This is a genomic window from Desulfotomaculum sp., assembly GCF_982386235.1.
Genome location: NZ_CEVWQM010000007.1, coordinates 1 through 57,671, shown reverse-complemented (window position 1 = coordinate 57,671; position 57,671 = coordinate 1). Strand labels below are relative to the sequence as shown.

At 43.0% G+C, this 57,671-nt stretch carries 55 protein-coding genes, 1 rRNA gene, 2 pseudogenes and 1 CRISPR repeat array (1 of these 59 running past the window's edge); of the genes and pseudogenes, 39 read left to right on the top strand and 19 right to left on the bottom strand.

Annotation, left to right across the window (positions count from 1 at the left end; translation table 11 throughout):
* Positions 1–1,357: direct repeats of the CRISPR family, unit length 32 nt; unit sequence GTCACTCCCTACACGGGAGTGTGGATTGAAAT (it extends 343 nt beyond the left edge of the window).
* 17 nt (positions 1,358–1,374) lie between these two features.
* Positions 1,375–1,486: pseudogene (locus AC1U9Z_RS05960) on the bottom strand (NADH peroxidase); the annotation flags it as partial.
* Positions 1,487–2,037: 551 nt separating this feature from the next.
* On the opposite strand from AC1U9Z_RS05960, the gene AC1U9Z_RS05955 reads away from it, so the two are divergent.
* The gene (locus tag AC1U9Z_RS05955; RefSeq protein ID WP_479956310.1) at positions 2,038–2,790 is read left to right on the top strand and encodes a DUF2325 domain-containing protein; all 753 of its coding nucleotides are present in this window, start codon (positions 2,038–2,040) and stop codon (positions 2,788–2,790) included.
* Positions 2,791–3,046: 256 nt separating this feature from the next.
* Here AC1U9Z_RS05955 and AC1U9Z_RS05950 read toward each other — a convergent pair whose 3' ends face one another.
* The 5 genes from AC1U9Z_RS05950 to AC1U9Z_RS05930 form a co-directional block, all read right to left on the bottom strand.
* On the bottom strand, positions 3,047–3,373 hold the full coding sequence (locus tag AC1U9Z_RS05950; protein ID WP_333531695.1) for a thioredoxin family protein: 327 nt from the start codon (positions 3,371–3,373) through the stop codon (positions 3,047–3,049).
* A 48-nt stretch (positions 3,374–3,421) separates the two neighbouring features.
* The gene (locus tag AC1U9Z_RS05945; protein WP_479956308.1) at positions 3,422–3,763 is read right to left on the bottom strand and encodes a thioredoxin family protein; all 342 of its coding nucleotides are present in this window, start codon (positions 3,761–3,763) and stop codon (positions 3,422–3,424) included.
* 28 nt (positions 3,764–3,791) lie between these two features.
* A complete protein-coding gene (trxB, locus tag AC1U9Z_RS05940) occupies positions 3,792–5,006 on the bottom strand; it encodes a thioredoxin-disulfide reductase (protein WP_479956306.1) in 1,215 nt (404 codons plus the stop codon).
* Positions 5,007–5,305: 299 nt separating this feature from the next.
* Positions 5,306–6,202, bottom strand: a complete 897-nt coding sequence (locus AC1U9Z_RS05935) for a DMT family transporter (protein ID WP_479956304.1) — start codon at positions 6,200–6,202, stop codon at positions 5,306–5,308.
* Between the two features lie 25 nt (positions 6,203–6,227).
* The gene (locus AC1U9Z_RS05930) at positions 6,228–6,401 is read right to left on the bottom strand and encodes a hypothetical protein (RefSeq protein WP_333531691.1); all 174 of its coding nucleotides are present in this window, start codon (positions 6,399–6,401) and stop codon (positions 6,228–6,230) included.
* A 458-nt stretch (positions 6,402–6,859) separates the two neighbouring features.
* On the opposite strand from AC1U9Z_RS05930, the gene AC1U9Z_RS05925 reads away from it, so the two are divergent.
* The 4 genes and pseudogenes from AC1U9Z_RS05925 to AC1U9Z_RS05910 form a co-directional block, all read left to right on the top strand.
* Entirely contained in the window at positions 6,860–8,260 is a 1,401-nt protein-coding gene (locus AC1U9Z_RS05925) for an SLC13 family permease (RefSeq protein ID WP_479956302.1), read from the top strand.
* 41 nt (positions 8,261–8,301) lie between these two features.
* Complete coding sequence (locus AC1U9Z_RS05920; RefSeq protein WP_479956300.1) at positions 8,302–10,350, top strand: alkaline phosphatase family protein; 2,049 nt, start codon at positions 8,302–8,304, stop codon at positions 10,348–10,350.
* A gap of 346 nt (positions 10,351–10,696) precedes the next feature.
* Positions 10,697–11,596 carry a LysR family transcriptional regulator gene (locus AC1U9Z_RS05915; RefSeq protein ID WP_479956298.1) on the top strand — a complete coding sequence of 300 codons (900 nt, stop codon included), beginning with the start codon at positions 10,697–10,699 and terminating at the stop codon, positions 11,594–11,596.
* A gap of 29 nt (positions 11,597–11,625) precedes the next feature.
* A pseudogene (locus tag AC1U9Z_RS05910) lies at positions 11,626–11,940 on the top strand (DMT family transporter); the annotation flags it as partial.
* A 146-nt stretch (positions 11,941–12,086) separates the two neighbouring features.
* On the opposite strand, the gene AC1U9Z_RS05905 reads toward AC1U9Z_RS05910, so the two are convergent.
* Positions 12,087–13,001 (bottom strand): phosphotransferase, encoded by a 915-nt coding sequence (locus tag AC1U9Z_RS05905; protein WP_479956296.1) that lies wholly within the window; start codon positions 12,999–13,001, stop codon positions 12,087–12,089.
* A gap of 374 nt (positions 13,002–13,375) precedes the next feature.
* Between AC1U9Z_RS05905 and AC1U9Z_RS05900 the strand changes: the two genes are divergently transcribed.
* The 24 genes from AC1U9Z_RS05900 to AC1U9Z_RS05785 all read left to right on the top strand — a co-directional run bounded on the left by AC1U9Z_RS05900 (position 13,376) and on the right by AC1U9Z_RS05785 (position 33,753).
* Entirely contained in the window at positions 13,376–14,464 is a 1,089-nt protein-coding gene (locus AC1U9Z_RS05900) for a hypothetical protein (protein WP_479956294.1), read from the top strand.
* Positions 14,465–14,468: 4 nt separating this feature from the next.
* Entirely contained in the window at positions 14,469–14,735 is a 267-nt protein-coding gene (locus AC1U9Z_RS05895; protein WP_333531684.1) for a hypothetical protein, read from the top strand.
* 138 nt (positions 14,736–14,873) lie between these two features.
* A complete protein-coding gene (locus AC1U9Z_RS05890) occupies positions 14,874–15,173 on the top strand; it encodes a BMC domain-containing protein (RefSeq protein ID WP_333531683.1) in 300 nt (99 codons plus the stop codon).
* A 29-nt stretch (positions 15,174–15,202) separates the two neighbouring features.
* A complete protein-coding gene (locus AC1U9Z_RS05885) occupies positions 15,203–15,493 on the top strand; it encodes a BMC domain-containing protein (RefSeq protein ID WP_333531682.1) in 291 nt (96 codons plus the stop codon).
* Positions 15,494–15,543: 50 nt separating this feature from the next.
* The gene (locus AC1U9Z_RS05880; RefSeq protein ID WP_479956292.1) at positions 15,544–17,046 is read left to right on the top strand and encodes an acetaldehyde dehydrogenase (acetylating); all 1,503 of its coding nucleotides are present in this window, start codon (positions 15,544–15,546) and stop codon (positions 17,044–17,046) included.
* A 20-nt stretch (positions 17,047–17,066) separates the two neighbouring features.
* A complete protein-coding gene (locus AC1U9Z_RS05875; protein WP_479956290.1) occupies positions 17,067–18,203 on the top strand; it encodes a 1-propanol dehydrogenase PduQ in 1,137 nt (378 codons plus the stop codon).
* 41 nt (positions 18,204–18,244) lie between these two features.
* Positions 18,245–20,791, top strand: coding sequence for a choline trimethylamine-lyase (gene cutC / locus AC1U9Z_RS05870; protein ID WP_479956289.1), 2,547 nt, complete (start codon positions 18,245–18,247; stop codon positions 20,789–20,791).
* A 28-nt stretch (positions 20,792–20,819) separates the two neighbouring features.
* Positions 20,820–21,779 carry a choline TMA-lyase-activating enzyme gene (gene cutD, locus AC1U9Z_RS05865; RefSeq protein WP_479956288.1) on the top strand — a complete coding sequence of 320 codons (960 nt, stop codon included), beginning with the start codon at positions 20,820–20,822 and terminating at the stop codon, positions 21,777–21,779.
* A 24-nt stretch (positions 21,780–21,803) separates the two neighbouring features.
* Positions 21,804–22,157, top strand: coding sequence for an ethanolamine utilization microcompartment protein EutS (eutS, locus tag AC1U9Z_RS05860; protein WP_479956286.1), 354 nt, complete (start codon positions 21,804–21,806; stop codon positions 22,155–22,157).
* Positions 22,154–22,588: a EutP/PduV family microcompartment system protein gene (locus tag AC1U9Z_RS05855; protein WP_479956284.1), complete on the top strand. Its 435-nt coding sequence runs from the start codon at positions 22,154–22,156 to the stop codon at positions 22,586–22,588. Before eutS ends, AC1U9Z_RS05855 begins: the two co-directional genes overlap by 4 nt.
* Positions 22,589–22,688: 100 nt before the next feature.
* Positions 22,689–23,348 (top strand): cobalamin adenosyltransferase, encoded by a 660-nt coding sequence (locus AC1U9Z_RS05850; RefSeq protein WP_479956282.1) that lies wholly within the window; start codon positions 22,689–22,691, stop codon positions 23,346–23,348.
* Positions 23,336–24,178, top strand: coding sequence for an ethanolamine utilization protein EutJ (gene eutJ / locus AC1U9Z_RS05845; RefSeq protein WP_479956280.1), 843 nt, complete (start codon positions 23,336–23,338; stop codon positions 24,176–24,178). The genes AC1U9Z_RS05850 and eutJ overlap by 13 nt, the downstream gene beginning before the upstream one ends.
* A gap of 17 nt (positions 24,179–24,195) precedes the next feature.
* On the top strand, positions 24,196–24,507 hold the full coding sequence (locus AC1U9Z_RS05840) for a BMC domain-containing protein (RefSeq protein ID WP_479956278.1): 312 nt from the start codon (positions 24,196–24,198) through the stop codon (positions 24,505–24,507).
* Entirely contained in the window at positions 24,504–24,764 is a 261-nt protein-coding gene (locus AC1U9Z_RS05835) for a EutN/CcmL family microcompartment protein (RefSeq protein WP_333531672.1), read from the top strand. Before AC1U9Z_RS05840 ends, AC1U9Z_RS05835 begins: the two co-directional genes overlap by 4 nt.
* A 21-nt stretch (positions 24,765–24,785) precedes the next feature.
* Positions 24,786–26,120, top strand: coding sequence for a 4Fe-4S dicluster domain-containing protein (locus tag AC1U9Z_RS05830; protein WP_479956275.1), 1,335 nt, complete (start codon positions 24,786–24,788; stop codon positions 26,118–26,120).
* The gene (locus AC1U9Z_RS05825) at positions 26,113–26,661 is read left to right on the top strand and encodes a BMC domain-containing protein (RefSeq protein WP_333531670.1); all 549 of its coding nucleotides are present in this window, start codon (positions 26,113–26,115) and stop codon (positions 26,659–26,661) included. The genes AC1U9Z_RS05830 and AC1U9Z_RS05825 overlap by 8 nt, the downstream gene beginning before the upstream one ends.
* Before the next feature lie 40 nt (positions 26,662–26,701).
* Positions 26,702–27,376 (top strand): cupin domain-containing protein, encoded by a 675-nt coding sequence (locus AC1U9Z_RS05820; protein WP_479956273.1) that lies wholly within the window; start codon positions 26,702–26,704, stop codon positions 27,374–27,376.
* Between the two features lie 11 nt (positions 27,377–27,387).
* Positions 27,388–27,978: a BMC domain-containing protein gene (locus AC1U9Z_RS05815; protein ID WP_479956271.1), complete on the top strand. Its 591-nt coding sequence runs from the start codon at positions 27,388–27,390 to the stop codon at positions 27,976–27,978.
* 39 nt (positions 27,979–28,017) lie between these two features.
* Positions 28,018–29,502: an acetaldehyde dehydrogenase (acetylating) gene (locus AC1U9Z_RS05810; protein ID WP_479956269.1), complete on the top strand. Its 1,485-nt coding sequence runs from the start codon at positions 28,018–28,020 to the stop codon at positions 29,500–29,502.
* Between the two features lies 1 nt (position 29,503).
* Positions 29,504–30,145: a phosphate propanoyltransferase gene (locus AC1U9Z_RS05805; protein ID WP_479956267.1), complete on the top strand. Its 642-nt coding sequence runs from the start codon at positions 29,504–29,506 to the stop codon at positions 30,143–30,145.
* 20 nt (positions 30,146–30,165) lie between these two features.
* Positions 30,166–30,456: an ethanolamine utilization microcompartment protein EutM gene (gene eutM, locus AC1U9Z_RS05800; RefSeq protein ID WP_333531665.1), complete on the top strand. Its 291-nt coding sequence runs from the start codon at positions 30,166–30,168 to the stop codon at positions 30,454–30,456.
* 298 nt (positions 30,457–30,754) lie between these two features.
* Positions 30,755–31,951, top strand: coding sequence for a histidine kinase (locus tag AC1U9Z_RS05795; RefSeq protein WP_479956264.1), 1,197 nt, complete (start codon positions 30,755–30,757; stop codon positions 31,949–31,951).
* Positions 31,951–32,727 (top strand): response regulator transcription factor, encoded by a 777-nt coding sequence (locus AC1U9Z_RS05790; protein ID WP_479956262.1) that lies wholly within the window; start codon positions 31,951–31,953, stop codon positions 32,725–32,727. The genes AC1U9Z_RS05795 and AC1U9Z_RS05790 overlap by 1 nt, the downstream gene beginning before the upstream one ends.
* 126 nt (positions 32,728–32,853) lie before the next feature.
* Positions 32,854–33,753 carry a hypothetical protein gene (locus AC1U9Z_RS05785; RefSeq protein WP_479956260.1) on the top strand — a complete coding sequence of 300 codons (900 nt, stop codon included), beginning with the start codon at positions 32,854–32,856 and terminating at the stop codon, positions 33,751–33,753.
* Positions 33,754–33,808: 55 nt separating this feature from the next.
* On the opposite strand, the gene nagB is transcribed toward AC1U9Z_RS05785, so the two are convergent.
* Positions 33,809–34,627: a glucosamine-6-phosphate deaminase gene (nagB, locus tag AC1U9Z_RS05780; RefSeq protein ID WP_479956259.1), complete on the bottom strand. Its 819-nt coding sequence runs from the start codon at positions 34,625–34,627 to the stop codon at positions 33,809–33,811.
* A gap of 238 nt (positions 34,628–34,865) precedes the next feature.
* Between nagB and AC1U9Z_RS05775 the strand changes: the two genes are divergently transcribed.
* From AC1U9Z_RS05775 to AC1U9Z_RS05750, 6 genes are all read left to right on the top strand, one after another.
* Entirely contained in the window at positions 34,866–37,001 is a 2,136-nt protein-coding gene (locus AC1U9Z_RS05775) for a catalase (protein ID WP_479956257.1), read from the top strand.
* A gap of 238 nt (positions 37,002–37,239) precedes the next feature.
* A complete protein-coding gene (locus AC1U9Z_RS05770) occupies positions 37,240–37,989 on the top strand; it encodes an AAA family ATPase (protein WP_479956255.1) in 750 nt (249 codons plus the stop codon).
* 219 nt (positions 37,990–38,208) lie between these two features.
* Complete coding sequence (locus tag AC1U9Z_RS05765) at positions 38,209–38,562, top strand: PadR family transcriptional regulator (RefSeq protein ID WP_333531658.1); 354 nt, start codon at positions 38,209–38,211, stop codon at positions 38,560–38,562.
* Complete coding sequence (locus tag AC1U9Z_RS05760) at positions 38,549–39,214, top strand: permease prefix domain 1-containing protein (protein WP_333531657.1); 666 nt, start codon at positions 38,549–38,551, stop codon at positions 39,212–39,214. Before AC1U9Z_RS05765 ends, AC1U9Z_RS05760 begins: the two co-directional genes overlap by 14 nt.
* 63 nt (positions 39,215–39,277) lie before the next feature.
* Entirely contained in the window at positions 39,278–39,880 is a 603-nt protein-coding gene (locus AC1U9Z_RS05755; protein WP_479956253.1) for a DUF2269 domain-containing protein, read from the top strand.
* Positions 39,881–40,028: 148 nt separating this feature from the next.
* On the top strand, positions 40,029–40,880 hold the full coding sequence (locus AC1U9Z_RS05750) for a DegV family protein (protein WP_479956251.1): 852 nt from the start codon (positions 40,029–40,031) through the stop codon (positions 40,878–40,880).
* Positions 40,881–40,883: 3 nt separating this feature from the next.
* Here the strand turns inward: AC1U9Z_RS05750 and AC1U9Z_RS05745 are convergent, their stop codons facing one another.
* From AC1U9Z_RS05745 to AC1U9Z_RS05700, 10 genes are all read right to left on the bottom strand, one after another.
* Entirely contained in the window at positions 40,884–41,762 is an 879-nt protein-coding gene (locus AC1U9Z_RS05745) for an AraC family transcriptional regulator (protein ID WP_479956249.1), read from the bottom strand.
* A 255-nt stretch (positions 41,763–42,017) separates the two neighbouring features.
* Positions 42,018–42,419 (bottom strand): hypothetical protein, encoded by a 402-nt coding sequence (locus AC1U9Z_RS05740; RefSeq protein WP_479956247.1) that lies wholly within the window; start codon positions 42,417–42,419, stop codon positions 42,018–42,020.
* A gap of 171 nt (positions 42,420–42,590) precedes the next feature.
* A complete protein-coding gene (gene ddpX, locus AC1U9Z_RS05735; RefSeq protein WP_479956244.1) occupies positions 42,591–43,298 on the bottom strand; it encodes a D-alanyl-D-alanine dipeptidase in 708 nt (235 codons plus the stop codon).
* A 65-nt stretch (positions 43,299–43,363) separates the two neighbouring features.
* Entirely contained in the window at positions 43,364–45,292 is a 1,929-nt protein-coding gene (locus AC1U9Z_RS05730; RefSeq protein ID WP_479956242.1) for a response regulator, read from the bottom strand.
* A gap of 61 nt (positions 45,293–45,353) precedes the next feature.
* Positions 45,354–46,202, bottom strand: a complete 849-nt coding sequence (locus AC1U9Z_RS05725) for a sensor histidine kinase (protein ID WP_479956240.1) — start codon at positions 46,200–46,202, stop codon at positions 45,354–45,356.
* Positions 46,199–47,227 (bottom strand): anti-sigma regulatory factor, encoded by a 1,029-nt coding sequence (locus AC1U9Z_RS05720; RefSeq protein ID WP_479956238.1) that lies wholly within the window; start codon positions 47,225–47,227, stop codon positions 46,199–46,201. The genes AC1U9Z_RS05725 and AC1U9Z_RS05720 overlap by 4 nt, the downstream gene beginning before the upstream one ends.
* Positions 47,228–47,229: 2 nt before the next feature.
* Positions 47,230–47,643, bottom strand: coding sequence for an anti-sigma regulatory factor (locus tag AC1U9Z_RS05715; protein ID WP_333529045.1), 414 nt, complete (start codon positions 47,641–47,643; stop codon positions 47,230–47,232).
* A gap of 2 nt (positions 47,644–47,645) precedes the next feature.
* Positions 47,646–48,017 (bottom strand): STAS domain-containing protein, encoded by a 372-nt coding sequence (locus AC1U9Z_RS05710; protein ID WP_333529044.1) that lies wholly within the window; start codon positions 48,015–48,017, stop codon positions 47,646–47,648.
* 11 nt (positions 48,018–48,028) lie between these two features.
* Entirely contained in the window at positions 48,029–48,976 is a 948-nt protein-coding gene (locus AC1U9Z_RS05705) for a response regulator (protein WP_333529043.1), read from the bottom strand.
* A 13-nt stretch (positions 48,977–48,989) separates the two neighbouring features.
* The gene (locus tag AC1U9Z_RS05700) at positions 48,990–54,560 is read right to left on the bottom strand and encodes an AAA family ATPase (protein ID WP_479956234.1); all 5,571 of its coding nucleotides are present in this window, start codon (positions 54,558–54,560) and stop codon (positions 48,990–48,992) included.
* Between the two features lie 285 nt (positions 54,561–54,845).
* On the opposite strand from AC1U9Z_RS05700, the gene AC1U9Z_RS05695 reads away from it, so the two are divergent.
* Positions 54,846–55,106 (top strand): hypothetical protein, encoded by a 261-nt coding sequence (locus AC1U9Z_RS05695; protein WP_333529041.1) that lies wholly within the window; start codon positions 54,846–54,848, stop codon positions 55,104–55,106.
* Positions 55,107–55,171: 65 nt separating this feature from the next.
* A complete protein-coding gene (locus AC1U9Z_RS05690) occupies positions 55,172–55,801 on the top strand; it encodes a nuclease-related domain-containing protein (protein ID WP_479956233.1) in 630 nt (209 codons plus the stop codon).
* A 12-nt stretch (positions 55,802–55,813) separates the two neighbouring features.
* Here AC1U9Z_RS05690 and AC1U9Z_RS05685 read toward each other — a convergent pair whose 3' ends face one another.
* Positions 55,814–56,518: an MBL fold metallo-hydrolase gene (locus tag AC1U9Z_RS05685; RefSeq protein WP_479956230.1), complete on the bottom strand. Its 705-nt coding sequence runs from the start codon at positions 56,516–56,518 to the stop codon at positions 55,814–55,816.
* 71 nt (positions 56,519–56,589) lie between these two features.
* Between AC1U9Z_RS05685 and AC1U9Z_RS05680 the strand changes: the two genes are divergently transcribed.
* Together AC1U9Z_RS05680 and AC1U9Z_RS05675 are read left to right on the top strand one after the other, a co-directional pair.
* Entirely contained in the window at positions 56,590–56,964 is a 375-nt protein-coding gene (locus AC1U9Z_RS05680) for a VOC family protein (RefSeq protein WP_333529038.1), read from the top strand.
* A gap of 585 nt (positions 56,965–57,549) precedes the next feature.
* Positions 57,550–57,671, top strand: a 16S ribosomal RNA gene (locus AC1U9Z_RS05675); the annotation flags it as partial.

Genomic DNA, 57,671 nt, shown 5'->3' with positions numbered 1-57,671 from the left:
ACACGGGAGTGTGGATTGAAATCGCTTGTGTGTCAGTATAAGGGTCAGGAACGTCACGTCACTCCCTACACGGGAGTGTGGATTGAAATATGTTATTAATAACACGTTCAAATCTCATAAGAAGGTCACTCCCTACACGGGAGTGTGGATTGAAATATGAGACACGAAGCCTTTAGGATTATATTTTTTGTCACTCCCTACACGGGAGTGTGGATTGAAATTGTATAATTACATTAATAAAATAATTAATGAGAGTCACTCCCTACACGGGAGTGTGGATTGAAATCTTCGTGGCGTGGGCGAGGCTCCGCAGTTATTCCTGTCACTCCCTACACGGGAGTGTGGATTGAAATTTACCGACTGACAGTTTCCTGTGGGTATAGTCTGGAGTCACTCCCTACACGGGAGTGTGGATTGAAATGTTCTTCTGTTGATGATCTTCGTATGGAGTCTCTTGTCACTCCCTACACGGGAGTGTGGATTGAACTATTACATAGTCAATTGCCAACGACAACTCTTTTTCGGTCACTCCCTACACGGGAGTGTGGATTGAAATGGACCAGTTCAATATCAGTCAAGGGTAACACCCCGTCACTCCCTACACGGGAGTGTGGATTGAAATCTCCCTTGATTGAAAAGGAAATCAAGGACATGACGTCACTCCCTACACGGGAGTGTGGATTGAAATACGGCGAACTGCGACATAGCTATATAACTTGGGAGTGTCACTCCCTACACGGGAGTGTGGATTGAAATGCTCCAACAGTTATTATAAGCGCAAAAAAGACGGGTCACTCCCTACACGGGAGTGTGGATTGAAATATTGCTGATATGGCACCACCGCCAAATAAAGTCAAAGAGTCACTCCCTACACGGGAGTGTGGATTGAAATCTTGTGTGCCATCCTCAATAGCACACCACTTAACAGTCACTCCCTACACGGGAGTGTGGATTGAAATCCCCCAGAAACCTTCCTGATTCAATTTTTTAACTAAGTCACTCCCTACACGGGAGTGTGGATTGAAATCTGCTCGGATACCGCCTCTGCGTCCCCTGTTAGGTCACTCCCTACACGGGAGTGTGGATTGAAATTTTGTATGGCAAATATTCTGTAGATTCTTGCGAAAGTCACTCCCTACACGGGAGTGTGGATTGAAATCGGTGTCTGTTCCGCACCAATTTGGCCGTTAACAGTCACTCCCTACACGGGAGTGTGGATTGAAATAGCTGCTATTGCCGCGGTAGGGGCGGCGGCTTATGTCACTCCCTACACGGGAGTGTGGATTGAAATATGTGGATAGGTTTTCCTTCGGAATGCCCGGTGTGTCACTCCCTACATGGGAGTGTGGATTGAAATTGTTGTTGCTCTTGAAAACCTACTTCTGTACAATTCCCCCATAAAGTTATCTTTAAGAGCTTGACTTACTTCTGGGTCTAAGCCTTTAGCAACGCCAACTTTGTGTTCATCTGCCCAAACTAATTCCTCATTTTCTTTTAGGTATTCTTCGATAGATTTCTTCCATATTACTCATCCCTTTTATAAATAATTTGCATTCGCTTCATTTTCGCAACCTGTCTATTTACTTATTGGTTAAGTATTGGCATTAACCAATGTTTTGACCCACGGCCGATCAGCTTCATTCAATGCATTTAGAGCAGCCCATATTCATCTGTTTTTTTTGCAAGTTATAGGATAATTTTGTAATAAAGTAAAGGTTGACCATTGGGACAAAATCCATTAAAATATAATTAATCAATGAAAATGATAATCATTATCGGTTATTGATTGCCGGATAAAATAAGTCGTTGGTATGTTTGTATGGAAAATGCCGTCGAAACGGTTTTGTTGTTAAAAGGTAATTACCTATATTATTTTAAGAGGAGATGAAATGATGATAGCGCAGCCAATCATATGCAAACCCCTTCCAAATCAAAGAGAAACCGGCAACCTAAAACAAAAATGGGGCAATGAGGCTAGTTTTCGTTGTCCTCTGATCGGACAAGTTATAAAAGGTTACCGCAGGGAGGTGTGCTAGGTTGAAAGAATTAACACCAAAACAAATCACAGCCTGGCAACTCTGTTTTACCCATAAAACGAACAACCTGAGTATGGTGGACATAGCGAAGCAGGTAGATGTTCACGTTAGTACCCTGAGACGGTGGAAACAAACGTACGCCTGGAAGTCCTATCAATCACAAGTAGAGCAAATAGAAGGGACTCATTTAGACACTACTTCCTGTAACGCCCCCAGTGAACAGGCAAAGCAGAAATTACAACAGGAAAATGAAGAATTAAAAGCGATTTTGGACACCTTTGATGAAGATTTGCAAGCCTATGAAGCCAAGATTAATGCTCTGGAGGAAGAGAACCTCAATTTACTAATTAAAATTGATGAGTTACAGAACCGATTAAGAGAACAAAATCATCAATATTACAACCACTGTAAGTGCGAGAAAAAAGAAACGGAAACCTGTGATCAGAACTGCTGCAACTTTGATTTTTGTGCTAAAAGGGTTTTAATTGTTGGTGGGATAACCAAATTTAAAACCTTTTATAAAAATCTAATTGAACAAAAGGGTGGGGAGTTTGATTATTCCGATGGTTACATGAAGGGTGGGGAAAGGGCACTGGATTGTAAAATAAAGAGGTGTGACATCGTGCTATGCCCAGTGGACTGTAACAGCCATAACGCCTGTTTAAGTGTAAAGAAACTGTGTAAGAAGCATGGCAAACCCTTTAAAATGTTAATGTCCTCCAGTGTATCTGGCATATCGGAAGCCATTCGTTAGCACCAACAACCACCGTGCCAAATAGATTAGAACCGGCATGGAACGAAATCTCTTCTTTTTAAATTGTAGTGGAATGGCAGTCACCTTTTCAAAGGTGTTTTTTCTTTGGCTTGGACCCAGCGTTTATGGTATTGGTTCTCCAGGAGTAGGGGCAATGTTAAAGGGGTAACCCTAACGGTCACCCCCATTCTCGGCAGAATAATTCTAAGTAAATAGTTAAATAAGATCCATTTAATTTACACTTTTAAGATAGGAATTATGCTCCAAGAACTTCTGTGATCTTTTCTTCGACTTGTTCTTCTTCAACGTTTCCTGCCATTTTCCCTTGAAGTTCACCCTCATTAAAAAAAACGATGGATGGAACTCCCCTTAGGGAGAATCTCTGAGAAAGGTTTTTTTGTTCTTCTACGTCAACTGAATAGAAACCAAACTTTCCTTCATATTTAGGTTGTAAATCTTCTAACATCGGAACAACTTCTTTACATACGTGGCAGTTTTTTCTTGAAAATACGACCAAGCAGGGCTCTGCGTTATCATAGATGATTTCTTCAAAACTGTTTGAGTTTAATTGCTGTAAAGACATATTCTTCACTCCTCTTAATGTAAAGTATTTCAAACCGAATCATAAGCTTTATTCGGTCTCATTAATAATGCTGTCTATCATCTCGATCATATCTTCTCTTTCATGCAAACCGCCAATACGACGCTTATATTCATGATCTTTGAAGATGAGCAATTGGGGGATACCCCTTAGCCTAAAACGTTTGTGCAACTCAGCATATTTATCCACATCTACAAAATAAACCTCTAGTTTGCCGGCATAATAACTCACAAACTCTTCAACAATGGGAAGCAATTCCTTACAGATATCGCATCTTTCTGCAGCAAAAAATACCAGGGAGGGGGTGTCGCTATCAAAGATAAGATCGTCAAAGTTTTGTGTGTTTAGACGTTTGAATGTTTCGTAGCCCATGGTCTTCAACCGCCTCCCCAGATAATATTTACTGTAGTTTTAATTGTGATTTAAGGGTTTTATCATCCACATTACCAGTAAGTTGCAATAATAGCTCGCCTTTTTCCAGCAATAGAATGGAAGGTGTAGTCGTAACATGATACTTTTGGGCAATGCGTTTCTTACGGGAGACATCCACCTTTACTACCTTATATTTGCCACCCGTTGCAGCGATTAATGCCTCCAATCTACTTGCTAAATCAATGCTTTCATTGCTGGCAGGGCTCCAAAATACCAGTGCGACAGGCTTGTCAGCATTAACTACCTCTTCTTTAAAACTTTGCTCCTCATCCAAATATCTTTCAGCAGATACCGCAGCGATGGCACCATCGTTAGCCGCTGTAACTACCTGACGCAAGTATTTAACTCGAGCATCACCGGCTGCAAATACGCCATCCACCGAAGTCTCCATTTGCTCGTTTGCGATAATGTAGCCTCTTTCATCCAATTCAATTTTACCTTTGAGGAATTCTGTACCTGGTATCATTCCTACATATATAAAAACGCCGTGAGCTGGTAACTCCGTCAGTTCCCCGGTCTTAAGATTTTTGATTACTACGGACTCCACTTCGCCCTTGCCTTTAATTTCTGCCATAACGGAATTCCAAACAAACTCAATCTTGGGGTTATTAAAGGCCTTTTCCGCACTGGCTCTGTTGCAGTCAACGATGCCCACATCATGTAAAACAATGACGGTTACCTTACGGGCATACTTGGTGATGTACATAGCCTCTTCAATGGCAGCATCACCATTTCCTACCACTACTACATCTAAATCCGTGTAGAATTCTGCATCACAGGTGGCACAATAAGATACACCGGCTCCGCGCAATGACTTCTCCCCAGGAATGTTTAACAAGCGTGGCTGGGAGCCAAGTGCTAGGATGATTGCTTTAGCTTGGTATTGTTGACCTTTTTTTGTATGGATCAGCTTAATGTCACCACTTAGATCCACTTGGGTGACATCTGCCTTGATAATTTCTGCACCAAATTCTTTGGCATGGCCTGCAATCGTTTTCATTAGCTCTGGACCAGATGAACTTTTGAAACCAGGAAAATTCACAATTTCACGGGTGGTAAAGGCTTGACCGCCCACAGCACCTTTTTCTAAAATAGCTGTTTTCATGCGAGCTCTTGCTCCGTAGATGCCAGAGGAAAGACCGGCTGGTCCTCCGCCGATAATAATTAAATCATAAACTGACATTATCTTCACCTCTTAGATTAATTTTAATAAGGGTTCTTTGTTTATTTCTCTAGGTATTGATAAATTACGGTACACGCAACATGGCTATGTTACTATATTCACGTGCAATTAAATTATAAAAATCACACACCTGCTTGTAAAATACTTAGTGCTTATACCCGGTATAAGCACTCGTGTTTCATATCCGTCCCATAAGGTCTTGCCAAGCATAGGTTCCAAGCCGGTATCCTCAAAGGAACCCAATGAAGGGTTACCTGCGAATTACATGCAACGATTGGAGTGCGCCCTCGATCGGACAATTAAGGGGTATCGATTGAGTAGGAATAATTAACGGACTGTTTATTAATTTGTAGTATTACAATCCCTGCGATAATGAGAAATCCCCCAAGTAATTGCGTGATTGTAAGCATTTCACCTAATATTACGCCAGCTAATAGGATGGTAAGAGCTGGTTCAATGGTACTAACGATGGCAGATTTACTAGCACCAAGAACAGAGATACCCTTTAAGTAAAAAATAGTCGGTACAACGGAACATACTACGGCTGTTCCTAGCCCTACTAACCAACTTGATACTCCTAAGCCGGCAGTTACTAGGCTCGTAGGGGGATAGACGATGGCCGTTGCTATACTGCATACCAACATGACATAAGCAGAAATAGCGATTGGCTCTAACTTAGCGGTTAAATACTGACCATTAATATTATAAAAAGCATATAATAATGCGGACCCTAGCGCAAAGGCAATGCCTTTCCAATTTAATTGCAAGTGATCATTGAAAATGTTTATGACCATTAGGCAGCCTAGAAACGATAGAAGTAATGATGCGATTTTTTTGGTGTCAATTTTCTCACTGAAAAAGAGTGCCATAATAATTACAACCATAGCAGGATAAGCATGCAGCAAAATACTAGTTATGGATGCAGACAAATATTTTACCGCGGCAGTATAACAATAAGAACAGCCAAAAAATAATAGACCTTGCACAATCAATCCTGGCAATTGCTTTTTTATCTGGCTAGGGTTATGCTTTTTTGCCACAGTCAGAATGACAAAAAGGATAACACTGGCAATAAAAAAACGTAATGTAAGAAGAATATCCATGGTCATATTTAGTTGATAGCCAACTTTATTTAAAATTGGCAGTGTGGCATAGCCCAGAGCAGCAAATAATATGAAGTGATAACCATTTAACACTCCCATACCTCCAGTATTCTTGTAACTAGGTGGCATGAGAGTGTTTTTCTTTATTTAGTTGATCAATTAGCAGGTCTAACCTTTTACGGTAACTATTAATTCGGCTATCGTTTTTACCATTGCTGCTTGACATGTCTACAAGGCGTTCCAGTCCTAATTCAATACGCAGCACCAGTAGCTGTAGATCCTTTGACGTCATTTCGTAAATAGCCCCTTTCCTCTAGAAGTGGATTAGCTCGTACACTCGTTCACATGACAATTATAAAAAGAATGTTGAGTGCTTGTAAAATATATAACAATTATAGGGGCATAACGAATAGCTATAATGGAGGCGGTTAGATGATCGAAGCACCCGTCACCGCTTTTACCTACCAAGGGCCTTGGCCGATTTTATGTTTCAGTCTCATCCTTTTGACACCGACTTTGTTTGGCAGGTGCTTGTCTACTGAGCCTTTGGCCCGCATATCAAGTAAACATTGGCATTAGACTGTTAAAGTCCCATATATGTTTTGCTTATACCGGGTATAACTAGTCGGTATTGTACAGAATTCGACATAATTTTTATAATGAAATCGGTTAGTGAAGTTAAGTACTAACACAAAAGACCGCAAAGTGATGGCCATCACAAACAAAGGGTACACTATGAGGAGGAGATTTATGAAAAATGTTCCGGTTATGGGGGACAAGCCTATAAATGTAGCCGCCTACTTGAAATGGTTTGTGACAATCATTATCCCAATTGTAATTTTAGTGCTTCCCGAAACTGCCCTTTATACCTATCAAGTTAAAATGTTCTTATTTGTTACAACCTTAGGTATATTATTAGTGGCATTCGAACTAATGAGTTTGATGGCAGTTTCGATGATGTTCCCAGTCGGTTATTTAGTCTCAGGTTTAGTTCCGATGGAAGTAGCCTATTCAGCCTGGACAATGACAATGCCGACAGTAGTGATTGGCGGTTATTTGCTAGCAAATGTGTTAGATCGGATAGGTTTATTAAAAAGAATTGCATATTGGACAATCCTCCGAGTTGGTGGTAGTTATTACGGCCTCTTATATGGCGTATTGATTGCTGGTTTCGTTTTAAATACCGCAACAGGTGGAAATGCTTGGGTTATTATGGCCGCATTTACCTTTGGCTTATGTAAGAGTTTCGATCTGGGTAAATCCATTGATTCTGCGATTATTATGTTAGTAGGTGCTTTTTCTGCCGGTGCATCATGCGTCTTCCTTTATACACCTTATTTCATGAGTTTGATGCTTAATGCTGCTCATACGGTGGATCCTAGCATTACCTTGACTTGGCTTGGTTTCCTTGTTCAAATGCTTCCATATGCTTTGTTTATCTTTGGTTTTGTTTACATGTTGCCTAAAATTTTCAAGCCAACCAAAAAATTACCGGGTAAAGAGTTCTTTGCTACAGAGTATCAAAAGCTAGGGCCAATGAGCACGGATGAAAAGAAGGGTGCCGTCGTAACCGTTTTCCTAATTGCCTTTATGCTTACTGGCAGTCTCCATCATATTGAGCTTGACTGGGCCTTCATTGTGATTCCTTGGATGTTGTATCTGCCAGGTTTCAATGTAGGAATTGATGATGACGTTAAGAAGATTGATTTCAGCATGGTATTCTTCTGTGTTGCTTGCCTAAGTATTGGCATTACCTCTGGTCATCTTGGCATCGGTAAAATATTAGCAGCAGCAATCGTACCAATTTTAGAGCCACTATCTTCTAGCATGGTGCTTGGTGCTATCTATCTGGTAGGGGTTATACTAAACTTCCTGCTCACACCCTTTGCTATCTTAGCAGGTTTTTCAGAACCAATCGCGCAAATTGCGGCAGGCCTCAATATGAATCCGATGGGTGCACTGTATGCACTTTATGTAGGTCTTGACCAGATTGCATTCCCATATGAATATCTTACGTACCTCATTTTCTATGCCTTTGGTTTAATCAAAATGGTTGATTTTATCAAGATTATGACAACTAAGATGGTATTGGCTTCATTATTAGTGTTCTTTATACTGATTCCCTGGTGGAAAGTATTGGGCATTGTGTAAAGAATTTTATACTATAGACAAAAGAAAGGGGCAACGAAGTAATGAAAAGAACAGCACTTACCAATAAGTTATTGGTATTAGGCGTCGATGGCATGGACCCAAGAATTACCAAAAAATATTTAGCAGAGGGTAAATTGCCGAACTTACAGAAATTCATTGACCGTGGAGCTGCTAGAGAAGATTTGCAGTTACTCGGAGCAATTCCTACCATTACTCCTCCTTGTTGGACAACCCTTGCTACCGGTGCATACCCTGGAACCCATGGTATCACTTGTTATTGGAGACAATCCCCCGAAAGTCTCGATGCAGTAGTTTACAATATGGACTCTCGTAATTGTACCGCAGAACAAATTTGGAATATCACCACGGAAGCAGGTATGAAGACCCTCGTCTGGCACTGGCCCGGGAGTTCTTGGCCCCCAACCTCTCAAAGCCCCAATCTGAGTGTTGTGGATGGTACACAGCCCGGTTCTGTTAATATGGGTGTTGCACAGCTTGACTGGGAAAAAGTAATTGTTGCGAATGCTGATATTAAAGAAGTTCGTTATGCACCAAGGGTGGACAAACCAGCCGGTGTTGGTTGCATCATTTCCGACCTGGAAGACACTTTGGACAACGATGTTGATGATGAAATGATGGAACTGTGGTGGGGCGATACAGCTCGTCAAGGCGGCGAAATTCGTACCTACGTTATGGATGACGAAGATACTGAAGTTGTTATTGGCAGCAAGGTAGCCTATGACATTGTTAACTCTCCGCTTAAAGATGCTGCTGGTTGGGCCAATGCTCCCGAAGGTGCAAAGGAATTTACGATCCTAACTTCTGGTGGTGTAATGAGACGTCCGGCCTTAATTCTTAAGAATGATGCCGGCGAATATGACCGTGTGGCTATTTATAAGAATAAGAAGGCAGAAGCCCCCATTGCGATCATCAAAAAAGGTGAAATGGTAGCTGGAATAATCGATGATGTTACCAAGAAGGAAGTAACCAAGCCTGCCTGCCGTTCTATGAAGATTTTGGAATTGGATCCCGCAGGTACTCAAGTTAGACTTTGGATTAGTAACGCCTTGGACATTGCCAATGACATGTTATGGCACCCCAAAACTCTCTTTCAAGAAATCGTTGATCATGTTGGCGTAGTTCCACCTGTTAGCTTAATCGGTGGTGAAGATGCCGAGTTAGTTCACGAAATCTTTGAGCCCTCTTGGGTGCAGTACAACAAATGGCAAGCTGATTGCATGAACTACCTTATCAAGGAAAAAGGCTATGAAGTAGTGTTCTCCCACCTGCACAATATTGATTGTGCTGGACACCAGTTATGGCACCTGGCTAAGACACTGCCAGAATGGGCTCATACAGATGAAGTAACCTATCAAGGATTTATTGAAAAGTTCTACCTGCAGACAGATGATTACCTCGGTGAATTCATGCACTTACTGGATGAAGAATGGACTATATTATTAGTTAGTGACCATGGCCTCATCGTTGGGGAGAATGTACCTCCTATCTTAGGTGAGTACGGTGGCCTCAATACGAAGGTTATGGAAAAGCTGGGCTATACCGTTATGAAAAAAGATGAAAATGGTAATACCCTAAGAGAAGTGGATTGGGAAAAGACCAGAGCAATTCAGATTCGCAGCAACTATATTTATATCAACCTCAAAGGCCGTGACAAGTACGGCATTGTGGATCCCAAGGATAAGTATGAGTTAGAAGAGCAAATCATCAATGACCTGTATAATTACAGAGATGAAAGAACTGGCAGACGTGTCGTAGGCATCTGCCTAAGAAACAAAGACGCGGTGTTAATTGGGACCCATGGACCAGAATGTGGTGATATTTTCTTCTCCATTGAAGAAGGACACACCAGATTGCATGGCGATAGTATTTCAACTTCGGAAGGTTATCATGATTCATCCGTTTCTCCGATCTTCGTAGCGGCAGGACCTGGTATTAAGCCTGGCTTTACAACAGATCGTATCATCCGGCAAGTTGACGTTGCACCTTCCGTCTCAGCGTTGCTAGGTTTACGTTATCCTGCCCAATGCGAAGGTGCCCCAATTTATCAGATTTTTACAGAAGAAGTTTAATAAATAATAAGAAGCAGCTATCAGCAGGATAGCTGCTTCTTAATAGCGTACAGCAACGCCATGAATCGAATTTGGTATAGGCCTCCTGGATATGTCCAGGAGGTTTTGCAACACAATCAAAAAGTATAAAATTTTAAGGGTGATAACATTAAGAAAGTTCATAAAAATTACGATGCAATAGGTTTTGCTCATAGCGGGCATAATTTTTAAGGATTCTACTTGAGGTAAGGGTTAAAAAGGAAAAGGGATCTCAGGAGTCAGTGGAAAATATCAAAATGCTATAATAATGTTTTAGGGATGGAGTATAATATTAAATCATTAGCAAAGAAAAAACAGAGGTGATGGAATGCGTCTAGAACAACTCTATTATCTTGTTGAGATATACCGATCTAAAACAATATCTTTGGCCGCAGAGCGTTCACATATTTCTCAACCGGCTCTCAGTGCATCCATTAGTAAATTGGAAGATGAATTAGGCGTTCTTCTGTTAAAAAGAACAAACCAAGGGGCATATCCAACTGAGATTGGGGAAGCCATTATCGATAAAGCAAAATATATTTTAAATACAGTGGAAGAGATTAAGGAAATCGCCAAGATTAACAACCTGGAACTAAAGGGAAATATTTCGATGGCTGTAGAACCAGGTTTTAATATAACGATTATGCCGGAAGTGCTTACCAATTTTAAATATAACCACCCTAAGGTAGACATATTTATTAAGGTAGGAGAATCCAATAATATATTCCGAGACATTCAGGCAGGTAAAGCCGATTTTGGTATTACTTTGAAGACAGATGAAATTTTACAGGCAAAGGATATTAATATTAGGGATCTGCTTAATGATAAACTAACGCTAATCACAGGTAAAGATAATACCATTGCCAAAAATAAAACAATAAGCTTAGAAGAGGCCCTAGCCCAGCCTGTTGTGCTATATAATACTGAGTATGTAACGAACTGTGGTATATCGAGTATCCTAAGAAAATATGGCGATATCAATGTTTTGTTCAGAGTAGACAATTTAGAAATGCTGGAAAAAATCTTATTACACGGGGATTGTGTTGCCTTTATACCGCATTTAATGGCGGAAGAATATGCTAAGTTCAGTGAGATTGTAACGATTCCTATCCGTGACGTTGCTTTAGAAATTACGATAGTAATCATATGGTCAAATCGGCATCACCTTTCCATGGTAGAAAAAGAATTAATTAAGGGCATAAAATCTACCTGCTGTGAGGTTAAGTAGAAATCAGAAAAAATTAAGGAGAAATCATCATGAGTTATTTAATGCTTGCAATTGTATGTGAACTGGTTGGAACATCTCTACTCAAGGCTTCCGATGGGTTTTCTAAATTATTTCCTACGGTGGGGCTGCTAATAGGTTTTACCCTAGCATTTTTCTTTTTGTCCTTATCGCTTAAAACAATACCACTAAATATTGCCTATGCCATTTGGTCTGGGTTAGGGACAGTGGCAACTGTCATCATATCCATATTAATTTGGAAGGAAAAAGTCAATTTTGCCAGTGTTACAGGCATTGCCTTAATTATCATTGGGGTTATTGTATTGAATATGTATGGACCCGGCCATAGTGAGGCAAAGAATACCGAACGTACAGTTCAGGACAATAGCAATCGCTTTTTCCAAGCGAATAAATAAGGAAACAATCGCATAAGCAAAAAAACATGTCTTAACCCTTGGCGGGGTTGAGGCATGTTTTTTTATTACGGTCAGGGTTAACTGATAACCATACTGGCAATGGAACAGTGGGGTGATGTGGTGATCGCTTTGATATTTTTACGGAAGCGCTCATATCTCATCGTACAGTATTCCAAGAAGTCGTCACCATTGTAATGCCGAATTAAAGCCCAGACTGTCCAGAGTAGATCTTGAGCCATCATAAAGCCCTTTATTTTGAACTCTTCTTCCAGGGTTAGTGGTTGTCCAAAGTAGTTTTGAATTAAAGCATGAATGGCGTCAGCAGAAAGTTTAGATTCCAGGATGTAGGCTGCCACATCCCAACAGGGATCATTCATGCCGGAATATTCCCAGTCTATCAGATAGGTTCTGCTGGAATTGTCGATGATAAAGTTTTCAGGCACGGTGTCATTGTGGCAGGGGACCAAGCTTGTACTCTTAATATTTTTTTGCATAAAAGTGACCAATTGTTCTTTAAACGTTTTGTAATCGAAGAACAAGTCGCCGCGTTGTTGATGGATGATCCGTTCGTATTTGGCCAGCTCCGTTTGCCAATCAAAGCGGTTGGGAAAGGGCTTTGAAAAGGAGTGAATTCTTTTCATTAAGCTGGCAACAGCTTCCAAGTTTTTAGGGGAACCCGGATCGGCCTGAGCTATGTTTTGGCTATTTTTAATGTAGATGCTGATTTTAACTCCGCTATCTTCATCAAAGTAAAAGCAATCCGAGTTTACGCCAAACTCTGAAGCAATGCGATTATTGATCATTTCCATTTTGCGATCAATAATTTGTTCGGTCATGCCGCCGGGTTGTCGGATAACATATTCGCTGCCCTTAATGTTCATTATGTAGTTGTAATTGGTAAGCCCACCGGCAAAGCGGGATTTATCGAATACAATACTTTCATCTTGAAAAACATAACGCAGCTTTTGTTGGACCAATTCTTCCATATTCATATATGTTACTCCACCAAGTTAGTTAAAATTGGATTTTAGGATATTGTAAGCTTACTTTAGCAAAAAAAACGAACAAAATCAATGCATTTGGATCGGCATATTGGTCTGGCAATAAATTTCAATAGTTTTTTGTCAAATCAGCCCTTTTATCTCAATTATTCAACAAAGTCACTTTAATACAATAACCAAATTTTATTGGACATAAAAGTACTAATTATAGTTATTGATTATTCAAAATAATAATTTCTGCATGCGTTATTATAAAAACAACAAGTTACAGTGCGAATTATCAGTCAATTTTAAAAAGGCCTTCCGGTATTTTGGTGAGTAGACTGATAACGGCCAAATTATAAGCAAAGGAAAGGAATTATTCTATGAACAACACCTTAGTTCCTGCCAATGCAGCCGCGGTTGCTGCGAAAAAAAAGCTGTCCGCTAATTTTTTCAAAAAAGGAGTTATCGTTGGAATTCTTTCCGGCATGTGCTACGGGCTTTATTCCGCATTTTTGACCTTGGGTATGGCGAATGGGGTTTGGGCGGACTGGTATGGCGCAAATACTGTCGCTCTTTCGGCCTTTGTGATTACGTACATGCTAGGATCCCTGGGTAGCGCCCTGAACGACACCATAAGTGCCCTCTGGTGCATGGGTATTGCCGCTTTTAAAGGAAAGCTGGGCGACTATTTCAGGACATTGAAAACAAAGCCAGGCAAAATGATGATCATTGCAGCCCTCATAGGAGGACCCATTTCAAGCACGGCATATGTTGTTGCTCTTCAAATGGCTGGGTCTATCATCATTCCAATTACTGCTCTTTGTCCTGCCATCGGAGCAATCCTGGCAAGAATCCTATTCAAGCAAAAGCTTACTCCTCGTATGATGCTTGGTATTGCAATCTGTTTCATCGCTTCTTTAATGATCGGCAGCACAAGCATGAGTGCTGATGCGCCGGAAAATCTGCTCCTTGGAATCTGTATCGCTTTTATCTGTGCCTTTGGTTGGGGCCTGGAAGGCTGTGTGGCAGGTTATGGAACCTCCATGATCGACTATGAGATTGGGATTACCATTCGTCAGAGCACCTCTGGTCTTTCCAATCTGATCATCCTGGTTCCGCTTTTTGCGATAATGGCGGGAAATATCGGTCTTGCCCCTTCGCTTGCAGTACAAGCCGTTACAAGCGGCCCTGCAATCGGTTGGTTTGTAGTCAGTGGTTTCTTCGCTGTATTCGCATACAGCCTATGGTATAAGGGCAATAGCATGTGCGGTGCGGCCCTGGGCATGGCCTGTAACGGCGCGTTTTCTTTCTGGGGACCGTTTTTCTGCTGGATGGTGCTCGGTGTATTTGCTGGTATAGAGGGCTGGTCTCTGCCACCCATCGCATGGGCGGCGGCGGTTGTGATGGCATTCGGTATCTTGGTCATTGCGATGAATCCGTTAGACTTATTCAGAAGGAAGGAGGCCTAGGCCAATGAAACCACTGAACTACGCTATATTAAAGCATTTTACAAAGGTGAAGGAAGCCTGTGCCGACGATGTGATCGAAGCGTTAAAGGGAGAGTACGGCCATTACAAAGCGTTGAAAAAACCAGCTGTCATTGAAGCCATCATGACAGGTGAGGCTAATGGACTCCTGGAAGAAACAAGATTTGATCTTGACGAAAAGGGAGAACTAAGAGTGTATTACCGCGCACACGAAGAAGGAGCGGCAACGATAAACAGCTACATCCCTGATTAGCCATCGTTCTTTTTTCAGGCAGGACGGTAATTTTGGCTGATCCTGCCTGAAGTTGAAAAAACGTGAACTTATTTTTCTGAGATAGATATGCCTTGGCGGGTTGGATAGTGGAGTAATGTGGAAAAAGGAGTTGCTTCGATGAAATACTCTGGCGAAGAAGCTTTGGGTCTCGTTGAAACAAGAGGCATGGTGCCTGCCATTCAAGCGGCGGATGTCATGCTTAAAACAGCTGACGTTGTTCTTGTTTCCTATGAAAATGTGGGTTCCGGGCTTGTCACGGTCATGGTTAAAGGCGATGTGGCAGCCGTGAGGTCAGCTGTGGAAAGTGGTGCAGCAGCGGCGGCAGCCATTGGTGAGCTAACGGCCTCTCACGTCATGCCACGCCCCATCAGCCGGGTAGGCAAGATTGTTTCGAAGCATGACATTGATGCGGAATAAACATGGATTATTTTGGAAGGAGAAGCCGCATGGAGAAAAATGACGCTTTAGGGTTCATAGAAACCTTTGGCCTGGTTTCAGTACTGGAAGCTGCGGATGCCATGTGCAAGGCTGCGGATGTGGAATTAATTGGGTATGAAAATGTGGCTTCCGGTTTAATTTCTGTTGTTGTGCGTGGTGACGTGGGAGCAGTGAAAGCGGCTGTGGAGGCGGGCATCAAAGAAGCCAGCAAGGTGGGTAAGATCTATAGTTCCCTGGTCATTGCCAGGCCGCATGCGGACATACAAAAGATTATAGCCAGGTACAGTCTCGACTATTAAATGGTAAATGTCTATATTTTTACGGATGGCAAGGGGGGAGTAATTGAGAGATGAATAGGATTGACAATGATTTGCTCTCCGTCCAAGAGGCTCGGATTCTTGTGGAAAATGCCCGCGAGGCACAAAAGATACTGGCTACCTTTCCACAGGAGAAACTGGATAAAATTGTTGGGCAGATGGCCCAAGAGGCCTATAAGCATGCCAAGGAACTTGCCATCATGTCCCAGGAGGAAACGGGATTTGGCAAGTGGCAGGACAAGTTTATCAAAAATGTTTTTGCCTGTGATTTCATCTATAAAAAAATTAGAGATATGAAAGTGGTCGGCATTATTGCCGAGGACAAAGAAAATAAGACCATGGATATTGGCGTACCTGTGGGGGTGATTGTGGCTGTACCACCTTCCACCAACCCGGTATCCACCACAATATATAAAACCTTGATTGCCATTAAATCGGGCAATGCCATTGTTTTTTCGCCTCATCCTAAGGCTAAAAAAACCATTGGCAAGGTGCTGGATATCTTAATACGGGCGGCCGAGGAAAGTGGCTTGCCCAGCGGGGCCATTGCCTATCTGCACACACTGGCGGTTGACGGTACGGTTGCTTTGATGAACCACCAGGACACAGCACTCATCCTGATTACAGGGGTGCCCCAAATGGTTAGGGCGGCACATACATCAGGAAAGCCGACCATTAATGGTGGACCCGGCAATGGACCAGCCTTTATCGAGCGTTCTGCGGATATTAAAAAGGCCGTGACCGATATTATTGCCAGCAGAACCTTCGATAATGGAATCGTCTCAGCTTCGGAGCAATCCATCGTTGCCGAGGGATGCATCGCCGAAGAAGTAAGGCAAGAGCTGAAGCGAAAGGGTGCTTACTTCTTGTCGGTCTTGGAATCGGAAAGACTCAGTAAGTTCTTTTTCCTGCGGGATGGCAGTATCAATCCTGAAATTGTCGGAAAGTCTGCCAAAGAGGTGGCTCGAAGAATCGGCCTCACCGTTCCGGAAGATACCAAGGTGCTGATTTCAGAACAAAAATATGTATCTCCCAGCAATCCCTATTCCAGAGAAAAGCTCTGCCCGGTGCTGGCATTTTATGTGGAAAAGGACTGGATGAATGCCTGCGAAAAGTGTATTGAGCTGCTGGTGAATGAGGGACTGGGACATACTTTGGTTATCCATTCGAAGAATGAGCATGTGATTCAAGAATTTGCTCTAAAAAAACCGGTATCCAGAATACTGGTGAATACGCCAGCCACCTTAGGGGGAATAGGGGCCACAACCAATCTTTTTCCTGCCTTAACCCTGGGTTGCGGTGCAGCAGGTGGTGGCATTACATCGGATAATGTCTCGCCAATGAACCTAATTAACATCCGAAAAGTTGGCTATGGTGTGCGACGAATGGAAGATATAGCGAAAGAGGTTCAGTCGGCGGAAGTCACTGAAATAAGCGGCAATCAAATTTTGGTCAAGCAGCAAGCAACGCAAGATTCACAAGCCTTAGAGGAACTTCTGGAAAGGTTAATTGAGCACCTAAAGCAGCACGGATGATGTTGAGGTGAATAGCAGCAATGAAAAAATTTGTTCTTAAACCCAAGATTTATTTTAATGAGGGCTCCATGGAATTTCTGAAAGAGGTTAAAGGGTCCTGCGCATTTATTGTTTCGGATTCCATTATGGAAAAGTTAGGTTATCTTCAGAAAACCATCGATTATCTTAAGGAATCAGGGATACAGTCGGAAGTTTTTACAGAAGTACGCCCTGACCCAGATGTGAAAGTCATTGCCGCAGGGATCAAGCGCTACTTGGAAACCCAAGCAGATACCATTGTGGCCTTGGGCGGGGGCTCTGTCATCGATGCTGCCAAAGGTATTTTATACTCCCTATGGCAGTTCAGCAAAGCAGCTGGGGAGGAGTTTAAAAAACCGCTCTTTATTGCCATTCCTTCCACCAGCGGGACAGGCTCCGAAGTGACCAACTTCTCTGTGATTACCGCAGAAGGCGAAAAGGTATGCCTCGTAGATGACTGGATGGCTCCGGATATCGCCATACTGGATTCTACTTGCATCCAGCACGTACCCCAACAGGTGGTGGCCGATACGGGTATCGATGCTTTGGTACATGCCATCGAGGCCTATGTTTCCACCGAGGCAACCATTTGTACAGATGCCCTTGCGGAAAAAGCAATTCAATTAATTTTTGCAGATCTCAAGACTTTATATCACGACACGAACGATTCCGGTGCCAGAGAGCGTATTCAAAAGGCATCTTGTTTAGCCGGTATGGCTTTTACAAATGCGGGTCTTGGGATCAACCACAGCTTGGCCCATGCATTAGGAGCAATCTTTCATATCTCCCACGGGCGGTCCAACGCGCTGCTGCTGAATGCAGTGCTGGAATATAACGCTAATTTGAGGAGCAAAGCACAGAAAAATGTAGCTGAAAAGTATGCCAAGTTAGCCGCGGTGTTGCAATTACCTGCTCGTACATACCGAGAAGGGACAATTAATTTCTTGCAGGCCGTCAAAGACTTGACCAAAGCCCTGGGTATCCCCAAAGGCATCCAAGAATTAGGCGTTGATAAAAGCGAATTTGAGAACCAGCTTGATAATATGGCCGATCTGGCCCTGAATGATCGCTGCACTCCCAGCAATCCCAGACAACCATCCAGGGAAGATTTAATCGCTATCTATAAAAAGTCGTTTTAAGAAATCAAAGGACCTGAATAAAGGGAAAGGGAGGAAAAAAGTTGGATATTAAGGAGTTTACCAATCGGTTTGCGGATGCCACAAAACACTTATCGCCGGAAGAAACCGCAGCCGTCATGAAACTTTTCCAGGGCATTTCCAAAGAATTGTCCACAAACCGTCCTGTAACCAATCATACGGAAACCAAATCCCCTGTGTTTGAAGGGGAAATTAACGGGCTGACACCACGTTTGGAGCGATTGAAAGCAGCCTACCTAAAAGTAAAACCCAGTGTTAGTATCTATCGGGCCAGGGCCTTCACCCAAGTGACCAAAGAAAACCCCGGGCTGCCTAAAATTCTGCTCCGGGCCAAATGCTTCAGAGGAGCTTGTGAGACAGCTCCCCTGGTTATTCAAAAGGATGAACTGATTGTTGGACATCCCTGCGGTAAAGCCAGAGCCGGCGCAGTATCACCGGATATTGCTTGGAGATGGATTCGAGACGAGCTGGATACCATGTCCACCAGACCCCAGGACCCCTTCGAAATTACTGAGGAAGACAAGCGGATTTTACGGGAAGAGATCTTCCCCTTCTGGGAAGGTAAAAGCGTGGATGAAATCTGCCAGCAACAATATGAAGAAGCTGGCGTATGGTCCTTTTCGGGCGAAGCTTACGTAAGTGATCTTTCTTATCACCAGATTAATGGTGGCGGAGATACCTGCCCTGGTTATGACGTAATCCTGGTTACAAAAGGCATTAATGGTGTAAGGCAGGAGGCCGTCGAAAGACTCAGCAGATTGTCCATGGTGAATCCAGAAGATATTGATAAAATTTACTTCTACAAAGCTCAAATAGAGACTTGTGACGGAATTTTGGCCTATGCCAAAAGACTTTCCGATTATGCCAGGGAACTGGCAGACAGGGAGCAAGATTCAGCCCGCAAGATAGAGCTTTATAAGATTTCCGATATTTTGACTTATGTACCAGCCAATCCACCCCGGACCTTCCATGAAGCGCTTCAGTCAATCTGGACGCTGGAGTCCCTATTTAATGTGGAAGAAAACCAGACCGGTATTTCTCTGGGACGCTTGGATCAATACGTTTATCCCATGTTCAAGGCCGATATGGAAGCTGGGCGTATGAACAAACTGGAAGCCTTTGAACTTCTTAGTTGCTTTATTATTAAATGCTCGGAAGTCATGTGGTTGTCCAGTGAACTGGGAGCAAAATATTTCGCCGGCTATCAACCCTTTGTCAACTTGACAATTGGCGGACAGAGGAGAACCGGTGGTGATGCAACCAATGACCTGACCTATCTAATCATGGATGCCGTTCGCTTCACCAAAATGTATCAACCGTCCCTGGCTTGCCGGATTCACAACAAATCACCGCAAGAGTATTTAAAGAAAATCGTAGATGTGGTTAAAGCAGGGCTTGGCTTCCCGGCCTGCCATTTTGATGATAGCCACATTAAGATGATGCTTGCCAAGGGCTTCAGTATGGAAGATGCAAGGGATTATTGCCTGATGGGCTGCGTTGAGGCTCAGAAGTCCGGCAGAATCTATCAGTGGACCTCCACCGGTTATACCCAGTGGCCCATTGCCATTGAATTTGTTCTGAATCGAGGCATGATGAAGTGGCATAAAACCATGCAAGGCCTCGACACCGGGGAGCTTGACAACATCAAAACCTTTGAAGAATTTGATGCTGCGGTTAAAAAGCAAATTGAACATATTATCCGTTTATCTGCCATCGGAACCCTAATCAGCCAGCGGGTGCACAGAGACCTTGCTCCAAAACCCCTGATGTCCTTGCTGGTAGAAGGTTGCATGGAAAAAGGTACCGATGTTACAAACGGCGGGGCTCTGATCAATTACGGACCCGGACTGATCTTCTCAGGCCTTGGAACCTATGCGGATTCGATGGCAGCCATTAAAAAGCTGGTCTTCGATGACAAGAAATACACACTGAAACAAATGAGAGATGCCCTGGCTGCTAACTTTGTAGGCTACGAAACCCTGCGCACCGATTGCCTGAGTGCACCGAAATATGGCAATGACGATGACTATGCTGATGAAATTGCTGCAGACCTCGTATCCTGGACGGAAAGGGTTCACCGCTCCCATAAAATGTTGTACTCACATTTTAGCCATGGTACCCTCTCTATTTCCAACAACACACCCATTGGTGAAATTACCGGAGCGTCAGCCAATGGTCGCCTGGACTGGACACCACTTTCTGATGGTATCAGCCCCACACAAGGTGCCGATAAGTTGGGACCCACTGCCATCATTAAATCGGTTAGCAAACTGGATAACGAAGCGATGAATATCGGCATGGTGCATAACTTCAAACTGTTACGAGGCATTCTGGAAACGCCCGAAGGGGAAAACGGCCTGATTACCTTACTCAGAACGGCCTCCATCCTTGGCAATGGTCAAATGCAATTCAGCTATGTTGACAACGAAGTATTGAAGAAAGCCCAACTAGAACCGGACAAGTATCGAGACTTAATTATTCGTGTGGCCGGGTATAGTGCCTACTTCGTAGAGCTATGCAAGGAAGTACAGGACGAGATTATCAGCAGAACCGTGTTGGATCACTTTTAAGTTTTACTAAAAGGGATGGGGACAAATTATGAGTACAGCAAAGGGTAGTATTTTGGAAAGAAAAGCAAGAATCTTCAATGTCCAGAAGTATTCCATCTATGATGGACCAGGTGTCAGAACATTAATTTTCTTTAAGGGATGCCCCCTAAGGTGCAAATGGTGTTCGAACCCGGAGGGACTTGAAAGAAAATACCAAGTCATGTTCAAAGAAGATCTGTGCATTCACTGCGGAAGTTGTATTCCTGTTTGTCCCGTCCAAATCCATCATTTCCAGGACGCAGCAGGTGGCCCGAAGCACAAAATAAACAGAACCATTGATTGTGTTGGCTGCAGAAAGTGTGAAACTGTTTGTCCGAAACAGGCACTATCGGTTGTGGGCTCGGACCAAACCATTTCCGAGGTTCTGGAAATCATCCAACAAGATACACTCTTCTACCTGAGTTCAGGTGGAGGAGTCACTCTTGGGGGAGGGGAAGTCACGGCACAGCCGGAGTTTGCCGCTAACTTACTAACGGAATGTAAACGCTTGGGGATTCACACAGCCATCGAAACCTCTGGCTATACAAAACTAGACAACCTGCTCTTGATGGCTCCGTTTACTGATTTGTTCCTCTATGATCTTAAGCACATTGACTCGGAGCGGCATTATGAACTAACCGGAGTACCCAATGAACGGATTCTGGATAACCTTACGGAACTCATCCGCCGGGGCTATCATGTGAAAATCAGGATGCCCCTCCTTAGAGGATTGAATGACAGTGAAGAAACCATCCGCAGAACCCTGGAGTTTCTACAAGTTTTTAAGTATTATAAAAACTTTTTGGGTATAGACTTGCTGCCCTATCATAAATTGGGCATCAACAAATACAGGCAATTGGATATGCAATATGCCATTACGGAAGACTTGAGTTTCAAAGCAGAAGAGTTAGATAAGATTGAAGGGTTTATCAAGGGTTATGACTTGCAAGTGGAAGTCATCAGACATTAAATGGTATAGATCGGAGGGAATCCTATGCGTGCGGCCGATGAATTTGATAAAAAACGTATTATTCAAGAATCCGTACCAGGCAAGCAAGTTACGTTGGCCCATATCATAGCTGCCCCTGTACAAGATCTATATGAACGCTTGGGTATTGACGAGAAAGGCGCCGTTGGAATTTTGACCCTGACCCCCTGCGAGACGGCAATCATAGCAGCAGATATAGCCACCAAGACATCCGATGTAGAGATTGGCTTCCTAGACCGTTTTACAGGGTCTCTCGTTATATCCGGTGATGTTGCCAGTGTGGAAGCAGCCGTGATTGCCATAAATGACACCTTGGAAAAGCTGTTAAGCTTTACCCCGGCCAAGATTACGCGCACATGAAAAAACGAATCCTAGTAGTGGGGCCGACCCAAGCTGGCAAGAGCAGCCTCGTCAATGTTCTAAATGATTCCACCAAACCGTTGAAAAAGACCCAGGAAGTTTTTTACGGCAAAAACACCATTGATACACCTGGTTCCTATATAGAAAACCCTTCGATGTACAGGTACCTAATTGCCACAGCACAAACAGCATCCCATGTGTTGATGCTAATTGATCAATCCAGACCCCTTGAAGTATATCCGCCGGGTTTTGCTAAATCCTTTACGTGCCCGGTCAGTGGCGTCATTACCAAGATTGATTTGGCACCGGAAAATGCCGAGCTATGTATTGAACAGTTAAAAAGAATCGGTATTAGCCAACCTTTCTTCCGGATTTCAACAAAAGACAATCGAGGTATAAAAGACTTAAGGCACTATTTATTTGGAAAATAAGAAACTTTTTACAAATGATTTCTTCATATATATAGCTTTATCATTTTTACAAGCTAGCCAGGAAGCTGGTAACAGGACTTAAGGAAGGGGAGGTGAGGCAATGAAATTCATCACCGAAATGGAATTGCGGGATTTATATAAAACAGCACCCTTTACCACTTATGCTCTGGAACCAGATACTAAGATAACGCCAGGGGCCCGGCAATTTCTTGTGGACCGACGGGTCACTTTGGTACAGCCCCAGCCGATTGACAGTAAAAAAACAGACATGGACCAGTCTAACCAGAGACAAGAGAGCTGGTGCATCCTGAGGCTGCGTAGGAAAATGGACTGCCTAGAATCTTTGTTTCTACTAATTGCTGCAGAGCTTTTACACTCTGGCGCCGCAGACCTCTCGGAAGAAGTTCAAGCATTGGGCAAATGTTTTCGGAATATCAAAAGCGCTGAGAGGGAACAGTTAACCCCAGATAACATTCAGTTTTGGGGCTGGTCGGAAGAAGAAATTAGAAAAGGGTCCGCCGATCTGAAAATTGAAATCAGTGATTTTCACCTAGGATTGGAGAATGGCAAAGAGCTTACCCTGTTAAATCACTTACGGGCCTCACTTCGCGAGGTGGAACCAGCCATTTTAGAAGCCTATTGGGATGAGCATCAACAAGTTTGCTCACGGCAAGACCTAATCGATAAGCTCTATCTGAGCATTAATATACTTTGCATGATGATGTGGAAATGTCTGGGGGGACAAAAATGGAAACGGTAAACTCAGCTTTTCAATACTGCGATCAACTGGTGCGGGATTTTGAAAAAGTTATCAAGACACCCATACTGAATAAATCATCCGTTTATTACACAGGCATTGACTTGGGAACAGCCTATATTGTATTGGCAGTTTTAGACGAGAATTACCAGCCCGTTGCTGGGGCCTATCGCTTTGCCAGTGTGGTCAAAGATGGTATGGTGGTGGACTATATCGGTGCCATTCGGATCGTCAAAGAACTAAAACAAGAACTGGAACAGAAACTAGGTACCGAGCTGATTTATGCAGCTGCTGCCCTTCCCCCAGGAACCTTCGACCTTGACTCAGGTGCCATTAAGCATGTGGTACAAGGGGCTGGTTTTGAAATTACGAATTTGTTAGATGAGCCTACGGCAGCCAATGCGGTACTGAAGATTAAAGATGGTGCCATTGTAGATATAGGCGGCGGCACCACCGGGGTAGCCATTCTAAAAGATGGTAAGGTGACTTATGTTGCCGATGAACCCACAGGTGGCACGCACTTCTCACTGGTTATTTCCGGGGCCTATAAAATGGGCTTTGATGAGGCAGACCAATATAAGCGGGAGTTCAAAAACCATCGGGAGTTAATCCCTGTATTACGACCGGTCATTGAAAAAGTTTCTTCTATTATTAGTCGACATATAAGCCAGTACCCAGTGCAAGAAATCTATCTGGTAGGTGGAACCTGTTGCCTGGAAGGAATTGAAGCCATTATTGCCAAACAAACCGGCCTTCCTACCTATAAACCGCAAAACCCCATGTTTGTAACACCTTTGGGCATTGCACTGAACTGTACACAGGAAATCCTGTAGATAGGAGTGACCATGGCATGGAGTACCGCATGATAAAATCCCCATCTCGGGGGACCTTAGACATTCTCTTGCGACGTAAAGGTTCTGCTTCAACCACCCTCATCGAAAACTATGATGCCATCGGTTTGATTCAGGGGCGGCTAATTGATATGGTTTTTGCTGCAGATATTGCCGAAAAAGCCGCAGGGGTAGTGGTGGAGGATATTAAAGGCCATTGCCCGCAGAACCTGATTATGATTGCCATATTCGGAGATACCGCCTCGGTGGAGGCAGCCATGACAGAGATAAAATATAAGTTGAAAGAAGCAAAAACAGGTGTAACTCTATGATAGCAGCAAAGGTAATTGATAATATTTGGGCAACCAGAAAAGCCGATTCGTTAAGAGGGCTGAAATTTATGTTGGTGGAAGTCATCGGTGGTACGGACGCCGGTCGTCTCCTCATAGCTGCGGACACCATCGGTGCCGGTTTTGGTGAGCGGGTTCTTGTCTGTACAGGCAGTTCGGCCCGCAAAATGCTGGATCGGGATGATATACCCATTGATGCCGTAATTGTAGGCATCATCGACGAGGACTGCATGTTTTAAGAAATCCGGAGGTGGGAAAGCTTGGATTTGCTGAACTTAATTAAGGATGCAGGGGTTATCGGGGCTGGAGGAGCTGGTTTTCCAACTCACGCCAAACTAACCTCTAAGGCCGAGTATATATTGCTTAATGGAGCTGAATGCGAACCACTTCTTAGGGTGGATCAGCAATTGATGGCACAGTTTCCCGATGAAATCATCAGAGGGCTAGAAGCTGTGGGAAGATACATTGAAGCGCGCAAAGCCATCATTGGAATCAAGGGTAAACACAAAGATGTCATCGCCCTCTTGCGAGAAAGAATTGCCTCTTTGGGTCTGACAGATTATATGGAAGTGATGGAACTACGGGACATGTATCCAGCGGGTGACGAACAGGTTCTCGTTCATGAATTAACGAAAAGAGTTGTCCCGGAAGCAGCCATTCCCTTAAAAGTGGGCTGTGTGGTCATTAATTCAGAAACAGCATTGAATATATTTCATGCCATGACCGGCAAACCTGTCACGGAAACCTATATTACAGTGGCTGGCGATATTCCCCGTCGTCTGACGCTGAAAGTACCCGTGGGACTAGCCATCCGGGATGTATTTAAACAATGCGGAGTAGAGAATTTGGATGAGTATGCCGTGATAGACGGTGGTCCGATGATGGGTTCTGTGATGGCTAACGTAAATGGACAGGTAACGAAAAAAAGCAAAGGTTATGTGCTGCTCAAAAAAGAGCACTTCCTCATTCGCAAAAAGTCTGTGCGTATCGAACAAGCCAGGGTGATTAGCAAAACTGCCTGTGAACAATGCCGGATGTGTACCGATTTGTGTCCCCGTTATCTATTGGGACATAATATTCAGCCACATAAACTCATGCGAGCCATTAACTATAACCTAGACATTAAAGATCAACAAATCGCGCAATTGTGTTGTGAATGTAATGCTTGCGAATTGTTTTCTTGCCCCGCCAATCTGCATCCCAAGTCGGTCAATATTTATTTTAAGAAAAAGTTGGCAGAGCAAGGCATTCGTTATCAGCCGATCCAGATGGAATTCGAACCACGGACAGCCAGAGAATACCGCCTGATCCCCAGCAAACGACTGATTGCCAAAATCGGTTTAACGGCTTTTGATAAACCAGCACCCTTGACCCAGGTGGATTTTCAACCGGAAACCATTGAGATCCCTTTAAGACAGCACATCGGGGCACCTGCAATACCTGTTATAGCTGTAGGGGAACAGGTAAAAGCTGGTCAACTAATTGCAAAGGTTCCGGACAACAGTCTGGGAGCTGCGGTGCACGCCAGCCTCGATGGAATGGTTATCGAGAGTACGGGTAATTCTATCGTGATAAAGGTGGGTTCTTATGTATAGGGCTATAGGAATGATCGAACTTTCAAGTATTGCAAAGGGAATTTTCGCCACAGACCTGATGTTGAAAACTGCCTATGTAGAAGTAGTGAGTGCAACCTCTGTCTGTCCCGGAAAATATATTGCCATCATCCACGGAGATGTTGCCGCCGTAGAAAGCGCCATCAGCGTAGGTGAGGAAACAGCGGGGGAATATCTAATCGATAGCTTTATCCTCCCCAATGTTCATCCGGCGGTTTTTCCGGCCATTACGGCTACCACCATGCCAGATCAAACTGGAGCACTGGGCATTATGGAGTCCTTTTCCATGTCCTCCATGATTATTGCCGCCGATGCTGCACTAAAAGCTGCCGATATACAAGCTCTGGAACTTCGTTTGGGCAGAGGACTTAGCGGCAAAGCCTACTTCACCTTTACCGGAGATGTTGCCGCTGTACAGGCAGCTATCGAAGCCGGAAAAGCCCTCATCGTAGAAAAAGGCCTATTGGTAGATGTAGAAGTAATCCCATCGCCATCCGGCAGATTGTGGGAATCGCTGTACTAACAACGGCTAAAAGCATTCGTCAGCGAAAGGAGGTGCTATCTTGAAAAAACTTGTCTGTGCAGATGCGGTAAAAGCAGCAGCAGAAAAGGGAGAAAAAGTGTTCTGTGTAGCGTGTAATACCATCATTACACCCGCAGCCAAGGATCTAGCCAAAGAACTGGGCGTGGAATTTATAGAAACTTCATCTGCTTCAGGAATGCACAGCTGTAATGATCGAAGCAAGAAAGACAGCCAAGATAAATCCATCGATAGAGATTTAATTGTTCAAATCGTAAAAGCGGTGTTAGCGAACAGCCTCGTAGCAAGTAACTCTACCACCTCTCCCGACCCGCCCTTTTTAGCAGAGGGTGACCCGAAAAGTGGACTTAAAATAGTGCGTGGCAGGTCGGTGAAATATGAGCCCTTTGAAACGGGGGCTCCCAGCACCAACGTAGCTTATCGTGAAGTGATCAGCAAAGCTGATTCCCAAATGAGTGCAGGCTTTTTAACCATTGAGAAATCTAGCTTTGAGTGGGAATTGTGCTATGAAGAGATTGACATCATTCTCGAAGGAAGCCTATCCATTACAATGGATGGTGAGACTTATGAGGCCTATCAGGGGGATGTACTCTTCGTACCGAAAGGTTCCAAAGTAACCTGGGGTTCTTCAGGGTATGTCAAACTCTTCTACGTAACCTACCCGGCAAACTGGCCAGATTTGATGGCGCAACCATAGGGGGGTAAGCGATGCAGGCCCTTGGACTAATTGAGACAAGAGGACTCATTCCTGCTATTGAATGTGCCGATGTTATGTTCAAGACGGCACAAGTGGAACTTGTGGAGAGAACTTTTGTTGGCAGTGGATTGGTAACGATAACTGTAACCGGCGACGTGGGAGCGGTGAAAGCTGCAGTGGAAGCTGGAGCAACCGCGGTTGAAAGAATGAATTACCTGTCCCTGGTTTCTCAACACGTAATTCCCAGACCTCATCCTGATATCGAGAGCATTTTAGGGGGAAAAGCAAAAACGGCTGAGGAGCCGCCAATGCCTGAGCCACCACAGGATACACCGGGCTTGCCTCAGGGATCGGAGCCAACAGCGGATCGTCAAGATCAATCGCTGAAGCATTTTAACAAAGAGGCTGTTGATGCGTTCGCAGAAGAATTTGGACTTGAAAAAACCATTACCGCCCTAAAATTGCTCTCCGTAGTAAAACTTCGGAATTTGGCAAGAGAATACAAAGGACTGGATATAGCAGGCAGAGCCATATCGAAAGCAAATAAAGACCTACTTATGGAGAAACTGACGGCACATTACCTAAAGAAGTTAAATAAGTAGTTTTTGTGCAAATAAGTAGCTGGAGAGAGGGAGAGTAATTTGGAAACCTTTGATTATGATTTGCAATCGGTGCAAGAAACGAGAAACCTTGCCCGTCAAGCCAAACTGGCACAGGCTGAACTTGCAAAATTCAATAGCGAACAGATTGAAAAAATCATTTGCAATATGGTGAAAGCAGCGGAGGAAAATGCAGTTTCTCTGGCAAAAATGGCAGTGGAAGAAACCGGATTTGGTAAAGTAGAAGATAAGACTTTTAAAAACCAGTTTGCCTCTACCGAATTATATAAATTTATCAAACCCATGCAAACCATTGGTGTTATTAACGAAGATAAGGTCAACAAAGTGGTGGAAATCGCTGAGCCCGTAGGACTTTTAATGGGGATTATTCCATCAACCAACCCCACATCGACGGCTATCTATAAATCCATTATTGCCATTAAATCCCGTAACGGCATTGTCTTTTCACCGCATCCTTCAGCCCTGAAATGTACGGCCCAAGCAGCGAAGTTGATGCATGATGCGGCAGTGGCTGCCGGAGCACCTGCCCATATCATTGGTTGTATCACCAAGCCTTCTATGCCTGCAACCAATGAACTAATGCAATGTGCTGAAGTGGACATGATTATTGCTACAGGTGGTACAGCCATGGTAAAGGCTGCCTATAGTGCGGGCAAACCAGCACTGGGTGTAGGCCCGGGCAATGTTCCGGCCTATATTGAAAGAACTGCCAATGTGCAAAAAGCAGTCAAAAATATTATTACCAGTAAAACCTTTGACAATGGTACCATCTGTGCCTCCGAGCAAGCGGTAATCGTAGAGGAATGCCTGCGTGATCAGGTTATAGAAGAGTTCAGGCGTCAGGGTGGCTACTTTATGAGCCCGGAGGAAACTCAAAAGGTTGCGCAAAAATTGTTTGTTCGCGGACATGCCATGAATGCTAAGTTTGTAGGGCGTTCCGCAGCAGTTATCGCGGAAAGTGCCGGCATCACCATTCCCCCAGGAACGAAAGTTCTATTGGGTGAACAAAAGGGTGTAGGAAAAGATTATCCCCTATCCTTTGAAAAATTGACTACGGTATTAGCCTTTTACACCGTAAAGAATTGGGAAGAAGCTTGCGATGTGTGCATCAAGTTATTGAAGAATGGCGGTGTGGGTCATAGCCTTTCCATTCACACAGAAAACCCTGAAATGGCTATGAAATTTGCTGCCAAGCCTGTGTTTAGAATCTTAGTAAACACACCCTCCACCCATGGTGGTGTGGGTGTAAGTACTGGGCTAGCTCCGGCTTTCACACTGGGTTGCGGTACCTGGGGAGGAAGTGCAACTTCCGATAATGTAACCCCCATGCACTTAATTAATAAAAAACGTGTGGCCTATGGAATCAAAGATTGCGCCGAAAATGCCAACACTTCCTATTCAGCCAGTGTGGCACAGGTTTTTGGCAATAGTGCCATCCGTGAAGATCAGATTATGGATGTCGTAAATGAAGTCATTGCGCTACTGAAAAAAAGAGGTGATAACTAAAGTGGGAAAGTACGACGCTTTAGCAGAGCTTCTGCTGGAAGCAATCCGAGAAGGGGGGTATTTAAAAAAGGAAGATAACGCCATACCCGTGGGAATATCCAACCGTCATATTCATCTTTCACAAGCAGATTTAGAGATTCTGTTTGGTACGGGATACCAATTAACTAAAGCCAAGGAGCTTTCTCAACCGATGCAATTCGCCTGTAAGGAAACTGTGACTATTTGCGGGCCCAAGGGTGCGATTGAAAAAGTTCGTATCCTTGGTCCAGTGAGAAAGGAAACACAGGTAGAAATACCGAAGGCAGATTGTTTTAAACTTGGTATTATTGCGCCAGTGAAAATGTCTGGGGATTTACAAGGAACGCCAGGAATCACTCTCATCGGCCCCAAAGGAAGCATATCTCTCACTAAAGGCGTTATGATTGCCCAAAGACATATTCATATGACCCTGGAAGATGCCAAACGTTTCGGTGTAACCGATGGGGAACAGGTAACCATTGAAGTAGGTGGACTCCGTGGAGGAACACTATCAAATGTAGCCATTAGGGCCAATAATAGCTCGGCTCTTGAATGTCATATCGACACAGATGAAGCAAATGCTCTTGATCTCGGACCAAACTCAACCATAAAAATCATAAAATAAAATTTTAGGAGGAAACAAAAATGAGTAAATCTGAAGCTTTAGGATTAATTGAAACCAAAGGTCTAGTAGGTGCAATTGAAGCGGCTGATGCCATGGTTAAAGCCGCCAATGTTTCTTTGATTGGCCGCGAATTCGTTGGTGGTGGTCTGGTAACCATTATGGTAAGAGGCGATGTTGGTGCTGTAAAAGCTGCTACCGATGCTGGTGCTGCTGCTGCTCAGCGTGTTGGCGAACTAATCTCCGTTCACGTTATTCCCCGCCCACATGGCGATGTAGAATTAATTCTCCCTGCCGTAAAGAAAGAAGCATAATAGCGATTCGTTAGGAAATACTTAAGGGGCTGTCTCAATAAAAATGAGGCGGCCCTTTTAGTATTTGTCATACTATCAGGAAGTATAAGATTTTAAGGATGATAGTATAAGAAAAGCTAAGGCCCACGCTATAGGCTGGCGTGAGCCAAGCTTTTCTAATTAACCTAACCATGGATAATTGCCAAAGGCCAAGGGAAAGTGTGATCCTATTTACATTTTCATAGGGGTATTGTATGATGGACATGTCAAAAATCGTCTTTATTCGACATATTGATAGATAAATTGGAATGGGGAAAGCATGGACAATCATCGCAAAACACTAAAAAACCTGATAGATCCAACTATCTATTCTCGCTATAGTGGTCTTTTATCTCTATCGAATATTTCCTTGCAACTGATCGATACCGATGGTGATATTTTGCTTGAGTTCAATCCATCTCCAGATTTTTGTAAGCTTATCTGTCAGAATAATGAAACGCGGGTATGTTCAGATTACCTTTCTAAACTAAAACCAGGTCAAAGAGACCGATTTGCCTGTGGGTACGGACTAACCAATATTCTTTTGCCAGTGGAAATTAACGGCGAAACCCTAGGCTATATCACTGGAGCTCAGGTTTATTTACCCGACAGTGAATATCAGAAATATTTAATTAACATCATGGCGATGGCCAAGGATAAAAAACTAGAACCTGAATTTATTGCTAAAGCCATTGCAGCCATCAAAACCGTCGAAGAAAATAAGGTGGATGTTCATGAACAACTATGCAACCATATAGCCAAAAATATCTCCTACGACTTTTCTCAGAGCGTCCATAGTACGGATAAGGCCATAGCAAGATTGTCTATCGAAAAAGAAATGCTGGAAAAAAAGATCATTGATCTCGAAGCAAAAAATATGTCTTTGGTAATTAACCCGCATTTCCTATTTAATACGTTAAACTCGATTGCTCGTATCGCATATTTTGAAAAGTCCCATACAACGGAAGAACTTATTTATTGCCTTTCTGATTTATTGAGGTACAACCTAAAGCAAGATGATGAGTTACACACCATCGGGGCTGAGATGGATAACATCGAAAAGTATCTTTATATTCAGAAGGTAAGGTTCAAAAATCGTCTGGAATACGAGATCGATATTGCAGACGATATTAAACACCATAGAATACCCAATATGGTTATCCAACCCATTGTTGAGAATGCTATTATCCATGGCATTTCTACTAAAAGGGATGCGGGTAAGATAAAAATCTATGCAGAAAAATATAAAGATCATATCAATATTTACGTCTCAGATAATGGAAATGGTTTTCCTAAAGAAGTGTTACAAGGGCTGCAACAATCGCAAAGTAAACTGGGAATCGGTTTTCGCAGTTCGGACAATCGGTTGAAACGATATTTCGGAGAAGCTTACGGCTTAAAAATTGCCAAATCGGATTATAGCGGAAGCACCGTCACCATCCCAATCCCTACCAAACCCAATGCGAGGCGATCGTAATGACCGTAGTTTTAATTGTAGAAGATGAATTGCTGGAATTGGAATTTTTAAAATCGATTGTGTCTGAAGAACTTTTGGCTGACGATCAGGTATTCACTTGTCAAAGTGGCATTCAGGCTGTCAAATTAGCCAAACAGTATCGACCAGATATCATTGTGATGGATATACACATTGCTGAAATGGATGGCTTAAATACGCTTCAGGAGATTAGGAAATTCCTCCCCCGGGCAGCTGTTGTGATCTTATCGGCCTATTCTGACTTTTTCTATGCACAAACAGCAATTCGTCTCCGCGTTCAGGAATACTTGTTGAAACCCGTTAAGCCGTCTGTGTTTAGACAGATATTTCAGGAACTGTTGACTACCGTAGCTACAGGCCAGGAACAGGCAGACGAAGAAATGATGGACCCAGATACCGAGAGCAACCAAAGAGACTTTATTGAAAAAGCACGAAAATATATTCACGATAACTTTAGACAAAAGTTAACTTTGCAAGATGTCTCGTCCTATGCATTTTTAAATCCACAATATTTCAGTCGCATCTTTAGAAAAGAGGTTGGGGTTAGCTATACAGATTATGTAAATAAGTTAAGAATTGAGTATGCCTGTAAGTTATTAGAAACAACAAGCTATCCCGCCTATCGTATTTCCAGTGAATGCGGTTTTACAGACCCCTCCTATTTTAATCGTGTCTTTGTACAGCAAATGAATATGACCCCCAAGGCTTATCGAAGAAAACATCTGTGTGACAGTGCGGATAACGGCAGCAACCGCTAAAATAGATAGCTGTCGCATGATTGATTCCGTCCCGTGCCGAAGGACAGTCTCCTTTGTTATAAACTGTAAGAAGCGATAAAAGTTTCAATCATGCTATAATTAATTAACGAAGGAGTGAGTAGGCCGATGGACAATATCATTGAACTTTTAGATAATCAGGGACCCTTAACTGGAAAACAATTGCTTGAAAAAATCAAAATGGACGAATTCTCTGCTTGGAAAATTTGTAATAGCAGCAAAAGAGTGGTTACAAAAATAATAGGAACGAGGTACCTAAGACTTGATCGGCAGGTTGAAGGATATGCCAGGCTGTCACCTTCTATCATCAGAGAGTTTCATGGTTACACGGTAATTGGAACTGAAAAAAATATTAATGAAACACGAATAAAGGCTGAATTGCTCCGTCAAGAGATCATAGAAATAAGCAAAAAGAAATTTGAACTGGCACAAGAGGTAATAACAAAAATTGTTGAATCCCAAGAAGCTTCACATAGTATAAAAGCAGGTGCATGTTTTATTATTGCGGGTGATGTGGCCTACGAAATGTCACACCTAGAGCCCAGACCGGAAGCATCTACTGGTGAGCTGGTTAAGGGTTCTGACCTTGATATCGTTGTGGTGAGCCAGGGATTACCAGATAGTATGATTAAGGCACTGGATCAGGCTATTTACATTCACAAGAATTTCCTTCTGAAAAATCCCAGTTATAATGAAGAGATTGATTATGTTATAAAAGATATTTCAAAGGTAAAGGATCAACTGAAATTCGATAGCTTTGAAGCCATGGTTGCCTCAAAAATTCTTCATGAAGGTAAATTTCTTTATGGTAATTTCGATATTTTCAAACGGGTTAAGGAAATGCTCATAGAGGAAGGGATACCTGAAAAAATAAAAACCTTAGAAGAAGAAGCCCAAATGAATAGAAATAATGCCAGAACGTATTTACTGGAATATGAAGGTCAACTAACGGATGAAGAAAATATGAAACTGTTTTATACAAAGGAAGAAAAAGAGGAATTCTTTTAATTAAAGGTACAAAAAACTCGTCAATTGACGAGTTTTTTTAATAGGGTATGCTTGACTAGCAAAAACCATAATCTTGTTTCAATTTTTCTATATGCATATAGTGATCAAGACCATTTAGTTTGGAAGCAGCATCCTGATCAAGCACTACCGTAATTCCTCCACTGTGCAGCTGTATTGCTGAAGCGGTGATTTGGGATGTGATAGGACCTTCCAGGCATTTTGCAACTACAGCAGCCTTCTTTACTCCATTTGCAATCATGAGGATATTTTTAGCTTCCAAAATAGTTCCAATTCCCATAGTAATGGCAAAATGCGGCATATGGGCTCGTTCTATTCCGGCTTTTTGATAGAAACTCTCATAATTGTCATCCAGGGTTTGTTGGGTTAAAGCCTGAATTCTTGTTCTAGATGCCAGTGATGAGCCAGGTTCGTTGAAGGCCCAATGGCCATCACCACCTATACCTAGAAGCTGCAAATCAATGCCACCCGCTTTTTTAATGGCCTCTTCATACCATTGGCAAAATTTTTCAGGTTCCTTTGTCAATCCATCTGGAATATGAATATTTTCTTTTTTAATATTGATATGCTTTAAAAGTTCCTCGTGCATAAATCTTGCATAGCTCTGATCCAGATTATAGGGCTTAGCCAGATCGATTCCTGTTCCGTAATATTCATCAAGATTAAAAGTTTTAACCTGTGAAAAGTCGAGTCCTTCTTCTTTGTGCATCCTGGCAAGTTCCTGGTAGGTGCCGATGGGTGTGCTTCCCGTTGCTAGCCCAAGTACGCAATCAGGCTTAGATTTTACTAAGCGGGCAATTATTTTAGCTGCATATTTGCTCATTTCATTGTAACTATCTCTTACAATAATATCCATTTATTTTGACTCCTCTACAAAGCTTTCCGTGGTTCAATTATTATTATATATTCTCTTTTTTATATTTTCACCAATAATTTAGTCCGAATAAGAAAAATTTAATTTAAATAAGTTAACCAGGCGTCTAAGCCTGGTATTTATGTTATAAATTTGATTTTTTGGCATATTGCCTGATGAATTTTGGCAAACTAAGGGACAAGTTTATACTACGAATCTAGTAGATTATGGAGGTTTATCGATGGATAAAGAACATGGTCCGTACAGTAAGGATATTAATGAAACCAGTAAAAATGAGCAGATGGATTATTTCAGAATGGACAACAATGGCAAAACTCTGACAACCAATCAGGCGTTACCTTTATCCAACACAGATGATTCTTTAAAGGCTGGTTCCCGTGGTCCAACTTTACTTGAAGACTTTCATTTTAGGGAAAAAATTACCCACTTTGACCATGAGAGAATTCCAGAAAGGGTTGTTCATGCCCGGGGCTTTGGTGTCCACGGCTACTTTCAAGTCTATGAACCGATGACGGAGTTCACAAAAGCAAAATTTTTACAAGACCCTGCGAAAAAAACACCCGTATTTGTGCGTTTCTCCACGGTTGTAGGTTCTCGTGGTTCGGCTGATACGGTGCGGGATGTGCGCGGATTTGCTACCAAATTTTACACCGAAGATGGAAATTATGATTTAGTTGCTAACAATATGCCGGTCTTCTTTATCCAAGATGCCATTAAGTTTCCCGATGTGGTTCATGCCATTAAACCTGAACCACACAATGAAATACCTCAGGCTACGGCTGCCCATGATACATTTTGGGATTTTGTAGTGAACACCCCTGAAACGGCACATATGATTATGTGGCTGCTATCGGACAGAGCGATTCCCCGCAGCTATAGAATGATGGAAGGCTTTGGGGTTAACACCTTTCGGTTTGTTAATGCACAGGGAAAGGCACGTTTTGTTAAGTTTCATTGGAAGCCATTACTTGGGGTACATTCTCTTGTTTGGGATGAAGCTCAAAAACTTTCCGGAAAAGACCCGGACTACCACCGAAGGGATATCTGGGATGCTATTAATATGGGTGAATTCCCTGAGTATGAGTTAGGTGTCCAGATGATGGATGAAGCAGATGAATTTAAATTTGACTTTGACATTCTAGACCCCACGAAAATATGGCCCGAAGAGCTCATTCCTGTTAAAAAGATAGGGAAGATGACATTAAACCACAACACAGATAACTTTTTTGCCGAAACGGAGCAGGTGGCTTTTCATCCTGGACACATCGTGCCTGGCATTGATTTTAGTAACGATCCTTTATTACAGGGACGTCTATTTTCATATCTGGACACCCAGCTGATCAGGCTAGGCGGACCAAATTTCCATGAAATCCCGGTTAACCGTCCGGTTGCTCCTGTACATAACAACCAACGTGATGGTTATCATCGAATGACCATCGACCGTGGCAGGGTAAGTTATTACCCAAATTCACTTCAGGCCAATACACCTGCCCCAGATCCTAAGAACGGATATGTACACTATCATGAGAAGGTCGAAGGCCAAAAAATTCGAGAACGTAGTGAAAGCTTCCGGGACCACTTCCGTCAGGCAACTCTCTTTTGGAACAGCATGTCTCCCCCGGAAAAGCAGCACATTATCGATGCTTTCCATTTTGAGGTTGGTAGTGTAAAGGATAAACAAATAAAACAGCGGGTGGTTGACATGTTTAATAACGTAGATGGTCAACTTGCAGCCCAAATTGCAGTAGGAATTGGTGCTAACCCACCGGCAAAGCCTGGTGGAACTGGGGTTACCGCAACATCGCCAGCGGTAAGCCAGGCGAATACCATTAAAAGTGTCAGGACAAGAAAAGTTGCTATCCTAGCGGAAAACGGATTTAATTTTCCGGAAATAACCCAGGTAACAAAAGCCTTAACGGGAGCCGGAGTACAATATGAGATCATCAGTAAGAACCTTGGCATGATCACCAGTGTAGACGGCAAACAGTTAGAGGTTAATAAAAACTTTGTAACATCCGGTTCAATTATGTACGATGCGGTGTATGTTACGGGCGGGCGCCAAAGTGTTGATAGCCTGCTGAAACAAGGAGACGCCCTCCATTTTATCAACGAGGCCTTTAAACATGCCAAGGCCATTGGGGCTACGAATGAAGGAGTAGACCTACTCTCTGCCTCACAAATCCAGGGTGTGCCTACTGCTGGTGCTGATACCAGTGCCCAATTAGTAAATGAAATGGGAGTCGTAACAATTAAAAATGCGGCAGACATGGGGCATTTTAGCCAAAAATTTATTGAGGCAATTTCACAGCACCGACATTGGATACGTCAAAGTCAAAAAGGCTTTGTGCCTGCTTAATTCTTCTTAGAAGAATTAAATTAGAATAAATCCTTTCCCTGAAGCTGTGCAGATGCAGATTTGCACAGCTTTTTTCTGCAAAATCCTGCCAAGGAATATTTATTGGAATTCCGAGAAGATCATGCTAATATAAACTGAATTGACAATGATTCTGTAAGCTATTCATGGGCATAAACGGTGTTCCTAACTGTATGATTTTATAAGAGCCCTTTAGTCTCTAGAGGTATTTGGGTACTACATGGAAAGGATTAAAGGAATGGCATTTCTAAAAGAAGTTCGTTTTGATTGGAGTAAAGTCAAGAATAGAGAGAGATATCCCTTTAACATTCCTGCATTCAATGACATCCAAAGCCTTTGCATGGATCAGAATGTAGTGTTTTTAGTGGGTGAAAACGGAACGGGCAAATCAACTCTACTTGAGGCTATAGCAAATGCATGCGATTTTTCTACCATTAGCGGAGGGAGAAACCACCTATTAGTAGATAGTAGGGGAGATTTTTCTCTATCGGATATCATCGCTCTTTCTTGGTTTCCTAAAGTGGAGAAGGGCTTCTTCCTGCGATCTGAAAGCTTTTTTAATTTTGCTAACTATTTGGATGATTTAGCAGAGGAGTTTGGCGGTAACGTATATGCCCCTTATGGCGGAAAATCACTTCATCAGCAATCCCATGGAGAGTCCTTTCTGTCTTTATTCAATAACCACTTTCAAAGGAAAGGGATCTACCTGCTGGATGAGCCAGAGGGAGCCCTGTCTCCTCAAAGGCAATTAGCGTTTCTGAGGATTATCTGGGAGTTAGAAAGCGCAGGAAAAGCCCAGTTTATTATTGCTACTCATTCCCCCATCTTATTGTCATATCCTAACAGTATGATCTATTGCTTTGATGAAGAAGGTCTAAAGCAAAAGACCTATCAGGAAACCGAACACTATCAACTAACCAAGGATTTTCTAAATAATACGGAATTGTTTCTTAACAAACTGCTAAGGTGAGATGGTTTGAAATTAGTAATAACCCCGCCCTGTTCGTTGCTAGAACAGGGCGGGGTTTGCTTTTATGCAAATCCCGAACACGGGTTGAAATTTCCATAGACGATCATCTTCTGCACACACGGGCGGGGGGTATATCTAATAGAATGAATACTCAACTGAAAAAGTACCTTGACAGACATAGTAATGTTTCATAAAATGTACTTGGGGAGGTGAATATTTATGGCCACCACAATATCAACAGACTTAATCCGCGGTAACACCGATACCATCATTCTAAATATACTTCGCCAGGGTGATAGCTATGGTTATGAAATCTACAAAAAGATTATTGCATTAAGCAATCATCAATATGAATTAAAAGAAGCAACTTTGTACACCGCTTTTCGCCGCTTAGAACAAGAGGATTGCATCCTATCCTACTGGGGTGATGAAACCCAGGGTGGCAGAAGAAAATATTACCGGATTAGTGATAAAGGGAAGGAACGTTATGAACAAAATAAAAAGGATTGGGATTTTGCCAAGGAAGTCTTAGATAAATTAATAAAAGGGGGGTTGGCGGATGTCAATTATTAAAAACACCATTGATCAAAGGCTGCAAGCATATATTGACAATTTGTTTTCTGGGGTTGGGGCAAGCCAACAGTTATTTGATTTAAAGGAAGAACTTACTACCAATATCAAAGAAAAGATTTCGGATTATAAAGCTCAGGGCATGACGGATGATCAGGCATTCAAGGAAGCAATCATTTCAATGGGGGATTTGAGTGGGTTAGTAGATGATATGCGCAAACTTGGGCAGGATTCAGCAAAGCAAACGGTTTATACAACCATGACCTCACGGGTTTCTACCGCAGGCATAATTGCCGGGGTATTGCTGGTTTTGTTTGGCATATTCACTTCCACGATGTTATATTTCATGAATTTGCCCAGAGAAAGTGTTACCGGTACAGGAATATTCATTGTGGCTGGCGGAGCATTACTGACTTACAGTGTACTGACAAGGGAAACCAGAAAAAGATATGGTATGAACAAAATCCGGGCTGCACTTTATGCCCTAGCCATCGGGTTAATTCTTTTTAGCATATTTACAGCAACCGTCACCACCTCGGCTACGGGTGAAGTTTATATAGGAATCGCTTCATTAATGGTATTTTTCTTATCGGGTATGGGTTTGCTTCTTTTCCTGCTGCTTACGGGAACGATAAGTCGTAAGAAATTAATATAGTTTGTACAAACAGCCTATGAGGGACCACGATCGAGGCAATTGATAATAGAAGGGGGTAAGCGGGTGAATATTATTTTGGTAATTACAATCATACTTCTAATTGCAATGCTAGTGGCCATTAGTAAATTTAGAACGGAAAAATTAAGTGTAAAGCAAAAGAATTGGTGGCTCATTGCACATGTCCTGTTTGTTATTATTTATTTCAGCGGTCTCTTTGGCACACTCTTGCTCACAAGTATTGCAACGACAATCATCCACGATAGAGAACTGATATACGCAGCCCATTTATTTAGCAAATATTGTGATTGGTTTCTGATCATTCCTGGGGCCTTTGGGAGTCTAATTACGGGAGTTTGGCTTTCCCTGCGTACTCAGTGGGGGCTTATCAAATACAATTGGATAATCGTGAAAACCCTTGGCAATATTGGTGCCATCCTTTATGGTGCTACATTGATGCGCATTTGGTTTGACCAAACAGTTGACCTTAGTTCCAGCGGTCAGATGAATCCTCTGCAAAATCCAGCGTACCTGCATAGTCGTGAGTTGTTAATCATTGGCACGATAATATCCCTAGGCATTTTAATTTCCTTAGTAGTTATCTCCTACTTTAAGCCCTTTGGAAAAAGAAAGAACTATTTTGCAGCGAACCAAAATGCCATAAAATAAAGACAAGGAATAGGCCCCTTGTCTTTATTTTATGGTGACTGGAAGCTAGGCAATCTTTGTTCACAGCGGTAAAATGAAGATGGATGTTGAATGAATGGAACAAGATATAGTACATTATAGAAAACAATTACAATGCCGGAGGGAAACAATGGCGATAAAAATCGTAACCGACAGTACTTCCTATATACCGTGGCAGCTTAGAGAGGACCTTGATATATCGGTTGTATCTCTTGGGCTCACCATTGATTCAGAAACATTTCGTGAAGAAGCAATCGACAATGATACCTTTTACAATAGAATGGCCAAGGCTCAGACCATACCGACATCATCCCAACCAGCCCCGCAGGAGTTCTATACAGTTTTTGAAAAACTTATCCTAGAAGGTCATGGGATTGTGGGAATTTTTCTTTCCTCAGATATGAGTGGCACCTTTTCGGCGGCAAATATGGTTAGAAAAATGATTATTGATAAATACCCCCAGGCGAGTATTGAAATTTTGGATTCAAGGTCTAACTGTCTGGAGCTTGGTTTCCCCGTATTGGCAGCGGCTAGGGCGGCCAAGGCAGGAAAGTCTTTGGCAGAAGTACTAACCCAAGCCAAGTTTGTCATGGGGCGAAGCAGGTTTTTATTTGTGCCAGATACCTTGGCCTATTTGCAAAAGGGTGGCCGAATTGGAGGAGCTGCCGCTTTGTTGGGCTCTTTGTTGCAAATACGTCCAATTCTTACTGTGGTTGACGGCAAAACAGCGCTATTAAGTAAAGTTCGTAAAAAAGACCGTGCACTTAAAGAGATTATAAATATCTTTTTAGAAGATGTTAGGAAGAAGGGCCTTGGTGAAGCGGCTATTCACCATATAAATTTTGAGACGGAAGCCAATAACCTAGCTAAACAATTGCAGGAAAGCCTGGGCATCACTTTGCCGGTCTGTCCCATCGGACCAGTCATTGGTCTTCATGTGGGGCCCGGAACTTTAGGGATTGTTTATTATACCCGTGAATAGGGCCTAACATTTTCTTTTCCTAACTGGCATCCAGATTTCACTTCTAAATGTTGGGGAAGTCACATCTTTATGCTCATTCCATAATATTTCAGGACCTTCCGTGTTTTCATACCCTGATGTGGGAAACCATTCAGAATAAATACGTCCCCAAACTTCTTGCAGCGTGGCAGGAAAAGGGCCAACTGCCTCAAAAACAGCCCATGTTAGGGCAGGAACATCTAGTTGGGTTAAATCTGGAGGACATTCCTTGGTTGTTGCTACACCGATATAATGATCAAGCTCCCCTTTTTCTTCCATTCGGTCTTCGGAAAAGTTTGTGGATGCACTAAGCAGCCCCAAAGGTTCGACATCAGAAAGTTGCTTAAGTTTGTTTATCCTATCTACATTTAAACTTTCCCACATGGCAGCAATCTCTGGATTAATTCCGTTAAATAGAATAGGTACTCTTTTCTTTATGCCAACTATATGAAAGGCTTCTTTTTCCACAATGCGATAGTTCAATTCATTTCCCCCTTTTATCGTTAACTGAAAGGTCATTTGTGGAAATGCTTTTAGTGAATGGACAGTATTCCTTGCTTCTGTTGGGGTCACCCCGTGCAGCCCTTGAAAAGCCCTTGTAAAGGAATCAGGCGAGTTGTAGCCATATTTAATTGCAATATCAATTACCTTTATGTTGTTATCTTTCAATTCAAGGGCTGCCAGGGTAAGTCGTCTGCGGCGGATATATTCCGATAATGGTACACCTGACAGAAAAGAAAACATCCTTTTAAAGTGATATTCAGAACAACAGGCTATGCGGGCTACCTCTTTAAAATCAATATCATGAGAAAGGTTTTTTTCAATATAGGTTAATGCCTCATTCATTTTCTTAAGCAAGTCCATTTAGATAACCACCTTTCATAAATAGAATATCATAAGCTAAATATCTTCATCCGACATTTCGTGCACAGAAAAGTGGGTATTCTTATGTGGCTCCCAGAGCCATTCTGGGGGATGGGATCATTTGGGTACCACTACATTCCTTCCGAAATAAAATGGTACCCTTGTTGTTTAAAGTTCTACTATCTTAGTGGCTGTCTTATACCAGTGTCCGGAATGCTTCGCAAGTTTTTATCGAAGATCGTTAACGATACGGCGCTACAACCTACATCGCTTTTCCGCTTCGTTAGTCTGTATATCTGGCCAATTATAGGGAGTACTGGGCATCAGTCTGTTGTTTTGCCAGTGGGCAGCCTTGGATCTGAGCATTTCGTCCAGCAAAGGCTGGATAAAGTCAATCGGTTTAAGGTTAAAAATATTTGTACTAAAGTCATGATACCATTCGCACTTCATTAAGTAGTCAACGACTTCATGTTCAGGCAGCCCATTTCGGATCATGAGAGCATAGGAAAATATTCGTTTGCAGGCATGCCACGCAACTTTTTCCGGGCTTCTCAGCCACTTTTCCAAACGGAATCTGGCCTTATCGATTGTTTCCAGTGGGTTGGCGATCGCTGTACCATGCCCTAGGTAGATAAGTTTGAGGGGCAGCTTGGCCATCTGATCCAGACTGTCTATTGCTATTTCAATGGAGGCACTTCCTTCGCGGAAGAGAAGGCCACCAACCCCAGCTTAAATGCTTTTGTCAATGCAATTTCTGGTGATGAACCCGGAGCATAAACTTAGAATCATGGCGTAACCTTTGTCCGTATAGGGGGTTATGCCATGATTCTAGGGGGCATAAGCCTCAAAGGGTATATCCAAAAGGGGGTATTTTTTAGACTCTGTATCTTCAAAATGCCACCATTCGTTACCTATCCTTTTAAAGCCGTGTTTAACCATTATCCTGCCAAGGAGTTCACGGTTACTGATTCGTTCCTTTTCTGTACGATAGTAATTAATCCTAGATCGTATACTAAACTCATCAAAATTAGATGGCATGGGAAGTTCATGACCATATTTATCTACCAAGGTTATATCCACCGCAGTTCCTCTGTTATGGTTGGAACCCTTTTCTGGATCCGCTAAGAAGTTTTTGTTTTCTGCGGCATCATAAAGTATCCTTTGGGCGGAATAGGGCCGATAGGCATCATATATTTTTATTCTATAGCCAAGCTGTTTAAAATCATTGTTGGCAGAGATTAGTTTTTGTGCTGTATTCCGATGGATTAAACAAATGGCATGACTATAAATCTTTTTTCCGGTGAAGTTATCGGTGGAGGCATACTTTAGGTCATAAACAAAGGAATCATCTAACTCCTTGAGCTTTACCAGGTCGCTATTAAAATCCTCGCGGTTACGGGCAGAATCACTTTGAGTCGCGTTGCCCCCAAGGAAGAGTTTAAATGATGGCTGATAATATAGCCTGCTATTGGTGCCGGGTAAAACTGCCACCAGGAAAAATACAAGAGCAACCATAAAAATATATTTAGCCTTCATAGGGGCCTCCTTATCAATTCGATAACTTAATTGTGCCCCATCTAAGGTTCTAATAAATATAAGGTTTATTGGTTGTCAAATTTTTTAAATTGCACAAAAAATGTTGTACCACCTACATTCGTTTTTATTTCTATTTTTGCATTATGACGGGCGGCGATACTGTAACATACGGCCAAACCTAAGCCGGTTCCATTCTCTTTGGTGGTAAAGAACGGTGTTCCGATTTTTTCCAGAACATCAGGTTTGATTCCCTCACCTTTATCCTGCACGGCTAAAACAACATGATCGCCTTCGATAAATGATTGGATGGTCAAATCACTGCCTGGTGGTGATGCTTCAAGACCGTTGCGAACAAAGTTGAGTATGATCTGTCGGATTTCCTTTTCGTCTAAAAGCAAATCAGGAATTTCCCCAAGTTCGACTTTTAAATATCTTTCATTTTTGATTGCATCGGCTTGAATTAACGGTAAGAGAGCCTCGATTATAGCATTTAGATTGATTCGTTTTTTGTCTAAGACCTTAATTCGAGCTAGAGAAATAAACTCCGTAATGATGTAGTTTACTCGATCCAGTTCATCAATCATTAGGTCAAAGTATGTCTTGTTTTTTGCGAATTCTTCTTTGCGTCCAAGTATTTGTAGAAATCCTCGTACGGAAGTCATGGGATTTCTTATTTCATGACCTATACCGGCAGCCATTTGACCAATTAGATTAAGGCGATCAAGGCGTACCATTTCTTGCTCTAAGTGCTTGCGCTTAGTAATATCGGTAACCATGGACACCGATCCTAAATATTGCCCATTTGATTCAAAAGAGGGGTTATCAGATAAAATTACCCATAATTCTTTGCCATCCTTGCGGCGAAACATAAATTCATGCTGCTCCGAAATTCCTTGTATGCGATGATTAACAATATTCTTAGCTGCCGCAATCCAATCGTCATCGATGAAGTCAAAAAAGGATTTTCCTATTATCTCTTCGACCGTGCAGGCGAGCATTTTAGCCATCCATTTGTTGACAAAGGTTGTTCTGCAAGCTCCATCGACAACCCAGATGCCTTCGGTGGCTGTTTCTACTATCTGACGGTATCGTGCCTCACTCTCCCGTAATTCTGCATAAAGTTGAGCGTTTTTCAGGGCAATGGCAGCCGTGCAGGCTAAAATTTTTAAAGCCTTAAATTTTTTGTGGAAAAATGATTTTCTTTTCAATGAATTAACATTCAATACCCCAATACATTTTCCGCCTGCAAGCAGTGGCATTGAAAGGGAGGACTTGATTTCCGGGCGGGGCCGAATTGGAGAAAAACGGGGATCATGAACTTCCCCGTCCATTAATAGTTCCTGTTGGTTAGAGGCTACCCAGCCAGCAATACCATCTTGAATGGGGATACATTCCCCCAAAATATTTTCGTTTCGCTCACCCCGGACAACGGCAACATAAAATTCATTCCCACTGTTTGTGGGCAACATGACGGACATTTCATCGGCTTCACACTGCTTAAGAACTGTGTCAGCAATCTTATTTAGAATTACCGGCATTTCAAAGGTGGAGGAAACAGCAGTTGAAAGATCATAAATAGCCATCGTCTCGCGAAGCTGTAAATTTTCATTCCTCAAACGTCTCATTTCCAAGGCACGGTTCAACACGGTCAGCAGCATGTTTATTTTAAAAGGCTTTAACACATAGTCACATGCTCCGACCTTCATAGCTTCTACTGCTGTATGCACTGTTCCGTAACCAGTCATGAGGATGCCAATAACATTAGGGTCAATTTTTTGCGCTTCTGATAAAAACTCAATTCCATCCATTTCAGGCATCATTAAATCGACTAAAAGTATATCTACATCCTGTTCGATTAAAGCGGTGAAGGCATCTTTGCAGGATGAAAAACCTAAGGCCTCGTACCCCTTTTCATTAAGAATTTCACATAAGGCAGTCAATAATTCGACCTCATCATCAACAACTAAAATCCGGTTTTTTATGGTATCAACCAATGTGCGCAACCCCCAATCAACCGTAGGAAAACGAATTTAGATTTCGTTTATCAAATGTACATTATAAGGGCAATTTCAAAGAAACCGTGGTGCCTTTACCGATTTCACTGGTGATATTGATTAAACCATGATGCTCCTGCATAATACGACGACAAATGGCTAGGCCCAACCCAGTGCCTTTATTTTTTAGTTTAGTAGTAAAAAAGGGATCCATCACTTTGGACAGGGCTTCGGGCTGAATGCCTATACCCGTGTCACTAAACTCAATAGCGATATACTCGGAATCGATAGGATCTATAAATACCCTAATCGTTAGTGTTCCGCCCTGAGGCATCGCATCGCAGGCATTCGTGAATAGGTTTATGAACACCTGCTGCAACCCCTGGCTGTCTGCATTAATCTTAGGCAATTCCGATTGATACTCCCGTTTGATAGTAATCCTTTTTTTGCGAAATAGATAATAAATAAGCTCCAGGGTGTGCTCTAGTTCCCGGCAGACATCGACTGTGGAAACCTGTCTTTGACCGCGTCGGCTGAAATCCAGCAGGTTTTTGATAAGGGTGCTCATCCGCTCGATTTCATGGAAGATAATTTGTAAAGATCGCTGCTTTAGATCGTCAGCAGAAATCTGAGCGGACAAAGATTCCACCCTTAGACTGACCGTTGTCAGGGGGTTGTTTAGTTCGTGTGCGATGCTCGCTGCCAGTTCGCCCATGGTTGCCATTCTAGATACTTGCCCAAGCTGTTGTGTGATAACCTGAACTTCCTCGTTCTTGGCCTCAAGCTCCAAAGTCAAGGCCAGCAGACCGCTGTTTGTTGCAGCCAATTCTTCCTGGAGCAGGCGGTTTCTTTTAAGTGCTTCGGCCAACTGATTCTTTAAAGAAAGTATTGTTTCACTTCTTTCGTTCATCGGGGATCACCTTTCACCACAATGATAGTGGCATCATCGTTACCATTGGCCAGTTTTAGCAGCAGGTGTTGGGCAGCACGAGTAGCGGACTCCACAGCCAGGTTAGGAAAGTCGTTCCAGTGCCAGTCCGTAGATAAGCCATCCGTGTGCAGTATTAAACAGAATTCCGAATGCCAGTTGTACGCAGAGACAACTGGATGAGGAGCATTAAGACCAACAATTCCTCGGTGCGTAAGGAAACTCTTCGGGTTTGGACTACCAAAGACTCTGGCTGTAATGTTGCCAACGCTGGCAAAATTTAAGTGAATGGTCCCCTCTTGCCAATCAAATCGGGCTAAGGCCATCACCACTCCCCGGGTAGAGCGGCAGGCTCGTCCCGACCCACGAAACAGTGCATCCAGTGGCTGAACGTAGTGGTTTTCGATATAGTCCCGAGCTGTCTGGGCAGCGATATGGGCATACTGTCCATGCCCTAACCCATCGATGAGGGCAATCAGGGCAAATTCATTCCATCGCTTGATGACAAAGGCATCCCCATTGAATTGAAGATTACGGTAAGCTCGGGTTGCAACCCCAAAGGAAACCGGGCAGGTCTTAGTTATTTGGATAGGTTCACGCCGCCATCGTATGCATGTGATTTTGGTACCGGCTTTGCCGTCTGGTCTGGCTTGGATGTCAAACTGGTCCATTAGACGGTTGATTGTGCCCAAGCCGTAGCCAAGGCTGCCAGTGGCAGAAAAACCATCCGTAATTGCCTGCTCAACGTCGGCAATTCCCGAGCCGTCGTCCAGTGTTTCTATTTTAATGCCCAGACGTCCGTTGTCCTCTAGGGGACATATGATTAATTGGCCGCCTTGGGCATGCTTGATCAGATTTGTAGCCAACTCGCTCGCGACAATAGCAAACTCTTCGCTCTCTTGAGGATTAAAGCCTTGCCCGATGGCCATCGTCTTGATGAATCGTCGTGCCTCATATGTATCACCTAAATGGTATATTGAAAACTCATGCAAATTTGAAAGGGACATTTTTAATAGCACCTCCGCCATTTCTTGACAACGATGGTGGTGCCTTTACCTACTTGAGATGTTATCTCCATGTCATCCATTAACCTTCGGGATCCAGGGAGTCCCAGGCCAAGGCCACGGCTGGTGGAGTAACCGTCATTCATTACCAGTTCCAAGTCGGTGATGCCAGGGCCACTATCCTTAAAGCTCAACATGATACCAACGGTATTGCTTGACTTAAGGGTTTGCCACTTCATCACACCCGAACCTGCATACAAAAAAACGTTTCTAGCAAGCTCTGAGGCCGCTGTAACGATGCGCGTTACGTCTGTAAGACTAAAGTTCAGCAATGTTGCAGCCTCTCGCACTTTCTTCCGTACAACAATGATGTCACTCTCATTATTGATAACTACCTCTCCACGGGTATCCTCGTTCATGATCATAACCCCCGTTTAAAGTTGTCGCTGACCATCTCCAGGGCGAGATCCACATTCAAGGCTGTAAGGGCACCCCCCAGTGTCAAACCCAACTGGGTGGCGGTAATGGCAACACTGGGCTGCATACCAGCAATAACTGTTTTGCCGCCCATCAAGACCACCATTTGGGCTGTTTCTACCACCACACGGGCAAGAAAAGAGTCCATCGTCTTGATCGAGGAGATGTCCAATATCAATCCTTTAACCTGATAACGCTGCATGGTATTTAGGATCTTATCCTGGAGGACGGTAATGGAGTGATCATCGGGATCTGGTGGCATGGTGACCAGCAGTATGTCGCGGATTTTGATTACTGAAATGCTTTCGTTGATCATCACAATACCTCCTATGCACACCCGTTAGTTGAAGTCCGGCTGACGATCTGAAGTTTTAACATAGCCAAGGCAAGTTTAAGCCCGGCCGATAATGAGGAGCAAGTTTTCACATTGGAAAGGTTAATGCCCAACTGTACAAGAGTACGGGCGATGGCAGGGCGGATTCCCGTTAACACCACCTCGGCCCCTAAGAGGCGTACCGCACTGATCGTTTCTATTAGATGCCGGGCAGTTTGGGAATCGATGGCGGGAACGCCAGTAACGTCAATCAGGGCAACGGATGAACCAGTATCCACGATCTTTTGTAACAGTTGCTCCATTAATTGCTGGGTCCGCATACTATCCAGTGTGCCGATCAGAGGTACGGCTACAATGCCCTCCCAAATACTTAATACGGGGGTAGCAACCTCAAGAATTTCCTGAGCCTGACGAGAGATAATTTCCTGGACCCGAATTCTTTCTGACATCTCCTCGCGTAGTGCTTGGTTAAGGCTTTCTAGCTCCGCGGTCCTCTCCCTGACACGTACCTCCAGTTCCTCATTTGATTTTTGCAGGGCCTCCTCAGCCCGCTTGCGTTCGGTTTCCACACTGTGCTTAAACAATGCCATTTCGATTGTTATTTGCAATTCTCTCTCTTTATAGGGTTTAATTATATAGCCAAATGGTTTTGCTATCTTTGCGCGTCTTAATGTATCCTCATCTGTATAAGCAGTAATATATACAATCGGAATATCAAAACGGCTGTGTATCTCTTGGGCTGCTAGCGTACCGTCCATTTCTCCCTGCAGCATAACATCCATCAACACCAGATCAGGACATGTCTCCTCTGCTTTTTGCATCGCTTCTTCACCAGAAGATACCATATCAGTGACAAGATATCCCATGCGTTTTAGCGTTTGTTGCAAATCAAGAGCGGCAATACCTTCGTCTTCAACAATCAGTATCTTTACATTGCCCATTGGGTCGCCCTCCTTATTTTGATGCCTCAAAGGTAATAACAAATTCGGTGTTACCGCTAGTACTAATTTTTATGTTACCTCTGAGCTGTTTTACCAGCACGCTAACTAATTTCAGTCCCAGTGATTCAGAATTATCTATTTTGAAGCCTTTAGGCAGACCGATACCATTATCGCCAACGATTAGTATAAGTTTATTCTCGTTATCCCGGCATAAATCAACATGGATTTTGTCTGGCCGGTCCGTACATTTCGAACAATTAACAAAGGCATGTTTAAGTGAATTGGAAACAAGTTCGTTGATGATTAGAGCACAGGGTATTACGGTATCAACACCTAACGAAACTTTTTCAATATCCACCTGGAATCGGATGCCTCTTTCAGCAGCTCCGTAAGAGAGGGAGAGGTTATCGATTAGGCTCGGAATGTATCTGCTAAGATCGATGGTTGCCAGCGACTTGGACTGGTATAGTTTCTCGTGAATAAGGGCCATTGAGTATACACGGTCTTTACTCTCCTTTAACATCCGAATAGCCTGATCATCTTTGATATGAGACAACTGTAGATTAAGCATGCTATGGATGATCTGAAGGTTATTTTTGACGCGATGATGGATCTCTTTAAGAAGTGTCTCCTTTTCCTGTAAGGCTATCTGCAGCTGGGCTGTACGTTCGTCAACACGCTGTTCAAGCTCTCTGTAGAGCCTTTGGATTTCTGCCTCTGCCTTTTTACGATCGGTGACGTCAATGCCCATCTCCAGGATGAGGGTGGAGCCGTCCACATCCGTGAAGGGGAAATCAAAGATATCGTAGTTGCGGCCATCCGGGCCGACCCATTCCCACTCCTGTGGTGCCATGGTTTCTAGGACGCTAAAGGATTGGCAATCCTCGCAGGGCTCGCTGCGTCCAAACAAAAACTCAAAACAACGGCGGTTGTGTGAACCGCCGAAACGCTCCCGGAAGACTCGGTTTTTAAAGGGCACCTGATAATCCGGTGACATCAATATCAAATAAACCGGCAGCATCTCCATGATATTATTGAAACGCTGCCTTTCAAGCTTCACGGATTCCTCGGCTCGCTTACGGTCGCTGATGTCCCTTTGGAGAAGTTCATTAGCCATAGCCAGTTCCGCAGTTCTCTCACGCACCCGCAGCTCTAGCTCTTCTTTTACGCCGCGCAGGGTCTCCTCCGCCTTTTTCATATCCTCTACCAACCGGGAGTTTTCAAGGGAAATGGCTGCTTGCAACATGAGCAATTCCGTCATCCGTGTCTTTTCTGGTGTAAACACGGAATCAGTCAAACGGTTTTCCAGGTACATTATGCCGATCATTTTTGATTGCTTAATCATCGGCAAACAGAGGATGGAGCGCAGTTGCAGTTGTTGGACTTCAGGGTTGTCTTTGAACAAACCTTCATAAGAGGCATCATTAAGAATCATCGTCTCTCCGGTTCGGTACACATAACGGACAATTGCTTTACAGATATCTGCAACATCCTCTAGTTTTTGATTAAACGCCTGGATCTCTTGCTTTTCCGAGATATTACTTGACGCATAGACGAATAGATTGTCATTTCCTTCTATTAGCAGATAGCCACGCTGGGCCCCGGAGCACTCGATTACAACATCCATGATTTTTTTCAGCAGGGCACCCTGCTCTATTTCGGCTGAAATGGCGTGGCTTGATTTCATAAGGTATTCTGTATCCAGGTCCGGTAGGAGGCTGGTGGGAGATGCCGTCCCTTGGTATGGAATAGAAGGTTTTTCGTTCTCGAAATAATCCGAGTATTTTTCGATTAAATTTATTCTTTTTCGTTCTGCGTTACATTTCTTGTACAAACGGGCAGCCTCGACAAAATATACCCTTTCCGTATGCAGGCCAGCTTGTAGGAGAAGTTCTCCGAGACATTCGTTAAGATGACCTTCCAGAAGCGTATATTTTTGTTGATGTGCAAGATCTATCGCGTCGAGATAAAGGCTCCGGGCCTCCTTAACCCCCCCAGAAACTCGTTCAAGGTCGGCATAAATAAAGGCAAGGTAGGGTTTTAATAAAGGTCCTAAGCCAGCCCACCTCTCAATTTTTTTAATGGAAGGCTGGATTTCTGCCAGCAATTCCTGTCTATTTCCAAAGTTGGCCCCTTGCTCATACAGTTTGAGGGTATTCAACACCCGAAAGATACGCCATTGTCTTTTCAGTACACTGGCTGAAAGGCCTACCAAGTAGGGTTGTGCTTTAACCAGGTACTCTTCGGCCTCATGATGCTCGCCAAAATAGTAATGGGACAGGGCCATGTGGATGTAATAGCTTGCTATTGAAACAATGTGATTATCCTGCTCCCATTGCCTTGTTTTTTCTTCCATAGATTCTGGCCGATAGTGCTTCTTCATAGGCTCAATCCAGCCTGCCTGCATAGCTTCGGCAAGACCTCTGGACAAGGACAGATGATATCTGTTGGAAAACTGAAGGCATTCCTTGGCATAAGCGTCTATACTAGACAGGTCCGTGCCCTGAACCTGGAGATTCCACATCAGGGGACCATATGAAAGGCTGCTGTTAAACAAGTCACCGCAGTTTATCCCACATCGAATCGATTTGAGACAGTAGTCCACGATCTCCCTTGAAGTGCTTCTCAAGTGCATTAGGATATATACATTCCCATTCATGCCGCGGGTTGCTCCTAAAGTGTTTGGATATTTTGCACACAGGTCACGAATAAGGTCTTCATATTTGAAGGACTGTTCAAACTCCTCCTGTTCTGTGTGCATAAGGCCCATCGCACAAAAAGCATAAATAACGGACGCATCCATACCACTGGATAAGCAGTGCAGGGTCGCCTGTGCTGCCGTTAAATAAAGTTGCGGCACAAGACCGGATAGATAAAGGTCAGGTATAAGCTCACTGTAAAATGCAAACTCAATCTGGTGCTCTCTGCTTGTGGTAAGGGGCATGTTCCTGAGGGTCTCCCAGATATCGCCCTTTGAGGCTATTTCAGCGATCAACTCTTTCCTTCTCAAGTTGGCTTCCTCTGGACTTGCCGGGACGGCCTTGCCGAAATAGGTAAGGCCGCGGTTGGCCGTCTCGATGGCCTTAATAAAATCGCCTATTGAGGATAAGGAGGTTGTCTGTTCTACTAAGCATTCGGCCTTGTCCAAATCGCTTTTGGCATGGTCGAGAAGCTCAGTGAGCAGTTTCTCTGAGTTCTCGTAATTGCCACACATTAATTCTGCCTTTGCCGCTTTTTGGAATACCCGAAAAGTGAGTTCATAGTGTCCGTCCTTCCAGCAGTCAGTCGGTAGTAACTCCCTGCTAAGGCGGAAATAATCGTTTGCCGCCTTTGCAGCCAGAGCATTTAAGGCCTTATTGCCGGCATGGTAGTTGAGTTTGGATAAGAGATAGGTTGTCTGGGAATCCAGCTCACTTTCCCTGCCCAAATTGAGGTGGGAAACAACGGCGAAAAGGTTTTCGGATTTTTCAATCTTTTGGCTGTTTTCTGGTATCGTTCTGAGAAGGTGGTTACCGATTTGCCAGTGAATTTGGCGGCGTTTTTCTGCCGTTATAGCGGACAGTGTGGCCTCCTGGACTTTGTCATGGATAAACTGCAACCAGTTATTATTTTCCATCAGTAACCCTTGCCCTAGGGCCGGTTTTAGTATCTCAAAGGTTTCAACCAGGGTTCTTTCCATGATTAGGGATATATTCGTAGGTGAAAAAACATTGCCCATACAGGCGCAAAATTCCAGTAAGTTTACTAGATCCGACGGGAGCTTTTGGACCTTTGAGCTAAAAAGTGCCACTACCGTATTTGGCATATCAGACTGATGGATCTTGTCGATGTCCCATCGCCATTGCCTGTTTTCATCAAGAAAGAGAAGGTTCTCGTTATACAGATACGACAGGCTCTCGCTGACAAACAAGGGGGTTCCTTCGCTAAGCATGTTGATAAAATCCGACAATGCTTCTGTTTGTGTCAGTGGTGTGTCAAGAATGTATGAGACCATTTCGTGACAATGCTGAGTCATTAGTGGCTCCAACTGTATTTCTTCTAATGGCTGGTTACCTTCTTTGATATGCTTAATTAACTTTATCAGGGGGTGACTCGGATCTACCTCGTTATGTCGGTATGCCCCCAAAAAGAATAGATAGGGGTGGTTCTTATAGTTAGCAAATATAGTTATTAGCAGATCAAAGGAGGCCGTATCACACCATTGTAGGTCGTCTATAAACAGGGTCAAGGGATTCTCTTCACTGGCCATACAGGTTAAAAATCGGCCAAAGAGGTCATGAAACCTGTTCAATGATTCAATGGGGGGCAGTTGTTGAATCGCAGGCTGTGGGCCGATCAGAAGGCCGAGTTCAGGGATAACATCTGTCAAGACCTTGCCATTTTGTCCCAAAGCGTCCAATATTTTTTTCTTCCAAATTGTAACCCTTTCTTCACTTTCAGTTAGAAGGGTTTGCATCAAATTTCGAAAGGCCTGAATCAGAGAACTGTAGGGGATATTCTTCTGATACACGTCAAATTTACCTGATGTGAAATAGCCTTTGTGTTTTATAATTGGTTTTTGCAGTTCCTGGATTAAACGGGTCTTCCCGATACCAGACAGGCCAGAAATAAGCACCGAGCGAAACTCCCCCTGGGCGGCCTTGGCATATGCCTTAAGAATTATTTCACTTTCGTCATCACGGCCGACCATCTTGGAGATGAAAGTATCCCTGCGGTTATGAACACTTCCCTCCAGAGGAAATTCCTTGATCGAACCAGTGGCAGCATATTCATCCCTGCAGCGCACCAAATCCGCTAGAAGCCCCTTTGAGCTCTGATAGCGCTTCTCAGGTGCCTTGAGCATCAATTTAGAAACGATCTTACTTATCATAATTGGAATCCCCGGGTCTAATTCATGTACATCGGGGGCCTCTTGGGCCAGATGAGAATGAATTAATTCAAGGGGATTGTCGGCAGCAAAGGGCAATGAGTCAGCTAACATTTCGTAAAATACCACGCCAAGAGAATAAAGGTCCGAATAAAAACCTACTCTGTGGTTGATACGGCCAGTTTGTTCGGGAGAGGTATAGGCGAGAGTATTTTTTACAAAGGAACGATCATAAATAAAATGGCTGACTTTTTTAACATCCCGTGTGCTTATAAAGTCTATCAGGCGGATCTCTAGCGTATCCCGGTTAATCAGTATATTGTGCGGTTTAATGCCGCCGTGGATAATTCCTGCTTCGTGAATGATGTCCACAGCCCTTGCCAATTGGCAGGCAATGGTGAAAAAATCCTGCAAAGATATTTTAAAGTGAGTATCACGCAGGCTGTCAAGTGGTACGCCATCAAAAAAATCCTGGGTAATAAAGCATAACCCTTCTAGTGCGGTTAACGACTGGGGCGTGATGACAAGATTATTATTTAATACCTTTAGGTGTTCAATTCTCTGGTTGAATTGGGATATGGTATGGTTAGAGAGGGACTCCTTGAAGACTTTTAGTGCTAACATTTTTTCTTGATTTTTTTTATGGTACGCCTTGTAAAGAACGGCCTCTTTACTTTCGGCCAGCTTATCAATTAGTCTATAATTAGTAATTATCATAGTTATCACACGTCTCCGTTTTTTATTAGCAAAGGAGTTGGCCTTGTCAGACTCTTTTATTAACTGATTTTTCTACACTTTTTTCCAATGTCCTGCAAATAAAAGAAATTTGAAGTATATCGATGATATTCGACAAAAAACTTAAGTTTAGGTGAATTAATGACCTTCTATAAAAAGGCTGTTTAAATGAGGATAGAAACAAATAAAGCATAGGTTTAAAACCTTATCATTTCTGTTCCGAGGGATAGTTCTACTAGCACAATAGGGTCGTAAGGAGGAGGTAAAATGAGCGTTAAACTAAGTTTATGTGATACAAAGGCAGTGAGAAGGACTTACTTAAAGGTAGGAGATGCCGTAGTGGGGCTTCAGGATGTAGATATTATCGCCAAAACAGTGAGGGGCCTCAACCTACAGCAAGAGGAAGAGATAAAGCGAGAATTATTAAGCCGGGTAAAATTAGTAAATTACATCCCCGACTCCGCTAATGCAAAGTATATAGAAGCTTTGTGGGGATATTATTCAGAAATTAACCTCATACAGAAATAAATAAGTATAATTATATCCAAGTTATATTGTGGCAATTGTAACTATAATTGGTGGGTGATAGCCTCATGGCAAAGGTTTTGAGTTGGCCAGGGAATATTGATTTGAGCAATGAAAGTATAACTAAAGAAAGTATAACTAAAGGCGGATTGTTAGCATGGTTGGGGAAACTTGTATTTAGCCCAGAGAAGCTCAATTATCCCAAGGGATTATCTGGCGAGGTAAAAGTAGCTCAGCAATTGGCCCGTGAGCTTGGTGATCATTGGGTCTTGCTAAATGATATCAATATCAAGGCTGCCGGTGGCAAGACCCAAATTGACCATCTGCTTTTCGGCCCACACGGTATATTCTGTCTTGAAACCAAGAACTGGAATACCGCCTCCTGTAATGAGCAGGGGGATTGGTTCAGATTGGAGCGGGGAATGTGGGTACCGCAAAAAAGCCCGGTGGAACAAACCCGGGCTAAGTTAGCGGCACTATCGAAAATGTTCCGTCAGGTAAATTTACCCCATGAATTACAGGGCATCATTGTTTTTGCCAATCCAGGCAAGTTTAAATTTGCTGCAAGCAAGCAGGTCAATGAGATTAAAGCCATTGGATTACCCGGCTTAATTGGCTATTTACAGCAACTAGAAGAACAAGCACCCATCTATTCCGATCCGGATATCGAAAAATTCCTTCGACTATTCAAGCTTTAACTTACACTTTTCTCAAAGAGGCAGTATCTTTGAGTTTGGGCTGGTCAAAGCTAGGACTCTGGTGGGGGAGTTTTTCATTTTTTCGGCAAATTGGTGTATAACCTTGCTGTCATCTCCAAAATGCATGGGAATGAGGATTTTGGGTTTAACTTCTTGAATGAAGTATTCTGCTCCAAGGCTATAATTGTGTTCCAGTCTTGGGTCCACTGGGAAGAAGGCAAGATCGATGACTGCCCCTTTTATTTTTTCAATTTCCCCTTTAAACATCTTTTCCGCATTTTCAATTTCATCCTGGGATTCGCCCCACCAGTACCACCAATTAAGATCCCCGGCGTGGAAGATGTGGTTACCCTTGTACTTGATGAGAAAGGAGATACCTTCATCTGTAGAACCATAGGCCTTGATCTGGAGTTCGGCAATTTTTTTCTCTTCATAGGGAGAAAGGAAGGTAAGGTTAGTGGTTGTTTGTTTTGGATTAAGCAAAGGGTAAATGTCACTACTTAAGATGTACTGGATATCAGGCCTTTCCCTTTGCCAATCGAAAATCACAGGGTTAAAGTGATCAGGATGGGCATGGGAGGAAAAGACATAAATTTGTTTTTCCTTTTTTAGATTGATGGAACCTTGAAAGTAATCAAAAACAAATAATGCAGTGTTGCTTTCCACAACAAAACCACTGTGATAAATATATTCGATCTGTAATTCCTGGCTATTCAATATTAATTCACCCCACTATGAAGTATACTATAATTGATATTTAGTCGTACATCCAGAAAGGACGGTTTTCTATGAAATTTAGTTTTGTCCATAATAATTTTAACGTCTTAAATTTAGAGAAAAGCCTTCAGTTCTATAAAGAGGCATTAGGGTTAGAGGAAGTAAGACGTATCAATCATGAAAATGGGGACTTTATCCTAGTTTTCCTTGGTGATGGCCGTTCCAAACACACCTTAGAATTAACCTGGCTTAGGGATAGAACCGAACCCTATAACTTAGGTGAAAACGAATTCCATCTCGCTTTTACAGTGGATGACTTTGCTGCTGCCTATGAGCACCATAAGAAAATGGGTTGTATTTGTTATGAAAATAAGGAGATGGGCATTTATTTCATAAATGATCCTGATAATTATTGGTTGGAGATCCTTCCCCCCAACAGAGGATAGGGGGTACTTTTGGATGAACATGCAAAACAAACACTGTTTTCTAGCCGTTAGGTTAGGGAGTAGTGTTTGTTTTTGGGTACTATGTATTCGGGTCTTAAAGATAGATTTAGAAACAAAATAAACGTTTTAATATTACTTTTTAATTTTTTTAGAAAAAATAAACAAAATTTGATAAAATTCATATTGCGAAACAATAATTATAGTGTTAAGATAACAAATGTCGCCGCAAGGTGACAAACAAAAATTACCACTTGCAACGAACGTAGAAAAAGTGGTAAGATATGATTCCACCGCCGATAAGGCAGTGAGCAAACTACCAAAAACTTGCACTTGAAACACAGTGAAAGACATGGTAAGATAAGCTTCCGGTCGCGAGATCGAGACAAGCAAACGGTCTTTGAAAACTAAACAGCAGATGATGGATGAAAAACAGGTCAAGTCAAAAGTCATCGTTAAGATGAAACTAAGACGACCACAAAAAACATCCTCGTCAAGCGTTATAACCCCCTAAAGGGGGCAAGAAGACGCTAGCGAGTAAATCTAGGATAAAAAGAGCCAAAAACTCTTTAAGATATTGCAAGATATTTTACGGAGAGTTTGATCCTGGCTCAGGACGAACGCTGGCGGCGTGCCTAACACATGCAAGTCGAACGGAGTATAAAAGGAAGCTTGCGAATTTTATACTTAGTGGCGGACGGGTGAGTAAC

What these genes read in the sequence shown, in the direction of transcription:
- AC1U9Z_RS05695 (WP_333529041.1), top strand. Translation starts at nt 54,846, where the DNA reads ATGAGCGTTAAACTAAGTTTATGTGATACAAAGGCAGTGAGAAGGACT.
- AC1U9Z_RS05890 (WP_333531683.1), top strand. Translation starts at nt 14,874, where the DNA reads ATGAAATACTCTGGCGAAGAAGCTTTGGGTCTCGTTGAAACAAGAGGC.
- AC1U9Z_RS05790 (WP_479956262.1), top strand. Translation starts at nt 31,951, where the DNA reads ATGACCGTAGTTTTAATTGTAGAAGATGAATTGCTGGAATTGGAATTT.
- AC1U9Z_RS05835 (WP_333531672.1), top strand. Translation starts at nt 24,504, where the DNA reads ATGATAGCAGCAAAGGTAATTGATAATATTTGGGCAACCAGAAAAGCC.
- AC1U9Z_RS05920 (WP_479956300.1), top strand. Translation starts at nt 8,302, where the DNA reads ATGAAAAGAACAGCACTTACCAATAAGTTATTGGTATTAGGCGTCGAT.
- AC1U9Z_RS05770 (WP_479956255.1), top strand. Translation starts at nt 37,240, where the DNA reads ATGGAAAGGATTAAAGGAATGGCATTTCTAAAAGAAGTTCGTTTTGAT.
- AC1U9Z_RS05680 (WP_333529038.1), top strand. Translation starts at nt 56,590, where the DNA reads ATGAAATTTAGTTTTGTCCATAATAATTTTAACGTCTTAAATTTAGAG.
- AC1U9Z_RS05840 (WP_479956278.1), top strand. Translation starts at nt 24,196, where the DNA reads ATGGAGTACCGCATGATAAAATCCCCATCTCGGGGGACCTTAGACATT.
- AC1U9Z_RS05785 (WP_479956260.1), top strand. Translation starts at nt 32,854, where the DNA reads ATGGACAATATCATTGAACTTTTAGATAATCAGGGACCCTTAACTGGA.
- AC1U9Z_RS05710 (WP_333529044.1), bottom strand. Translation starts at nt 48,017, where the DNA reads ATGATCAACGAAAGCATTTCAGTAATCAAAATCCGCGACATACTGCTG.
- AC1U9Z_RS05715 (WP_333529045.1), bottom strand. Translation starts at nt 47,643, where the DNA reads ATGAACGAGGATACCCGTGGAGAGGTAGTTATCAATAATGAGAGTGAC.
- AC1U9Z_RS05775 (WP_479956257.1), top strand. Translation starts at nt 34,866, where the DNA reads ATGGATAAAGAACATGGTCCGTACAGTAAGGATATTAATGAAACCAGT.
- AC1U9Z_RS05895 (WP_333531684.1), top strand. Translation starts at nt 14,469, where the DNA reads ATGAAACCACTGAACTACGCTATATTAAAGCATTTTACAAAGGTGAAG.
- AC1U9Z_RS05705 (WP_333529043.1), bottom strand. Translation starts at nt 48,976, where the DNA reads ATGGGCAATGTAAAGATACTGATTGTTGAAGACGAAGGTATTGCCGCT.
- AC1U9Z_RS05760 (WP_333531657.1), top strand. Translation starts at nt 38,549, where the DNA reads ATGTCAATTATTAAAAACACCATTGATCAAAGGCTGCAAGCATATATT.
- cutD (WP_479956288.1), top strand. Translation starts at nt 20,820, where the DNA reads ATGAGTACAGCAAAGGGTAGTATTTTGGAAAGAAAAGCAAGAATCTTC.
- AC1U9Z_RS05880 (WP_479956292.1), top strand. Translation starts at nt 15,544, where the DNA reads ATGAATAGGATTGACAATGATTTGCTCTCCGTCCAAGAGGCTCGGATT.
- AC1U9Z_RS05945 (WP_479956308.1), bottom strand. Translation starts at nt 3,763, where the DNA reads ATGGGCTACGAAACATTCAAACGTCTAAACACACAAAACTTTGACGAT.
- AC1U9Z_RS05900 (WP_479956294.1), top strand. Translation starts at nt 13,376, where the DNA reads ATGAACAACACCTTAGTTCCTGCCAATGCAGCCGCGGTTGCTGCGAAA.
- AC1U9Z_RS05875 (WP_479956290.1), top strand. Translation starts at nt 17,067, where the DNA reads ATGAAAAAATTTGTTCTTAAACCCAAGATTTATTTTAATGAGGGCTCC.
- AC1U9Z_RS05815 (WP_479956271.1), top strand. Translation starts at nt 27,388, where the DNA reads ATGCAGGCCCTTGGACTAATTGAGACAAGAGGACTCATTCCTGCTATT.
- AC1U9Z_RS05905 (WP_479956296.1), bottom strand. Translation starts at nt 13,001, where the DNA reads ATGAATATGGAAGAATTGGTCCAACAAAAGCTGCGTTATGTTTTTCAA.
- nagB (WP_479956259.1), bottom strand. Translation starts at nt 34,627, where the DNA reads ATGGATATTATTGTAAGAGATAGTTACAATGAAATGAGCAAATATGCA.
- AC1U9Z_RS05720 (WP_479956238.1), bottom strand. Translation starts at nt 47,227, where the DNA reads ATGTCCCTTTCAAATTTGCATGAGTTTTCAATATACCATTTAGGTGAT.
- trxB (WP_479956306.1), bottom strand. Translation starts at nt 5,006, where the DNA reads ATGTCAGTTTATGATTTAATTATTATCGGCGGAGGACCAGCCGGTCTT.
- AC1U9Z_RS05725 (WP_479956240.1), bottom strand. Translation starts at nt 46,202, where the DNA reads ATGAACGAAAGAAGTGAAACAATACTTTCTTTAAAGAATCAGTTGGCC.
- AC1U9Z_RS05690 (WP_479956233.1), top strand. Translation starts at nt 55,172, where the DNA reads ATGGCAAAGGTTTTGAGTTGGCCAGGGAATATTGATTTGAGCAATGAA.
- AC1U9Z_RS05745 (WP_479956249.1), bottom strand. Translation starts at nt 41,762, where the DNA reads ATGGACTTGCTTAAGAAAATGAATGAGGCATTAACCTATATTGAAAAA.
- eutM (WP_333531665.1), top strand. Translation starts at nt 30,166, where the DNA reads ATGAGTAAATCTGAAGCTTTAGGATTAATTGAAACCAAAGGTCTAGTA.
- AC1U9Z_RS05850 (WP_479956282.1), top strand. Translation starts at nt 22,689, where the DNA reads ATGAAATTCATCACCGAAATGGAATTGCGGGATTTATATAAAACAGCA.
- AC1U9Z_RS05855 (WP_479956284.1), top strand. Translation starts at nt 22,154, where the DNA reads ATGAAAAAACGAATCCTAGTAGTGGGGCCGACCCAAGCTGGCAAGAGC.
- AC1U9Z_RS05740 (WP_479956247.1), bottom strand. Translation starts at nt 42,419, where the DNA reads ATGGCCAAGCTGCCCCTCAAACTTATCTACCTAGGGCATGGTACAGCG.
- eutJ (WP_479956280.1), top strand. Translation starts at nt 23,336, where the DNA reads ATGGAAACGGTAAACTCAGCTTTTCAATACTGCGATCAACTGGTGCGG.
- eutS (WP_479956286.1), top strand. Translation starts at nt 21,804, where the DNA reads ATGCGTGCGGCCGATGAATTTGATAAAAAACGTATTATTCAAGAATCC.
- AC1U9Z_RS05885 (WP_333531682.1), top strand. Translation starts at nt 15,203, where the DNA reads ATGGAGAAAAATGACGCTTTAGGGTTCATAGAAACCTTTGGCCTGGTT.
- AC1U9Z_RS05825 (WP_333531670.1), top strand. Translation starts at nt 26,113, where the DNA reads ATGTATAGGGCTATAGGAATGATCGAACTTTCAAGTATTGCAAAGGGA.
- AC1U9Z_RS05930 (WP_333531691.1), bottom strand. Translation starts at nt 6,401, where the DNA reads ATGACGTCAAAGGATCTACAGCTACTGGTGCTGCGTATTGAATTAGGA.
- AC1U9Z_RS05700 (WP_479956234.1), bottom strand. Translation starts at nt 54,560, where the DNA reads ATGATAATTACTAATTATAGACTAATTGATAAGCTGGCCGAAAGTAAA.
- AC1U9Z_RS05795 (WP_479956264.1), top strand. Translation starts at nt 30,755, where the DNA reads ATGGACAATCATCGCAAAACACTAAAAAACCTGATAGATCCAACTATC.
- AC1U9Z_RS05915 (WP_479956298.1), top strand. Translation starts at nt 10,697, where the DNA reads ATGCGTCTAGAACAACTCTATTATCTTGTTGAGATATACCGATCTAAA.
- ddpX (WP_479956244.1), bottom strand. Translation starts at nt 43,298, where the DNA reads ATGAAGGCTAAATATATTTTTATGGTTGCTCTTGTATTTTTCCTGGTG.
- AC1U9Z_RS05950 (WP_333531695.1), bottom strand. Translation starts at nt 3,373, where the DNA reads ATGTCTTTACAGCAATTAAACTCAAACAGTTTTGAAGAAATCATCTAT.
- AC1U9Z_RS05750 (WP_479956251.1), top strand. Translation starts at nt 40,029, where the DNA reads ATGGCGATAAAAATCGTAACCGACAGTACTTCCTATATACCGTGGCAG.
- AC1U9Z_RS05765 (WP_333531658.1), top strand. Translation starts at nt 38,209, where the DNA reads ATGGCCACCACAATATCAACAGACTTAATCCGCGGTAACACCGATACC.
- AC1U9Z_RS05925 (WP_479956302.1), top strand. Translation starts at nt 6,860, where the DNA reads ATGAAAAATGTTCCGGTTATGGGGGACAAGCCTATAAATGTAGCCGCC.